At 72.0% G+C, this 54,066-nt stretch carries 56 protein-coding genes and 1 pseudogene (2 of these 57 only partly in view); 28 read left to right on the plus strand and 29 right to left on the minus strand.

The genetic code is table 11. The features are described 5' to 3' along the window. The 4 genes from ACWCPF_RS18710 to ACWCPF_RS18725 all read right to left on the minus strand — a co-directional run. Positions 1 to 764 carry the 5' portion of an alkaline phosphatase family protein gene (locus ACWCPF_RS18710; protein WP_451046129.1) on the minus strand. The gene continues 661 nt to the left of window position 1, outside the view, so the window shows 764 of its 1,425 coding nt (coding positions 1-764); it begins with the start codon at positions 762 to 764; the stop codon falls past the left edge of the window. Positions 765 to 828: 64 nt separating this feature from the next. Beyond that, entirely contained in the window at positions 829 to 1,293 is a 465-nt protein-coding gene (locus tag ACWCPF_RS18715; RefSeq protein ID WP_451046130.1) for a hypothetical protein, read from the minus strand. Between the two features lie 93 nt (positions 1,294 to 1,386). Then, entirely contained in the window at positions 1,387 to 2,292 is a 906-nt protein-coding gene (locus tag ACWCPF_RS18720) for a sugar phosphate isomerase/epimerase family protein (protein ID WP_451046131.1), read from the minus strand. Then, positions 2,289 to 3,188, minus strand: coding sequence for an SCO3242 family prenyltransferase (locus ACWCPF_RS18725; protein ID WP_451046132.1), 900 nt, complete (start codon positions 3,186 to 3,188; stop codon positions 2,289 to 2,291). Before ACWCPF_RS18725 ends, ACWCPF_RS18720 begins: the two co-directional genes overlap by 4 nt. A gap of 178 nt (positions 3,189 to 3,366) precedes the next feature. On the opposite strand from ACWCPF_RS18725, the gene ACWCPF_RS18730 reads away from it, so the two are divergent. Beyond that, a complete protein-coding gene (locus ACWCPF_RS18730) occupies positions 3,367 to 4,566 on the plus strand; it encodes an MFS transporter (RefSeq protein ID WP_451046234.1) in 1,200 nt (399 codons plus the stop codon). Positions 4,567 to 4,616: 50 nt separating this feature from the next. After that, on the plus strand, positions 4,617 to 5,360 hold the full coding sequence (locus tag ACWCPF_RS18735) for a maleylpyruvate isomerase family mycothiol-dependent enzyme (protein ID WP_451046133.1): 744 nt from the start codon (positions 4,617 to 4,619) through the stop codon (positions 5,358 to 5,360). Between the two features lie 16 nt (positions 5,361 to 5,376). Here ACWCPF_RS18735 and ACWCPF_RS18740 read toward each other — a convergent pair whose 3' ends face one another. Next, on the minus strand, positions 5,377 to 5,721 hold the full coding sequence (locus tag ACWCPF_RS18740; protein WP_451046235.1) for a MarR family winged helix-turn-helix transcriptional regulator: 345 nt from the start codon (positions 5,719 to 5,721) through the stop codon (positions 5,377 to 5,379). 191 nt (positions 5,722 to 5,912) lie between these two features. On the opposite strand from ACWCPF_RS18740, the gene ACWCPF_RS18745 reads away from it, so the two are divergent. Further along, positions 5,913 to 7,415 carry an MFS transporter gene (locus ACWCPF_RS18745; protein ID WP_451046134.1) on the plus strand — a complete coding sequence of 501 codons (1,503 nt, stop codon included), beginning with the start codon at positions 5,913 to 5,915 and terminating at the stop codon, positions 7,413 to 7,415. 75 nt (positions 7,416 to 7,490) lie between these two features. Beyond that, entirely contained in the window at positions 7,491 to 7,802 is a 312-nt protein-coding gene (locus ACWCPF_RS18750; protein WP_451046135.1) for a DUF6332 family protein, read from the plus strand. On the opposite strand, the gene ACWCPF_RS18755 is transcribed toward ACWCPF_RS18750, so the two are convergent. From ACWCPF_RS18755 to ACWCPF_RS18765, 3 genes are all read right to left on the minus strand, one after another. Then, the gene (locus ACWCPF_RS18755; RefSeq protein ID WP_451046136.1) at positions 7,763 to 8,428 is read right to left on the minus strand and encodes a response regulator; all 666 of its coding nucleotides are present in this window, start codon (positions 8,426 to 8,428) and stop codon (positions 7,763 to 7,765) included. The genes ACWCPF_RS18750 and ACWCPF_RS18755 overlap by 40 nt on opposite strands. Beyond that, positions 8,425 to 9,669: a sensor histidine kinase gene (locus ACWCPF_RS18760; RefSeq protein ID WP_451046137.1), complete on the minus strand. Its 1,245-nt coding sequence runs from the start codon at positions 9,667 to 9,669 to the stop codon at positions 8,425 to 8,427. Before ACWCPF_RS18760 ends, ACWCPF_RS18755 begins: the two co-directional genes overlap by 4 nt. 174 nt (positions 9,670 to 9,843) lie before the next feature. Beyond that, positions 9,844 to 10,536 carry a TetR/AcrR family transcriptional regulator gene (locus ACWCPF_RS18765; protein WP_451046138.1) on the minus strand — a complete coding sequence of 231 codons (693 nt, stop codon included), beginning with the start codon at positions 10,534 to 10,536 and terminating at the stop codon, positions 9,844 to 9,846. A 170-nt stretch (positions 10,537 to 10,706) separates the two neighbouring features. Between ACWCPF_RS18765 and ACWCPF_RS18770 the strand changes: the two genes are divergently transcribed. Continuing rightward, positions 10,707 to 11,168: a nitroreductase family deazaflavin-dependent oxidoreductase gene (locus ACWCPF_RS18770; protein ID WP_451046139.1), complete on the plus strand. Its 462-nt coding sequence runs from the start codon at positions 10,707 to 10,709 to the stop codon at positions 11,166 to 11,168. Positions 11,169 to 11,256: 88 nt separating this feature from the next. Here ACWCPF_RS18770 and ACWCPF_RS18775 read toward each other — a convergent pair whose 3' ends face one another. Continuing rightward, a complete protein-coding gene (locus ACWCPF_RS18775; protein ID WP_451046140.1) occupies positions 11,257 to 12,540 on the minus strand; it encodes a geranylgeranyl reductase family protein in 1,284 nt (427 codons plus the stop codon). 204 nt (positions 12,541 to 12,744) lie between these two features. Here ACWCPF_RS18775 and ACWCPF_RS18780 point away from each other — a divergent pair, with 204 nt between their 5' ends. Beyond that, positions 12,745 to 14,100, plus strand: a complete 1,356-nt coding sequence (locus ACWCPF_RS18780; RefSeq protein WP_451046141.1) for a M20/M25/M40 family metallo-hydrolase — start codon at positions 12,745 to 12,747, stop codon at positions 14,098 to 14,100. 518 nt (positions 14,101 to 14,618) lie between these two features. Here the strand turns inward: ACWCPF_RS18780 and ACWCPF_RS18785 are convergent. After that, the gene (locus ACWCPF_RS18785; RefSeq protein WP_451046142.1) at positions 14,619 to 15,662 is read right to left on the minus strand and encodes an NUDIX hydrolase; all 1,044 of its coding nucleotides are present in this window, start codon (positions 15,660 to 15,662) and stop codon (positions 14,619 to 14,621) included. Positions 15,663 to 15,803: 141 nt separating this feature from the next. Further along, positions 15,804 to 15,998: a hypothetical protein gene (locus tag ACWCPF_RS18790; protein ID WP_451046143.1), complete on the minus strand. Its 195-nt coding sequence runs from the start codon at positions 15,996 to 15,998 to the stop codon at positions 15,804 to 15,806. 161 nt (positions 15,999 to 16,159) lie between these two features. On the opposite strand from ACWCPF_RS18790, the gene ACWCPF_RS18795 reads away from it, so the two are divergent. Beyond that, on the plus strand, positions 16,160 to 17,113 hold the full coding sequence (locus ACWCPF_RS18795) for an ADP-ribosylglycohydrolase family protein (protein WP_451046144.1): 954 nt from the start codon (positions 16,160 to 16,162) through the stop codon (positions 17,111 to 17,113). A gap of 139 nt (positions 17,114 to 17,252) precedes the next feature. Here ACWCPF_RS18795 and ACWCPF_RS18800 read toward each other — a convergent pair whose 3' ends face one another. Next, positions 17,253 to 18,248: an ROK family protein gene (locus ACWCPF_RS18800; protein ID WP_451046145.1), complete on the minus strand. Its 996-nt coding sequence runs from the start codon at positions 18,246 to 18,248 to the stop codon at positions 17,253 to 17,255. A 235-nt stretch (positions 18,249 to 18,483) separates the two neighbouring features. On the opposite strand from ACWCPF_RS18800, the gene ACWCPF_RS18805 reads away from it, so the two are divergent. From ACWCPF_RS18805 to ACWCPF_RS18815, 3 genes are all read left to right on the plus strand, one after another. Further along, the gene (locus ACWCPF_RS18805; protein ID WP_451046146.1) at positions 18,484 to 19,521 is read left to right on the plus strand and encodes a LacI family DNA-binding transcriptional regulator; all 1,038 of its coding nucleotides are present in this window, start codon (positions 18,484 to 18,486) and stop codon (positions 19,519 to 19,521) included. A 7-nt stretch (positions 19,522 to 19,528) separates the two neighbouring features. Further along, positions 19,529 to 20,266: a hypothetical protein gene (locus tag ACWCPF_RS18810; protein ID WP_451046147.1), complete on the plus strand. Its 738-nt coding sequence runs from the start codon at positions 19,529 to 19,531 to the stop codon at positions 20,264 to 20,266. A gap of 109 nt (positions 20,267 to 20,375) precedes the next feature. Then, positions 20,376 to 20,765: a VOC family protein gene (locus ACWCPF_RS18815; protein ID WP_451046148.1), complete on the plus strand. Its 390-nt coding sequence runs from the start codon at positions 20,376 to 20,378 to the stop codon at positions 20,763 to 20,765. Here the strand turns inward: ACWCPF_RS18815 and ACWCPF_RS18820 are convergent. Beyond that, positions 20,734 to 22,053, minus strand: coding sequence for a DUF6986 family protein (locus tag ACWCPF_RS18820; protein WP_451046149.1), 1,320 nt, complete (start codon positions 22,051 to 22,053; stop codon positions 20,734 to 20,736). The two genes, ACWCPF_RS18815 and ACWCPF_RS18820, sit on opposite strands and share 32 nt — an antisense overlap. Before the next feature lie 181 nt (positions 22,054 to 22,234). On the opposite strand from ACWCPF_RS18820, the gene ACWCPF_RS18825 reads away from it, so the two are divergent. Further along, complete coding sequence (locus ACWCPF_RS18825) at positions 22,235 to 23,155, plus strand: endonuclease/exonuclease/phosphatase family protein (protein ID WP_451046150.1); 921 nt, start codon at positions 22,235 to 22,237, stop codon at positions 23,153 to 23,155. 63 nt (positions 23,156 to 23,218) lie between these two features. Here ACWCPF_RS18825 and ACWCPF_RS18830 read toward each other — a convergent pair whose 3' ends face one another. The 4 genes from ACWCPF_RS18830 to ACWCPF_RS18845 all read right to left on the minus strand — a co-directional run bounded on the left by ACWCPF_RS18830 (position 23,219) and on the right by ACWCPF_RS18845 (position 26,395). Continuing rightward, positions 23,219 to 24,181 carry an electron transfer flavoprotein subunit alpha/FixB family protein gene (locus ACWCPF_RS18830; protein ID WP_451046151.1) on the minus strand — a complete coding sequence of 321 codons (963 nt, stop codon included), beginning with the start codon at positions 24,179 to 24,181 and terminating at the stop codon, positions 23,219 to 23,221. Positions 24,182 to 24,231: 50 nt separating this feature from the next. Beyond that, complete coding sequence (locus ACWCPF_RS18835; protein ID WP_351920537.1) at positions 24,232 to 25,020, minus strand: electron transfer flavoprotein subunit beta/FixA family protein; 789 nt, start codon at positions 25,018 to 25,020, stop codon at positions 24,232 to 24,234. A 219-nt stretch (positions 25,021 to 25,239) separates the two neighbouring features. Further along, a complete protein-coding gene (locus tag ACWCPF_RS18840) occupies positions 25,240 to 25,773 on the minus strand; it encodes a flavin reductase family protein (RefSeq protein ID WP_451046152.1) in 534 nt (177 codons plus the stop codon). A 208-nt stretch (positions 25,774 to 25,981) separates the two neighbouring features. Next, the gene (locus ACWCPF_RS18845) at positions 25,982 to 26,395 is read right to left on the minus strand and encodes a thioredoxin family protein (protein ID WP_451046153.1); all 414 of its coding nucleotides are present in this window, start codon (positions 26,393 to 26,395) and stop codon (positions 25,982 to 25,984) included. A gap of 75 nt (positions 26,396 to 26,470) precedes the next feature. On the opposite strand from ACWCPF_RS18845, the gene ACWCPF_RS18850 reads away from it, so the two are divergent. Beyond that, positions 26,471 to 26,887, plus strand: coding sequence for a DUF4395 domain-containing protein (locus tag ACWCPF_RS18850; RefSeq protein ID WP_451046154.1), 417 nt, complete (start codon positions 26,471 to 26,473; stop codon positions 26,885 to 26,887). A gap of 187 nt (positions 26,888 to 27,074) precedes the next feature. Continuing rightward, positions 27,075 to 27,803 (plus strand): lysophospholipid acyltransferase family protein, encoded by a 729-nt coding sequence (locus ACWCPF_RS18855; RefSeq protein ID WP_451046155.1) that lies wholly within the window; start codon positions 27,075 to 27,077, stop codon positions 27,801 to 27,803. Between the two features lie 79 nt (positions 27,804 to 27,882). Here the strand turns inward: ACWCPF_RS18855 and ACWCPF_RS18860 are convergent, their stop codons facing one another. The 4 genes from ACWCPF_RS18860 to ACWCPF_RS18875 all read right to left on the minus strand — a co-directional run bounded on the left by ACWCPF_RS18860 (position 27,883) and on the right by ACWCPF_RS18875 (position 31,816). Beyond that, positions 27,883 to 28,455, minus strand: coding sequence for a transglutaminase-like domain-containing protein (locus ACWCPF_RS18860; protein ID WP_451046156.1), 573 nt, complete (start codon positions 28,453 to 28,455; stop codon positions 27,883 to 27,885). A 93-nt stretch (positions 28,456 to 28,548) separates the two neighbouring features. Further along, positions 28,549 to 29,619 carry a threonine aldolase family protein gene (locus ACWCPF_RS18865; RefSeq protein WP_451046157.1) on the minus strand — a complete coding sequence of 357 codons (1,071 nt, stop codon included), beginning with the start codon at positions 29,617 to 29,619 and terminating at the stop codon, positions 28,549 to 28,551. Then, positions 29,616 to 30,362 carry an SDR family NAD(P)-dependent oxidoreductase gene (locus ACWCPF_RS18870; protein ID WP_451046236.1) on the minus strand — a complete coding sequence of 249 codons (747 nt, stop codon included), beginning with the start codon at positions 30,360 to 30,362 and terminating at the stop codon, positions 29,616 to 29,618. The genes ACWCPF_RS18865 and ACWCPF_RS18870 overlap by 4 nt, the downstream gene beginning before the upstream one ends. A 56-nt stretch (positions 30,363 to 30,418) precedes the next feature. Next, on the minus strand, positions 30,419 to 31,816 hold the full coding sequence (locus ACWCPF_RS18875; RefSeq protein WP_451046158.1) for a DUF6421 family protein: 1,398 nt from the start codon (positions 31,814 to 31,816) through the stop codon (positions 30,419 to 30,421). 276 nt (positions 31,817 to 32,092) lie between these two features. Here ACWCPF_RS18875 and ACWCPF_RS18880 point away from each other — a divergent pair, with 276 nt between their 5' ends. After that, complete coding sequence (locus ACWCPF_RS18880; protein ID WP_451046159.1) at positions 32,093 to 32,776, plus strand: glycerophosphodiester phosphodiesterase; 684 nt, start codon at positions 32,093 to 32,095, stop codon at positions 32,774 to 32,776. Positions 32,777 to 32,789: 13 nt separating this feature from the next. On the opposite strand, the gene ACWCPF_RS18885 is transcribed toward ACWCPF_RS18880, so the two are convergent. Beyond that, complete coding sequence (locus tag ACWCPF_RS18885) at positions 32,790 to 33,347, minus strand: GNAT family N-acetyltransferase (RefSeq protein ID WP_451046160.1); 558 nt, start codon at positions 33,345 to 33,347, stop codon at positions 32,790 to 32,792. Between the two features lie 106 nt (positions 33,348 to 33,453). On the opposite strand from ACWCPF_RS18885, the gene ACWCPF_RS18890 reads away from it, so the two are divergent. Together ACWCPF_RS18890 and ACWCPF_RS18895 are read left to right on the plus strand one after the other, a co-directional pair. Further along, positions 33,454 to 33,846, plus strand: a complete 393-nt coding sequence (locus tag ACWCPF_RS18890) for a VOC family protein (RefSeq protein ID WP_451046161.1) — start codon at positions 33,454 to 33,456, stop codon at positions 33,844 to 33,846. A gap of 268 nt (positions 33,847 to 34,114) precedes the next feature. Then, complete coding sequence (locus ACWCPF_RS18895; protein ID WP_451046162.1) at positions 34,115 to 34,879, plus strand: VOC family protein; 765 nt, start codon at positions 34,115 to 34,117, stop codon at positions 34,877 to 34,879. 12 nt (positions 34,880 to 34,891) lie between these two features. On the opposite strand, the gene ACWCPF_RS18900 is transcribed toward ACWCPF_RS18895, so the two are convergent. Together ACWCPF_RS18900 and ACWCPF_RS18905 are read right to left on the minus strand one after the other, a co-directional pair. Continuing rightward, positions 34,892 to 35,443 carry a MarR family winged helix-turn-helix transcriptional regulator gene (locus ACWCPF_RS18900; protein ID WP_451046237.1) on the minus strand — a complete coding sequence of 184 codons (552 nt, stop codon included), beginning with the start codon at positions 35,441 to 35,443 and terminating at the stop codon, positions 34,892 to 34,894. A 335-nt stretch (positions 35,444 to 35,778) separates the two neighbouring features. Next, complete coding sequence (locus ACWCPF_RS18905; RefSeq protein ID WP_451046163.1) at positions 35,779 to 37,473, minus strand: FUSC family protein; 1,695 nt, start codon at positions 37,471 to 37,473, stop codon at positions 35,779 to 35,781. Positions 37,474 to 37,639: 166 nt separating this feature from the next. Between ACWCPF_RS18905 and ACWCPF_RS18910 the strand changes: the two genes are divergently transcribed. The 6 genes from ACWCPF_RS18910 to ACWCPF_RS18935 all read left to right on the plus strand — a co-directional run bounded on the left by ACWCPF_RS18910 (position 37,640) and on the right by ACWCPF_RS18935 (position 42,315). Then, entirely contained in the window at positions 37,640 to 38,194 is a 555-nt protein-coding gene (locus ACWCPF_RS18910; protein WP_451046164.1) for a DUF5134 domain-containing protein, read from the plus strand. A 221-nt stretch (positions 38,195 to 38,415) separates the two neighbouring features. Further along, positions 38,416 to 39,351, plus strand: coding sequence for a M56 family metallopeptidase (locus tag ACWCPF_RS18915; RefSeq protein ID WP_451046165.1), 936 nt, complete (start codon positions 38,416 to 38,418; stop codon positions 39,349 to 39,351). A gap of 94 nt (positions 39,352 to 39,445) precedes the next feature. Beyond that, positions 39,446 to 40,117, plus strand: a complete 672-nt coding sequence (locus ACWCPF_RS18920; protein WP_451046166.1) for a phosphatase PAP2 family protein — start codon at positions 39,446 to 39,448, stop codon at positions 40,115 to 40,117. Next, positions 40,114 to 40,638: a hypothetical protein gene (locus ACWCPF_RS18925; RefSeq protein ID WP_451046167.1), complete on the plus strand. Its 525-nt coding sequence runs from the start codon at positions 40,114 to 40,116 to the stop codon at positions 40,636 to 40,638. The genes ACWCPF_RS18920 and ACWCPF_RS18925 overlap by 4 nt, the downstream gene beginning before the upstream one ends. 46 nt (positions 40,639 to 40,684) lie before the next feature. Next, on the plus strand, positions 40,685 to 41,374 hold the full coding sequence (locus tag ACWCPF_RS18930; protein ID WP_451046238.1) for an HAD family hydrolase: 690 nt from the start codon (positions 40,685 to 40,687) through the stop codon (positions 41,372 to 41,374). Positions 41,375 to 41,640: 266 nt separating this feature from the next. Next, a complete protein-coding gene (locus tag ACWCPF_RS18935) occupies positions 41,641 to 42,315 on the plus strand; it encodes a TetR/AcrR family transcriptional regulator (protein WP_451046168.1) in 675 nt (224 codons plus the stop codon). Here the strand turns inward: ACWCPF_RS18935 and ACWCPF_RS18940 are convergent. Beyond that, the gene (locus ACWCPF_RS18940; protein WP_451046169.1) at positions 42,303 to 43,805 is read right to left on the minus strand and encodes an LVIVD repeat-containing protein; all 1,503 of its coding nucleotides are present in this window, start codon (positions 43,803 to 43,805) and stop codon (positions 42,303 to 42,305) included. The two genes, ACWCPF_RS18935 and ACWCPF_RS18940, sit on opposite strands and share 13 nt — an antisense overlap. Positions 43,806 to 44,016: 211 nt before the next feature. Here ACWCPF_RS18940 and ACWCPF_RS18945 point away from each other — a divergent pair, with 211 nt between their 5' ends. Continuing rightward, positions 44,017 to 44,676, plus strand: a complete 660-nt coding sequence (locus tag ACWCPF_RS18945; protein ID WP_451046170.1) for a DUF305 domain-containing protein — start codon at positions 44,017 to 44,019, stop codon at positions 44,674 to 44,676. Positions 44,677 to 44,699: 23 nt separating this feature from the next. On the opposite strand, the pseudogene ACWCPF_RS18950 reads toward ACWCPF_RS18945, so the two are convergent. Both ACWCPF_RS18950 and ACWCPF_RS18955 read right to left on the minus strand, forming a co-directional pair. Then, positions 44,700 to 44,930 (minus strand): annotated as a pseudogene (locus tag ACWCPF_RS18950) (pentapeptide repeat-containing protein); the annotation flags it as partial. Continuing rightward, positions 44,837 to 45,355 carry a DUF6214 family protein gene (locus tag ACWCPF_RS18955; RefSeq protein ID WP_451046171.1) on the minus strand — a complete coding sequence of 173 codons (519 nt, stop codon included), beginning with the start codon at positions 45,353 to 45,355 and terminating at the stop codon, positions 44,837 to 44,839. The gene ACWCPF_RS18955 and the pseudogene ACWCPF_RS18950, both read right to left, overlap by 94 nt. A gap of 201 nt (positions 45,356 to 45,556) precedes the next feature. Between ACWCPF_RS18955 and ACWCPF_RS18960 the strand changes: the two genes are divergently transcribed. Both ACWCPF_RS18960 and ACWCPF_RS18965 read left to right on the plus strand, forming a co-directional pair. Further along, a complete protein-coding gene (locus ACWCPF_RS18960) occupies positions 45,557 to 46,915 on the plus strand; it encodes an FAD-dependent oxidoreductase (RefSeq protein ID WP_451046172.1) in 1,359 nt (452 codons plus the stop codon). Positions 46,916 to 47,081: 166 nt separating this feature from the next. Beyond that, positions 47,082 to 48,419, plus strand: coding sequence for a nucleobase:cation symporter-2 family protein (locus tag ACWCPF_RS18965; RefSeq protein ID WP_451046173.1), 1,338 nt, complete (start codon positions 47,082 to 47,084; stop codon positions 48,417 to 48,419). Positions 48,420 to 48,714: 295 nt separating this feature from the next. Here the strand turns inward: ACWCPF_RS18965 and ACWCPF_RS18970 are convergent, their stop codons facing one another. Beyond that, the gene (locus ACWCPF_RS18970) at positions 48,715 to 50,034 is read right to left on the minus strand and encodes an extracellular catalytic domain type 1 short-chain-length polyhydroxyalkanoate depolymerase (protein WP_451046174.1); all 1,320 of its coding nucleotides are present in this window, start codon (positions 50,032 to 50,034) and stop codon (positions 48,715 to 48,717) included. A 414-nt stretch (positions 50,035 to 50,448) separates the two neighbouring features. On the opposite strand from ACWCPF_RS18970, the gene ACWCPF_RS18975 reads away from it, so the two are divergent. Beyond that, positions 50,449 to 51,426, plus strand: a complete 978-nt coding sequence (locus ACWCPF_RS18975; protein WP_451046175.1) for a pectate lyase family protein — start codon at positions 50,449 to 50,451, stop codon at positions 51,424 to 51,426. Positions 51,427 to 51,457: 31 nt separating this feature from the next. Continuing rightward, on the plus strand, positions 51,458 to 52,261 hold the full coding sequence (locus ACWCPF_RS18980; RefSeq protein ID WP_451046176.1) for a pectate lyase: 804 nt from the start codon (positions 51,458 to 51,460) through the stop codon (positions 52,259 to 52,261). A 101-nt stretch (positions 52,262 to 52,362) separates the two neighbouring features. On the opposite strand, the gene ACWCPF_RS18985 is transcribed toward ACWCPF_RS18980, so the two are convergent. Beyond that, positions 52,363 to 53,115 (minus strand): PaaX family transcriptional regulator C-terminal domain-containing protein, encoded by a 753-nt coding sequence (locus tag ACWCPF_RS18985; protein ID WP_451046177.1) that lies wholly within the window; start codon positions 53,113 to 53,115, stop codon positions 52,363 to 52,365. 74 nt (positions 53,116 to 53,189) lie between these two features. Here ACWCPF_RS18985 and ACWCPF_RS18990 point away from each other — a divergent pair, with 74 nt between their 5' ends. Further along, on the plus strand, positions 53,190 to 54,066 hold the 5' portion of the coding sequence (locus ACWCPF_RS18990; RefSeq protein ID WP_451046178.1) for an acyl-CoA dehydrogenase family protein. 851 nt of this gene lie beyond the right edge of the window; 877 of the gene's 1,728 nt are visible here — the first part of the coding sequence; it begins with the start codon at positions 53,190 to 53,192; the stop codon falls past the right edge of the window.

Raw genomic sequence — 54,066 nt, forward strand, 5'->3', positions numbered from 1 at the left:
CGCAGCGCGCGGTTGACGTCGACCGGCCGGGAGGCGGGCGCGATGCCGTACTCGCTGAGGATCACGACGGTGGCGTCCTCGCTGCGGAAGTGGTCGAGCAGCGGGCGCAGCGCGTCGTCGAGCCGCCTGGCCTCACGGGCGGACTGCGCCGAGTCCGGGCCGGAACGCTGGGGTTCGTAGTCCAGGTGCGGTACGTAGACCAGCGTCAGGTCGGGGCTGTGCTCGTCGAAGATCTGGCGGGCGGCGGCCAGGATCCACTGGCTGGAGGGCATGCCCGCGTTGGGGCCCCAGTAGGTGAACAGCGGGAACGGGCCGAGCCGGTCGGTGAGTTCGTCGTGCAGGGCGGGCGGCCAGGTGTAGCAGTCGGGTTCCTTGCGGCCGTCGGAGTAGTAGACCGGGCGCGGGGTGACCGTGAAGTCGACGTCGGCTCCCATGGCGTACCACCAGCAGACGTTGGCGACCTTGTAGTCGGGGTCGGTCCGACGCGCCGTGTCCCACAGCTTCTCACCGCCGACCAACGCGTTGTGCTGCCGCCACAGCAGGACTTCCCCCAGGTCACGGAAGTACCAGCCGTTGCCGACGATGCCGTGCTCGGTGGGCGGCACGCCGGTGAGGAGGGTGGACTGCACCGAGCAGGTCACGGCGGGCAGCATGGGATTGAGCCGGGCCTGGAAACCCTGTGCGGCGACGGCCGAGACGGCGGGCATGTGGCGCAGCATGCGGGGGGTGAGGCCGACGATGTCGAGGACGACCAGTCTCGTCACGAGACAGGCTCCTTTCGCGAAGGTTCGGTGCTCGTGGATGTGGTGTGCCCTGTGCGTGCTCGGGTCAGGCCGAGTTCCTCGAACCGGTCGCGGGTCCGGTCCAGTTCGGATGCCATCCTGCGCAACGGCGGTTCGGGATCGGTGTGCAGCGGGGCGTGGAAGTGCACCCGCCAGGCGGAGGAGGGGTCCAGGCCCCCGGCCAGGGCGGCCGGCAGGTCGTCGACGCCCGTGACGACGACCTGTTCTCCACCACGCCCCCGGGGTCGGGCTCGAAGCCGGCCCGGATCGGGTGTCCCGTCTCCCGGTCCAACTCGGCCAGGGCACCGGCCAGTTCGCCCAGTGCCCGGCGGGCGGTGTCGCGGGCGGCCGTCGGCCACGGGGTGCGCCAGGCCCAGTCGGGGCGGTAGACGTCCTTCTTGACCACCTCGCGGTGGAAGCCGCCGTAGGGGAAGGCGTTGAGGGTGACGGTCTCCAGCCTGCGGGCGGCCAGGTCCTCGGCCTGGTGGACACCGGCGCTGTGTGGGTCCACCGCGCATACCTCCTGTTCGGCTGCGCGTACGACAACAGCCGTACGGGGGTGGGTGGTTGGCGGTGCTCGACGCAGCGCAGGAGCACCGCGGCGTCAGAACGGCTCGGCCGCCTTGAGGAACTCCAAGGAACGGCGGGCGACTTCGGGGGCGTCCAGAGCCGCGCCCTGGATCTCCACCGAGACCGGCCCTCGGTAGCCGGAGGCCTTGAGGGCGGCCAGGACGGGCGGGAAGTCGATCTCGCCCGTGCCGAGTTCGAGGTGTCGGTGCACGCCTCGCCGCATGTCCTCGATCTGCACGTTCACCAGGTGCGGGGCCGCCAGGGCGACGCAGTCGAGCAGTGGGAGGTCGTCCACGCAGTGGGCGTGGCCGATGTCGAGCGTGACGCCGAAGCCTTCGGGGTCGCCGAGTCGGCCGCGCAGTTCCAGGACCCGTTCCACGGTGTCGACGAACATGTACGGCTCGGGCTCGAAGCCGAGGGCCACACCGTGTGCGCGGGCGATGTCCAGGGCCTCTTCGCAGCCCGCGGTCAGCCGCTTCCAGGCCTCGTCCGCCGACACGCCCTCGGGCGCCGGGCCGCTGCACAGGTGGACGACCGGGGAGCCCAGGTCGGCCGCGATGCGCACGGCGCGGGCCAGCAGGTCGACGCGCCGCTCGGCTCCCGGGGCCGACATCAGCGTGGGGAGGTGCTGATGCCACGGGTCCAGCAGGTAGGGCGCACCGGTCTCGATCACGACCGCCAGTCCCAGCTGCTCCAACCGCCGCGCGAGGGCGGTGACTTGGCGCGGCAGGTCGGGGGCGAACGGGTCGAGGTGACCGTGGTCGAGGGTGAGCCCGACGGAGTCGTACCCGAGGTCGGCGAGCACGGCCAGCACGTCGTCGAGCCGGTGGTTGGTGAACCCGTTGGTCCCGAACCCGAACCGAAGCCCCCCGGCGGAACCGGGGCCCGCCGCACCGGGGCCCGCCGCACCGGCGTTCGCATCGCCCGAGCCCGTGCTCATGTGGGCGACACCTTCCGGGCGAGGCGGCGCGCCAGAGGGTGGGCGACGGCAAGGATTGCGGCGAGGGCCGCGCCCCCGCCGCCGGCGGTGAGCGACGCCTGAAGGGGCATCAGCGACAGGATCCCGGTGCCGACGGCCCCGCGGACGTTCTCCGCGGAGGGCTCCCGTGCCGCCCGCGCCTGCGCCGTCCCGTAGGTGGCGAGGTAGCCGAGCGCGCCGGCGGCGGCGCCGATCCGTGCGGTCTGGCCGCGCCGTCTCCAGGTGGGAAGTGCCGCGGCGGCCAAGGCTGTTGCGGTGCTGCCGGCCAGCGTGGCGACGGGCACGGTGCGCGGCGCTCCGGACACCTCGTGACGGCTCAGCGCCGTGACGGTGTAGGTGTGCGCGCCGACCAGCAGCGCCGCCGGCAGTGCGGCGGCCCGGCGGCCGGGGTCCGCTCCGGCCAGCACGTTCAGCGCCCGTGCTCCCGCCATGGCGGCGGGCCCGGCCGGGGTGGCCTTCAGACGCAGGTCGTAGGCCCAGACCACCCCGGTCAGCGGAAGGGCCACGCCGAGCGCGCGCCGGCCGCCGCCCAGAGCGGCGAGGCCGAGGCCCGCCGCGGTGAGCCCGCACGCGGTGGCGAGCGCGGTGCGGCGGGCAACTCGCCCGGAGGGTATGGGTCGTCGAGGTCGCTCCACGGCGTCGACGGTGGCGTCCGCATAGTCGTTGAGCGCCATTCCGGCCCAGTAGAGGGCGACGGAGGAAGCCATCGTGGCGACGATGCGGGGCCGCGGCGTCCCGGCGCTCGCGACGGCGCCGGCGAGGACGTCACCGGGCACGCTCAAGGCTGCCGGCATGCGGATCAGCTGCGCCAGATCGGCAAGGCGTGGGGGAGAACGGAAGTCGTTCGTGCCATGCATGATCGGACCCTACTTCTAATATTTTAACTCTCATACACCTCGTCCCGATCATTTCTGTGAAGAAAACGTGTGCGCGCCGCATCGAACACCCGCACGCCCGGGCCCCCTTGCTCCGCCCGGACCGACCCCCTAGCCTGACTTTGTGCCGCAAGTAAACAAAACCCGAACGCACAACGCCGTGCCGGGCGACGGCCACGACCTGACCCGTCTCCGTATCGCTTTGACCACGTTCTTCGCCCTCGACGGCTTCATCTTCGCCGGATGGGTCGTGCGCATTCCGGCCATCAAGCACCAGACCGGCGCCTCCCCCAGCACGCTCGGTCTCGCGCTCCTCGGCGTCTCCGCGGGCGCGGTGATCACGATGATGTTCACGGGACGCCTCTGCGACCGCTACGGCAGCCACCCGGTCACCGTGGTCTGCGCGGTCCTGCTCTCCCTCTCGGTCACCCTGCCCCCGCTCACCCACTCCGTGGCCGCGCTCGGCGCCGTCCTGCTGCTGTTCGGGGCGGCCTACGGCAGCATCAACGTGGCCTTCAACAGCGCCGCCGTCGATCTGGTCGCGGCGCTGCGCAGGCCGATCATGCCCACCTTCCACGCGGCGTTCAGTCTCGGCGGCATGGTCGGCGCGGGTCTGGGCGGGCTGGTCGCGGGCTCGGTGTCGCCGACCCGCCATCTGCTGGGCCTCGGGATCGTCGGCCTGCTCGTCACCGCGCTCACGGCACCCACACTGCTGCGCCACGAACCGGCCCGGCCGCCCGAACGCAGCACCCATACACGGCCCGAGGGCGAGGATCCGTCGTCCTCGACGGCGGACCCGGGTCGCCCGACCGCCCGCACCCGCCGGCTCGTCGTCGTCTTCGGTCTCATCGCCCTGTGCACCGCCTACGGCGAGGGAGCCCTCGCCGACTGGGGCGCCCTGCATCTGGAACAGGATCTGGGCGCCTCCGCCGGGGTCGCCGCGGCCGGGTACTCCTGCTTCGCCCTCGCCATGACGGTCGGCCGCCTCACCGGCACCACCCTGCTCGAACGGCTCGGCCGCACCCGCACGGTGGTGACCGGCGGCGCGGTCGCCGCGGCCGGGATGCTGCTCGGCTCCCTCGCCCCCACGCTCTGGGCAGCGCTGGTCGGCTACGCCGTCGCCGGGCTGGGCCTGGCCAACCTCTTCCCGGTCGCCGTCGAACGCGCCGGGGCGCTGGCCGGGCCGAGCGGAGTCGCCATCGCCTCGACGCTCGGCTACGGGGGCATGCTCCTGGGCCCGCCCGCCATCGGCTTCATGGCCGACTGGCTCTCCCTGCCCGCCGCCCTCACCAGCGTCGCCGTCCTGGCCGCGGCCGCCGCGCTGATCGGCCTGACGACGCGCCGGGCGACATCCGGCTGAGTCACGCCACCGCTCCCCTCGACCGCGCTCCATCCGGCAGACTCCCCCACATGGAGACTGCCGAGTTCATCAGCGTCCTGGACCGGGAAGGCCGCGCACTGGCCGCCGCCGCCGCGGTGGCGGGCCCCGACGCCAAGGTGCCGACCTGCCCGGACTGGCAGGTCAGAGACCTGCTGCGACACACGGGCGCGGTGCACCGCTGGGCGACGTCGTTCGTGGCCGACGGAGACCTCTCGTTCCACCCGCTCGCCGAGCCGCCGGACCTCGACGGCGACCCGCTTCTCGACTGGTTCCGCGAGGGCCACGGCCGACTCGTCGACACCCTGTCCGCCGCCCCGGCCGACGTACGGTGCTGGCACTTCCTGCCCGCGCCGTCGCCGCTCGCGTTCTGGGCCAGGCGGCAGGCGCACGAGACGGCCGTGCACCGCGTGGACGCCGAGTCGGCCCGTGGCCGAGGGCCCGCCGAGATCGCCCCGGACCTCGCCGCCGACTTCGCGGCGGACGGCGTCGACGAGCTGCTGCGCGGCTTCCACGCGCGCGACCGGAGCAGGGTGCGCACCGAGGAGCCCCGGATCCTGCGGGTACGGGCGACGGACACCGCCGACGCCGTCTGGACCGTACGGCTGTCGCCGGAGCCGCCCGTGACGGAGCGGACCGTCGAGGGGGACGCCGACTGCGAGGTGTCCGGACCGGCCGGGCAGCTCTATCTGTCGCTCTGGAACCGGCTGCCGCTCCCCGCCGCGACCGGGGACGCCGCGCTGGCGAGGCTGTGGCGGGAGACGTCCGCCGTCTGACCGACCGTCGCCCGGGTCACTCCGTCAGCATCCGGGTCAACACCGCGCGCTGCACCGGCTGTACGTCGCCGTGCAGCGCGCGCCCTTTGCGCGTCAGCTCCACCCGCACGCCCCGGCGGTCCTCCGTGCACAGGCCGCGCTCGACGAGACCGTCCTTCTCCAGGCGGGCGATGAGCCGGGACAGCGCGCTCTGGCTGAGGTGGACGCGCTCGGCGATCTCCTGGACGCGGAAACTGCACGAGTCCTTCGGCGCGCCCGATTCGGCGAGGACGTCGAGCACCTCGAAGTCACTGGCGCACAGGCCGTGTTCATGCAGCGCGCGGTCGATTTCGCACTGGGTGCGCGCATGCAGCGCCAGCATGTCCCGCCACTGCTCGACGAGCGCCTGCTCGGCCTCGACGTCGCCCTCGACCTGGCCCTCGGTCTGTGTCCCGTCCGTCTTCGTCCCGTCCGTCTTCGCCGCCATGGGGCGCACCGTAGCAGAGTACGGAATTAATTGCATCAGAATTAATTGCACTTGCATTCGATGCACGCGCATGTACTCTTCCCGGCATGACCTCTCCGCTCCCCTCCCCCGCGTCCCCTCCCACCGAGGGCCGCTGGACGTCCCGGCTGTGGGGCACCCTGCTGGTGCTGTGCGCCGCGATGTTCCTGGACGCGCTGGACGTGTCCATGGTCGGCGTCGCCCTGCCGTCCATAGGCTCTGACCTCGGCCTTTCCACCTCGACCCTGCAATGGGTGGTCAGCGGCTACATCCTGGGCTACGGCGGCCTGCTCCTCCTCGGCGGCCGCGCGGCCGACCTGCTGGGCCGCCGCCAGGTCTTCCTGATCGCGCTCGGCGTCTTCGCGCTGGCATCCCTGCTCGGCGGGCTCGTCGACTCGGGTCCGCTGCTGATCGTGAGCCGGTTCATCAAGGGACTCAGCGCGGCCTTCACGGCCCCGGCCGGCCTGTCCATCATCACGACGACGTTCCCGCAGGGCCCGCTGCGCAACCGCGCGCTGGCCATCTACACCACCTGCGCCGCGACCGGCTTCTCGATGGGCCTGGTCCTCTCCGGCCTGCTCACGGAGGCCAGTTGGCGCCTGACCATGCTGCTGCCCGCGCCGATCGCCCTGATCGCGCTGGCGGCGGGCCTGAAGCTGCTGCCGCGCAGCGAACGGGAGAAGAACCACAACGGCTACGACGTCCCCGGCGCCGTCCTCGGCACCGCGTCGATGCTGCTGCTGGTCTTCACGGTGGTGCAGGCCCCGGAGGCGGGCTGGACCTCCGCCCGCACCCTGCTGTCCTTCCTGGCGGTCGCCGTCCTGCTCACCGCCTTCGTCCTCGTCGAACGCCGCTCCGCGGGCCCGCTGATCCGGCTCGGCGTGCTGCGCTCCGGCAGCCAGATCCGCGCCCAACTCGGCGCCATGGCCTTCTTCGGCTCGTACATCGGCTTCCAGTTCCTGGCCACCTTGTACATGCAGACGCTGCTCGGCTGGTCGGCGCTGCACACCGCGCTCGCCTTCCTGCCGGCCGGCGCGCTGGTGGCGGTGTCCTCGACCAAGGTGGGCTCGTTCGTGGACCGGTTCGGCACCCCGCGCCTGATCGCGGCGGGCTTCGCGTTCATGGTCGCCGGATACGCGCTGTTCCTGCGCGTCGATCTCGACCCGGTCTACGCCGCCGTCATCCTGCCGTCGATGCTGCTGATCGGCGCGGCCTGCGCGCTGGTCTTCCCCTCGCTCAACATCCAGGCCACCAACGGTGTGGCGGACCACGAGCAGGGCATGGTCTCGGGCCTGCTCAACACCTCGGTGCAGGTGGGCGGCGCGATCTTCCTGGCCGTGGTCACCGCGGTGGTGACCGCGGGCGCCCCCGCCGACCCCACCCCGCAGGCGGTCCTCGACAGCTACCGCCCCGGGCTGACGGTGGTGACGCTCATCGCCGCCGCGGGCCTGCTCATCACCCTCCCCGGCCTGCGCACCCGACGCGCCGAGGGCTCGGTCGTCGTCGCCAGGTCCACGGCGGCGGAGGAGAACGCGAAGGCCGGAGCGGAGCCGGTGGGGGTTCGCGACTAGGGAGTGTCTTCGGGAAGTGTGGGCGTCCGGCCGGGGCGATTGCCTCGCCGGGCGCACGCCTGTGAGACTTGCCGGATGAGCAGCCAGCACGGGTACGGGGGACGGCGCACCCAGGCCGACCGGGACGCGATCACCGTCGAGATCGGATACGCGTTGTTCAGCGCGGTGTTCGCGGCGGCGGTGCTGTTCGGGGCGCTCGCCGGACCGGCGCTGCTGTTCGAACTGCCGGACACGGCCGAGAAGTTGTTCCTGCGCTCGGGGCTCGCGCTGGCGCCGTTGGTGTTCCTGGCCCGGGTGATCTCCGTCCTGCTCCGCTTCCGTGCCGATACGCGCCCGGGCACGGACGCTCAGCCCAGCCAGCCCGGCCGGACCAGCCCCGACTCGTAGGCCAGCACGACCAGTTGGGCCCGGTCCCGCACGCCCAGCTTCACCATGGCGCGGCTGACATGGGTCTTGGCGGTGAGCGGGCTGACCACCAGTCGGCGGGCGATCTCCTCGTTGGACAGGCCGATCCCGACCAGCGCCATCACCTCCCGCTCCCGTTCCGTGAGCCGGACCAACGCGTCGTCCGTCGCAGGCTCCTTGGAGCGGGCCGCGAACTCGGCGATGAGCCGACGCGTCACTCCCGGCGACAGCAGTGCGTCCCCCGCGACCACCGCCCGTACGGCGCGCAGGAGTTCGTCCGGCTCGGTGTCCTTGACCAGAAAGCCGGAAGCACCCGAGCGGATCGCCGCGAAGACGTATTCATCGAGTTCGAAGGTGGTGAGCATGACCACCTTGACCTGCGAGAGCGTCTCGTCGCCGGTGATCCGGCGGGTGGCGGCGAGGCCGTCGAGGAGGGGCATCCGGATGTCCATCAGGACGACGTCCGGCCGCAGTTCACGCACCGCGCGCACCGCTTCCTGCCCGTCGGCGGCCTCCCCGGCCACCTCGATGTCCGGCTGCGCGTCGAGCAGCGCCCTGAACCCCGCGCGGACCAACGACTGGTCGTCGGCGAGCAGTACGCGGATCACCGGTCGTCCTCCTCGGCCTTGGCCTTCAGCGGCAATGCGGCGAGCACCCGGAAGCCGCCGTCGGGCCGCGGTCCCGCCTCGATCGTGCCACCCAGAGCCGCGGCCCGCTCACGCATCCCGGCGAGCCCGTTGCCGCTGCCGCCCGCTTCGGCGCCGGTCGCCGGTCCGTCGTCGTCGATACACAGCCGTAGCGTCGCGCCGCTCCGTTCGAGCCGCACGCGCGCGTGGCGCGAGCCCGAGTGGCGGACGACATTGGTGAGGGCCTCCTGGACGATACGGAAGGCGGCGAGGTCCGTGTGGGGCGGCAGCCCGGGAGGCGAGCCCGTCACTTCGACCGTGAGGCCCGCGCGCGCCGCCTGTTCCACCAACTCGGGCAGCCGGTCCAGGCCGGGCGCCGGCGCGCGCGGCGCGTCACCCGGCGTGCGCAGGGTGTCGAGCACCTGACGCACCTCGCCGAGCGCTTCCTTGCTGGCGGACTTGATGGTGGTGAGCGCGGTGCGCGCCTGTTGCGGGTCGGCGTCGAGCAGCGCCAGGCCGACGCCCGCCTGCACGTTGATGACCGAGAGGCTGTGGGCGAGGACGTCGTGCAGTTCACGGGCGATGCGCAGCCGCTCCTCGTCGGCGCGCCGCCGGGCCGCCTGGGCGCGTTCGGCCCGCTCACGGGCCCACTGCTCGTGCCGGCTCCGAGCCAGCTCCGCGATCGCGACGATCGCCAGGACCCACCCGGCGACGACGATCTCCTGCCCGTACGGCGCGGGGTCGTCCCCGGTGGGCGGCAGCCACCGGTACAGCCAGTGCGCGACCAGAAGATGTACGGCCCACAGCATCCCCAGGGCCGTCCAGGCGGCCCGGCGGTGTCCGGCGACGACGGCGGCGAAGCAGGCGACCGCCACGGTCAGGAAGACCGGGCCGTAGGCGTAGCCGGCGCCGAGGTAGATCGCGGTGGCGGCCGCGGTGCCGAACAGCACGGCCACCGGTCGCCGTCGCCGCCACAGCAGCAGGCCGGAGGCGACGAGCAGGAGCACGCGCGCGAAGACGTCGAGCGAGGCCCGCTCGCCCTCCTGCGCGTGGGTCGCGAAGGTCGAGCCGACGAGCACGAACGCGGTGATCAGCACGGTGGAGGCCCAGGGCCATTGCGCCGCGTCCGGTTCCGCTCCCTCCCAGCGGCGCAGCCGCGGCGGCGGCCCGTGCCGCCACCACTGCCCCGGGCCGCCGCGCCCGCGCACCTGCTCTTCGTCCATGCCCGCCACGCTAGACGCCACCACCCGCACCGGACGTCCGCCGGACGAGGTGCTCGGCGGTACTCCCCCGGAAGTACGCGCCGGCGCCCCTTAAGGGGCGCGGGGAACTGCGCGACCAGCCATGACGGCGCCGCACCAAAACGACGGCACATCGCGGCACTTCCAGCGAAGCGCTCAGCGCAGGCCCACCTCGTGGGCGAGCCGGGTGACCGCGTACCGGAAGAACGGCTCGCGGTCCTCCACGACCCGGTGGAACTGCCCGAACACCTCGAACCCGACCAGTCCGTACAGCTGGGCCCAGGCCGCGATGAGTGCCGCGACCGCTCCCGGTGGGAGGTCGGGCGCGAGCTCCGCCGCCATCCGCACCGCCTCGGGGACCAGCTCGTCCGTCAGGAGCGGCACTTCCAGCGCGTGCGCCCGGTGCGCGTCGCGCACGATGCCGATGAGCAGGAGGCCGACCCGGGCGGCGGCCGGAACGGTCGTCGCGGGCGCGCTGTAGCCGGGCACCGGCGAGCCGTAGATCAGCGCGTACTCGTGCGGATGCGCCAGCGCCCAGCCGCGCACCGCCTCGCCGACCGCGACCCAGCGGTCGACCGGAGCGACACCGGCGACGACCGCCGCATGCGCGGCCTCCGCGCTCTCGCCGAGCGAGTCGTAGGCGTCGATGATGAGTGCGGTGAGCAGGTCGTCACGGCTCGGGAAGTACCGGTACAGCGCGGAGGAGACCATGCCGAGCTCACGGGCCACGGCCCGCAGCGAGAGTTTGGCGGCGCCCTCGGAGGCGAGCTGTCTGCGGGCCTCCTCCTTGATGGCGGTGGTGACTTCGATCCTGGCTCGGGCGCGCGCCCCACGAACAGTGCTGCTCATGTGGGTCAGTGTCCCATGGATCCGGAGCAGTGCACACAATCGAGAGCGGCGAACAAAAAAGAGAGCAGTGCTCTTGCTTTGGATCGCCACTCTCCGGCAGACTCGAAGCGAGCGAGAGCAGTGCTCACACTTTCGTCCAGGAGCTCGCCCGGAAACAGGAGGCAGTAACCATGTCCACCCACGCCCACGTACAAAAGCCCGGCTGGTTCACCGTCAATGTGTTCAACCGTGCCGTGGCCTGGCTGACCCGACGCGGGCTCAGCGTGTGGGGGTCCCGGGTCCTGGCGGTGCGGGGCCGCAAGAGCGGCGAGTGGCGCACCACCCCCGTGAACCTGCTGACCGTGGACGGGCAGCAGTACCTGATCGCGCCGCGCGGTCACGTCCAGTGGACGCACAACATGCGCGCGGCGGGCGGCGGCGAACTCCACCTCGGCAAGCACGTGGACGAGTTCACGGCGATCGAGGTCGCGGACGACGACAAGACGCCGTTGCTGCGCGCCTACCTCAAGCGCTGGAAGGCCGAGGTCGGCGTCTTCTTCAACGGGGTCGGCCCCGACTCCCCCGACGCCGAGATGCGCCGTATCGCCCCTGACCACCCGGTGTTCCGGATCACCGTCACCGACCGACGGTGATCACGGCCACGCCACCGTCGATCGGCAAGCACGGTCCGGAACCACGGTCCGGAACCACGGTCCGGAACCGCGGGTCCGGCAACCGCGGTCAGGAACCGCCCTCCTCGGCCTCCGGCTCGGCTGCCGGGGCAGGCGCAGGCGCCGGTGCGGGCGACTGGGCCGCCTGCCGCCGGTCCATCGCGGTCAGCGCCCGCTGGGCCATCGGATGCGTGCGCATCAGCTCGCCCAGGGTCGTCCGGCCGCGGGTGATGTCGGTGAACGCCCGCCAGGCCGGTCGGAACCCGGTGAGGGCCGCGTGGAAGAGCCCGGGCCGGCGCTCGAAGACGGCGAGCAGCCGCTTGCCGACGCTCATCTCCACACCGAGGCCCGCCTTGACCGCGAAGGCGTAGTTCAGCGCCTGGCGGCGGGCGTCCACCGCGTCGTGCGCCTCGGCGATCCGGACCGCCCACTCACCCGCGAGCCGACCCGAGCGCAGGGCGAAGGAGATGCCCTCACGGGTCCACGGCTCCAGCAGCCCCGCCGCGTCCCCGCAGACCAGGACCCGCCCGCGCGAGAGCGGTGAGTCCTCCGCGCGGCAGCGGGTCAGATGGCCGGAGGAGATGCTCGGTTCGAACCCGGCGAGGCCGAGCCGCCCGATGAAGTCCTCCAAGTACCGCTTGGTGGCCGCGCCTTCGCCGCGCGCGGAGATCACGCCGACGGTCAGCGTGTCGCCCTTGGGGAAGACCCAGCCGTAACTGCCCGGCATCGGCCCCCAGTCGATGAGGACGCGCCCCTTCCAGTCCTCGGCGACCGTCTCCGGCACCGGGATCTCCGCCTCCAGGCCGAGATCCACCTGGTCGAGCTTCACCCCGACATGCGCCCCTATCCGGCTCGCACTGCCGTCGGAGCCGACCACCGCCCGCGCGAACACCGTCTCGCCGCCCTGGAGGACGACCGCGACCGTGCGCCGGTCCGGCACCGCCGAGCCGTGCTGCTCGACCCGCTGCACGGTGACGCCCGTGCGCAGCTCCGCGCCCGCCTTCTGGGCGTGCTCGACGAGCTGCTGGTCGAACTCGGGCCGGTTGATCAGCCCGAACAGCATCTGCCGGGAGCGACGGGTCCGGGTGAAGCGCCCGTTGTTGGAGAACGTTATGGCGTGCACGCGGTCGCGGAACGGCAGTTCGAAGCCGGGTGGCAGCGCATCGCGCGAGGGTCCGATGATGCCGCCGCCGCACGTCTTGTAGCGGGGCAGCTCCGCCTTCTCGAGCAGCAGCACGCGCCGCCCTGTGACCGCCGCCGCGTAGGCGGCCGAGGCCCCCGCGGGTCCCGCGCCCACCACGACGACATCCCACACCTGCCGCACGTCGTCCGCCGAAGAGTTCTCGCTGCTCACGATGGTCTACTGCTCCCGATCAAGCCGCCTGCCGCACCTGTCCCCCGCATCCTACGGCGGAGATCGTCACGGTCCGATGACAGTCCGCTGTGGGAGGATCGGCGGCGTGCGCGCGACCCCATCCCGGCAGCGCGTACGCTCACACGGTCCCCCGAACGGACCAGTGCCACCCCGTACAACGTCGCACCCACAAGGAGCGTGCCCATGTCGTCGAATCCGGTCGCCGAGACCGTCGCCTCCCTGATGCCCAGGGCCCGGGCGGAACTCACCGAGCTGGTGGCGTTCAAGTCGGTGGCGGACTTCGACCAGTTCCCCAGGAGCGAGAGCGAGGCGGCCGCGAACTGGGTCGCGGACGCGCTGCGCGCCGAGGGCTTCCAGGACGTGGCCCTGCTCGACACGCCCGACGGCACCCAGTCGGTCTACGGCTACCTGCCCGGCCCGGCCGGCGCGCGGACGGTCCTGCTGTACGCCCACTACGACGTGCAGCCGCCGCTGGACGAGGCCGCCTGGACCAGCCCGCCCTTCGAGCTGACCGAGCGCGACGGCCGCTGGTACGGCCGCGGCAGCGCCGACTGCAAGGGCGGCGTCATCATGCATCTGCTCGCGCTGCGCGCCCTGAAGGCGAACGGCGGCGTCCCGGTCAACGTCAAGGTGATCGCCGAGGGCTCCGAGGAGCAGGGCACGGGCGGTCTGGAGCGGTACGCGGAGGAACACCCCGAGCTGCTCACGGCCGACACGATCGTCATCGGCGACGCGGGCAACTTCCGGTGCGGGCTGCCGACGGTCACGGCCACGCTGCGCGGCATGACCATGGTGCGGGTGCGGATCGACACCCTGGAGGGCAATCTGCACTCCGGCCAGTTCGGCGGGGCCGCGCCCGACGCGCTGGCCGCGCTGGTCCGCGTCCTGGACTCGCTGCGCGCCGAGGACGGCTCCACGACCGTCGACGGCCTGACCGACGACTCCCGCTGGGAGGGCCTGAATTACGGCGAGGCGCAGTTCCGCCAGGACGCCAAGGTGCTGGACGGCGTCGGCCTGATCGGCTCCGGCACGGTCGCCGACCGCATCTGGGCGCGTCCGGCCGTGACCGTCCTCGGCATCGACTGCCCGCCGGTCGTCGGCGCCACGCCGTCGGTGCAGGCGAGCGCCCGCGCGCTGATCAGCCTCCGGGTGCCGCCGGGCGTGGACGCGGCCGCGGCCACGAAGCTGCTCCAGGCCCATCTGGAGGCGCACACGCCGTGGGGCGCGCGCGTGAGCACCGAACAGATCGGCCAGGGCCAGCCGTTCAGCGCGGACACCACCAGCCCGGCGTACGCGGCGATGGCCGAGGCGATGGCGGTCGCCTACCCGGGCCAGGAGATGCAGTACGCGGGTCAGGGCGGCTCCATCCCGCTGTGCAACACGCTGGCCGCGCTCTACCCGCGCGCGGAGATCCTCCTCATCGGCCTGAGCGAGCCGGAGGCGCAGATCCACGCGGTCGACGAGAGCGTGTCCCCGCAGGAGCTGGAGCGGCTGTCGGTGGCGGAAGCGCTGTTCCTGCGCAACTACGCAGCGAACTGAACCGCACCGCCCGCCTCGGCCGAAGACCGCGCACAAGCGGTTTCCCCGCGCCGAAGCGGGCGTGCCCCGCGCCATGGGCACGACCGTGCCGACAGCAGTGCCGGCGTGGTGCGAGACCTTCGGTGCACGCGACACACACGCGCGTGCACCGAAGGCCCGCACCTCGCCACACCGGAGCGGGCGGGCCTCACCCCGCACCGCAACCACGACCGCGCCGACACTAGTCCCTGCTCGGCGCAAGACCTTCGTGCGCGCAACACAAACGCGCGTGCGCCGAACCCGGCCTGCGCCCACACGAATCCGTCCTACCCCGCGCAACACACGCGCGCGTGCGCCGAAGGCTCGCGCCCCGAGGGCATCCCGGACGGGGCTGCCACGCGCGCGGGGCGTCGGTGCATGCCGCGCGGCGCTGACCGCGCTCGCCGCGTGCCTCGCCGAGGAGGGCTTCGGCGAGGCAGCGGTGATCGTCGGCCGCCTCGACCGGTCCGAGGGCGGTCGGGCTCCGCTCGTGGCGGCGCTCAGCCGCGCGGGACGCCCGCCTCCAGGTAGAGCGCGGCCCCGCGCTCGCGGGCCCGCAGCGCGCAGCGCAGTCGCTCGTAGCGGACCGGCGGCAGCAGATCGGCCGCCTCCTCCGCCGTGACGAAGCGCCAGGCCCGCAGTTCGGGTCCGGGCAGCAGCAGTCCCGCCACGGCCGCGGAGTCGAGCCGGCCGCCGTCGAAGAGCAGTCGCAGTCCGCCGTAGGCGGGAGCCACCGGGCGCTCCCAGTCGACGACGAGGAGCCGGGGCACGTCCGCGAGCCGGATGCCGGTCTCCTCCTCGACCTCGCGCATGCCCGCGCGCGCGGGCGCCTCGCCGGGCTCCACGACGCCGCCCGGGAACTCCCAGCCGGGCTTGTACGTCGGGTCGACGAGCAGCACCCGGTCCTGTTCGTCGAAGAGCAGCACCCCGGCGGCCACGGTCTCCGCGGTGGGCTCGGGGGTCTGCACGATGTCGCATGCGGCGACGGCCCCGCTGCCGACGGCCGCGGCGATCCGGGCGGCCGTCTCCTGCGGGGTGAGGACCCCGTTGTCGACGGGGTGGGCGTCGGCGGTGAGCCAGGAGGCGAGGGCGGCGTGGTACGGCTCGATGTGGTCGTACGACCACTGCCGGATCCGTATCTCGCCGTCGGGGAGGTCCGGGGGGATCTCCCGGTGGGATATTCGCTCGCGCAGGATCGTTTCCGCCGGAGTGAGGAGAACATGCCGGACGGCGATCCGGCGGGCGGCGAGACCGCCGAAGATCTCGTCGCGGTACTCCTGGCGCAGCAGGGTCATGGGGACGACGAGGGTGCCGCCCAGCTCGGCGAGGAGCGCGGCCGCCGTGTCGATCACGAGCCGGCGCCAGATCGGCAGATCCTGGAAGTCGCCGACCTCGGCCAGGCGCTTGGCCGGCAGCAGGTACGGGAGCGCTCCGCCGATGACCTCGGGGTCGAAGAGCGTGCTGTTCGGGATCAGGTCGATCAATTCCCGTGCGGTGGTGGTCTTCCCCGCACCGAACGCGCCGTTGATCCAGACGACGGTCACAGTTCCCCCTCTTCTGTTGGCCCCCTGTGGCTTGCCCGCTCCACCCTGCCACGGAAACCAGTTCCCGTTGAGGGCGCACAGACGCCGTGGCGCCGGCACCCCTCGGCGGGGTGCCGGCGCCACGGCCTCGGGCCCGGTCCGTCAGCTGTGCTGCCCCCGGGCGTCGTCCTCGATGGCCAGGCTGTCGCTGGCGATGGTGTGGTCGAGCGTGCTGAGGGTGTCGCCCACGTTCAGTCCGCCGAGGTCCTCACCGCCCACGCCGTGCGAGGGGGTGATCGCCGCGACGACGAAACCGGTGGCGAGGGAGGCGATGGCGAGCATGCTGCGCTTCTTCATGCGTGGATCAACGGCGCGAACGGGCCCCGGGTCACGCGTCGGCCGTCAATCCGCTCGCACGATCGGCCCGGCCGCGGCGAGAATGCCGTGGTCATCGACGGTTTCAGGATTCCGGGGCGCCAGGTTTTTCGAGGTTCCGGGCTTCCGAGGGAGGGTTCGCCATGAACGGTCCGCAGCACGCCCACGCCAGTCTGGACGGGCTCGTGACGGGCGACGCGTTCGGCGACAGCTGGTTCCTGCGCTCCGACGAGCCCGCCGAGGAGCTTCTGGCGGCACGGGAACCGCGTCCCGCGCCATGGCCGTGGACGGACGACTCGGCGATGGCGTTCGTGCTGTTCGCCCATCTGAGGGCGCACGGGGAGGTCCGTCCCGGCGACCTCGCCCGGGAGTTCGCCGCCGAGTACCGCCGCGACCCGGCCCGCAAGTACGGCCCCTCCATGCACGGCGTGCTGCGGCGGATCGCCGAGGGCGAGGACTGGCGGGCGGTGACGGCGGGACAGTTCGGCGGACAGGGCTCCTACGGCAATGGCGCGGCGATGCGGGTCGCTCCGCTGGGGGCGTGGTTCCACGGCGACCTGGTCGCGGCCGGCGAGCAGGCCCGGCTGTCCGCGCTGGCCACCCACGCGCATCCGGAGGCGGTCGCGGGCGCGGTGGCCGTGGCGGTCGCCGCCGCGCTGGCCGCCGCCGGCGCGGGCGGGGACGTCCCGCCGCGTGCCGTGTTCCTGCGGGAGGTGGCGGGTCGGCTGGCGGACGGCGACGTCCGCTCCGGGCTGCTGGTGGCGGCCAGCCTCCCGGAGCACACGTCGGTGCGCCACGCGGCGTCCGTGCTCGGCTCCGGGACGCTGATCTCCGCTGCGGACACGGTGCCGTTCGCCCTCTGGTCCGCCGCGGGGCGCCTGGACGACCTGCCGGGGGCGCTGTGGCAGACCGTGGGCGGCTGGGGCGACCGCGACACCACCTGCGCCATCGTCGGAGGCGTCGTCGCGGCCCGCACCGGCACGGCCGGCGTCCCGGCCGCCTGGCGCGAGGCCCGCGAGGACATCCCGGCCGGCAGCGGCTGGGACGCCGGCGCGGCGGCCGGCCGGACCACGGCCCGTCCCCTCGATCCTCGGTAGCGCTTCGCCGGAACGTTCCCTCAGGAAACTCAGGAAACTCAGGAACCCCGAAACTCTGGAACCCCCGAACTCTGGAACCCAGAGACCCAGAGACCCAGGAACCTCGGAGGCTTCAGGAACCCGCGCGCCCCCGGGGCCCTCAGACCCCCGCGGCCGCGGTTCCCGCCCCCGTCAGCCCCGTCCGTCCCGGCCGCCCGGCCCGCCCGGTCGCCGCCGTCAGGGCCGCCGCGGCCGCCCCGACCAGCCCCGCGTCCGTGCCCATCTGGGCGGGCGTCACCGTCAGGCGCTGGACGAAGGAGAGGGTCGCGTAGTCGAGGAGGGCCCGGCGCAGGGGCGCGAAGAGGACCTCGCCCGCCTTGCCGACGCCCCCACCGATGACCGCGATGTCGATCTCGACGAGGGTCGCGGTGGCCGCGATGCCGGCCGCCAGAGCCTGGGCGGCGCGCTCGAAGGAGGCCACGGCGACCGGGTCGCCCGCGCGGGCGGCGGCAGCTACCGCGGCCGCGGAGACGTCGCCGTCGGGGCCGGGCTGCCAGCCGTGCTCCAGGGCCCGGCGGGCGATGTTGGGGCCGCTGGCGATGCGCTCGACGCAGCCGCGCCCGCCGCACGGGCACGGATCGCCGTCGAGTTCGACGCTGATGTGGCCGATGTGTCCCGCGTTGCCGGTGGGACCGGGGTGCAGTCGGCCGCCGAGGACCAGGCCGCCGCCGACGCCGGTGGAGACCACCATGCACAGCGCGTTGTCGTGGCCGCGGGCGGCGCCCTGCCAGTGTTCGGCCGCCGTGATCGCCACGCCGTCGCCGATCAGCTCGACCGGGAGGTTCCCGGTCACCGCCCGGACCCGGTCGACCAGCGGAAAGTCCCGCCAGCCGGGCACGTTCACCGGGCTCACCGTGCCCGTGGAGGCGTCCACGGGTCCGGCGCTGCCGATGCCGACGGCGTGCACGCGCTCCCACAGCGGTGACCCGGTCAGCTCCCCCGACACCTCCTCGACGGCCCGCATCACGGTGTCGCCGTTCTCCTGTGCGGGCGTGGGGCGCTGTGCGCGGGCCAGGATCGTGCCGTCGCCGTCCACCAGCGCTCCGGCGATCTTGGTGCCGCCGATGTCGAGCGCGGCCACGAGGTCGGTGTGCATCAGTCTGGGTACTCCCGGTCCACCATGAAGAAGGGGCTGGCCGGTCCAGCGGTTGGGGGACGCGGGCCGGAGATTGCGGTGGACAGTGTCTCCCGCATCTGACAACGTTGTCCAGGCTCTATGCTCGACGCCACATCCTCATACAAACCCTGGGACCCGGACACCCCCGTGCGCAACCTTTCGTGGACGGCGTGCCTGACGGTGTCCCGGGGACGACAGGACAGGACACCGCATCGTGCCCGAGACGCAGCGCCGACCCGAGAGCCGTTACGGCAACCGTCCCACCATGAAGGACGTCGCCGCTCGGGCCGGGGTCGGCCTCAAGACGGTGTCGCGGGTGGTGAACGGCGAGCCGGGCGTCACGCCGCAGACGGAACGCCGGGTGCAGGAGGCCATCGACGCGCTGGGCTTCCGCCGCAACGACAGCGCCCGGGTGCTGCGCAAGGGCCGCACGGCCAGCATCGGCCTGGTCCTGGAGGACCTCGCCGACCCGTTCTACGGGCCGCTCAGCCGCGCGGTGGAGGAGGTCGCCCGCGCCCACGGCGCGCTGCTGATCAACGGCTCCAGCGCCGAGGAACCGGACCGTGAGCAGGAACTGGCGCTGGCGTTGTGCGCGCGGCGGGTGGACGGGCTCGTGGTGATCCCGGCCGGCGACGACCACCGCTACCTGGAGCCCGAGATCAAGGCGGGCGTGGCCACGGTCTTCGTGGACCGCCCGGCCGGCCGGATCGAGGCCGACTGCGTGGTGTCGGACAACTTCGGCGGCGCCCGCGAGGGCGTGGCCCATCTCGTCGCGCACGGGCACCGCCGGATCGGTTTCATCGGCGACATGCCGCGCATCCACACCGCCGCGGAGCGGCTGCGCGGCTACCGGGCGGCGATGGACGACGCCGGCATACCCGTGGCGGACGCCTGGATGTCCCTGGGGGCCACCGATCCCCTGCGGGTGCGCCGGGCCGCCGAGGAGATGCTGTCGGGGCCCGATCCGGTCACGGCGGTCTTCACGGGCAACAACCGGGTGACGGTCACCGTGATCCGGGTGCTCGCCGAGCAGACCCGCCGGGTCGCCCTGGTGGCCTTCGACGACCTGGAGCTCGCCGACCTGCTCCAGCCGGCGGTGACCGTGGTCGCCCAGGACGCCGCCACCCTCGGCCGGACGGCCGCCGAGCGTCTGTTCCGGCAGCTGGACGGCTCGCTGATCGTTCCCGAGCACATCGAACTGCCGACCCGGCTCATCGCCCGCGGCTCGGGCGAGCTGCCCCCGGCGGACTGAGGCGCCCATGGACGCCCGTGACGAGCACCGCACGCTGGAGGCGCTGGGCCTGGCCGACGCGCCGCGCGACCGTCCGCTGAGCTATCCCGGCGCCTGGCCGGCCGGTTCCGGGCTGCTCGACGGGGACGAGCTGCTGCCGCTGGACCGGCTGACGCACCCCGGCCGGACCCCGGTGGTGGCCGTCGGCTCCAACGCCAGCCCCGCCCAACTGCGGTACAAGATGGCCGAGTTCGGGATCACCTCACCCGTCCCGATGGTGAAGGCCCGGGTGACGGGCATCGAGGTGGGCGTGTCCGCGCACATCAGCCGGCTCGGCTATGTGTCCGCCTCCCCCGTCCACGCGCCCGGCGTCACCAGGGAGTTGTTCGTCATCTGGCTGGACGCGGAGCAGCTCGACGTGGTGGACGCGACCGAGCCGCATTACGACCGGGTGCTGCTGCCGGCGCCGGACTACCGGGTCGGGCTGGAGAACGGCGAGGCGCTCCTCGACGCGTTCGCGTACGTGAATCGCCATGGTGTGCTGCACAACGGCTCCGGGGTCCCGCGCAGCCATCCCGGCCAGCGCGCCCTGATCACCGAACTCCTCGCCGCGTCACCGGCGTTGCGGCGGCTGTTCGGGGCGACGCCGGAGGAGTTCTGCGCTCGGGCCCGGGCCGACGCGGGGCGGTGCGAGCGGGGCACGCGACTGTTCGCGGAGGAGAAGCGGGTGACCGCGTCCGGCCTCGAGCATCTGCGCATCGACTGAGCCTGAACACCGCTGTCCGTTAGGGTGTTCGAACGGCATCGCGTGTCGGTCACCGTCCGGGTGAGGCATGGAGGCGCCCGTGAGTTTGCCTTACGGAGGCATTCCACACATGTCAGTCGAGCTCAATCACACGATCGTCCACTCCCGTGACAACCGGGAGTCCGCCGAGTTCCTCGGCCACATCCTGGGACTCGAAGTCGGGGCCGAATGGGGCCCGTTCGTTCCGGTCGACACCGGCAACAAGGTCACCCTGGACTTCGTCACCGTCCCGCCCGAGTCCATCACCGTGCAGCACTACGCGTTCCTCGTCTCCGACGACGAGTTCGATGCCGCCTTCGAGCGGATCGGGCGGGCGGGGATCACGTACTTCGCGGATCCGCACGGCAGGCAGCCCGGTGAGATCAACCGTCACCACGGCGGCCGGGGCGTGTACTTCATGGATCCGTCCGGGCACGGGATGGAGATCATCACGCGCCCGTACGAGTTCCCCGAGCAGTAGTCAGATCGCCTCGCCGAGGGGCCGCGAAGCCCTCCAGGGCCGTCCGGGAGAGTCCGGTCGCGTCGGTCACCTCGGCGAGGTCGAGGGCGCCGCAGTCCAGGCCGCGCAGCAGGTAGCCGCCGAGGGCCTTGGCGGTCGCGGGCTCGTCCATCACGTCGCCGCCGGCCCGCTCGGCGTACCGGGAGAGGCGTTGGGCGGCCTGGGCGAAGCCCTCGCGGTAGAAGGCGAAGACGGCGGCGTAGCGGGTGGGAATGTGGCCCGGGTGCATGTCCCAGCCCTGGTAGTAGGCGCGGGCGAGGGCGCGGCGGGTGAGGCCGTAGTGCAGTCGCCAGGCGTCGTGGACCCGCTCGGTCGGACCGACCGGCAGGACGTTCGTGGAGCCGTCCGAGACGCGGACGCCGGTGCCGGCGGCCGCGACCTGCATGACCGCCTTGGCGTGGTCGGCGGCGGGGTGGTCACTGGCCTGGTGGGCGGCGGAGACGCCGAGGCAGGCGCTGTAGTCGAAGGTGCCGTAGTGCAGCCCGGTGGCCCGGCCCCGGGCCGCCTGGATCAGGCGGGCGACGGTCGCGGTGCCGTCCGTGGCGAGGATGGCCTGGCTGGTCTCGATCTGGATCTCGAAGCCGAGCCGCCCGGCGTCCAGTCCGCGCGCCTTCTCGAAGGCCTCCAGGAGCGCGACCATGGCCGTGACCTGCTCCGGGTAGGTCACCTTCGGGAGGGTGAGGACCAGGCCGTCGGGCAGGCCGCCGTGCTCCATCAGCCCGCTGAGGAAGATGTCGAGGGTGCGGATGCCCCGGTCGCGGACCGCGGCCTCCATGCACTTCATCCGGATGCCCATGTAGGGGGCCGCGGCGCCGTCGGCGTACGCCGCGGCGATCAGCCGGGCGGCCCGGGCGGCCGTCTCGTCCTCCTCCGCGTCCGGGCGGGGGCCGTAGCCGTCCTCGAAGTCGACGCGCAGGTCTTCGATGGGCTCGCGCTCGAGTTTGGCCCGCACGCGCGCGTAGACGGGTTCGGCGAGGTGGTCGGCCAGGCCGAGGCAGGCGGCGAAGGAGGCCGCGTCGGGGGCGTGCTCGTCGAGGGCGGCGAGGGCCTTGTCGCCCCAGGAGCGGACGGTGTCGGCGGCGAAGGCGTCGGCGGGGACGTAGACGGTGTGGACGGGTTGGCGGGTGCCGGGGTCTCCGGGGTAGCGGCGGTCGAGTTCGGCGTCGACGGGGGCGAGGGAGGCGCTGATCTCCTCGGTGACGGCGCCCGGGAGGCTCGTCGTGACCGTCTCCTGCTGGCCCTGACCCATTCCGCACCCTCCAGTTTTCCGCTGCACGGAATCAGTAATCCGTAGAGTGAAGTTATCCATGCGGCTTCCGGCGGGTCAACACCCTGTCCGCGGCGTGATCACTGCGCTCACCGCCACACCGATTCCCCCTTCCGTTACAACCGTTCTCCCCTGCATCCTTTTCCACAAGGGGAGGGGATTCATGACAGGCACCACGGGGCCGACCCGGCGGGCCGGGCTCAAGAGCATGGTGGCCGCGCTGGCCGCCGTACCGCTGCTCGGCACGGCAGGGGCTTCGGCCCCGCAGCAGGAGAGCCGGGTGCGCGCGACGCTCGCGCCCGCGTCCGATGCGCCGCTGGAGGTCATGACCTTCAACCTGCGTTACCCGGGCGCCAGGGACGCCAACACCTGGCCGGTCCGCCGTCCGGTGATGCGCGCACTGCTGCGCCGGGCGGCTCCGCACCTCATCGGCACCCAGGAGGGGCTGGCGGCCCAGTTACGCGACATCGAGGCCGACCTCGGGCCGCACTACGACTGGATCGCCAAGGGCCGCAGCGTGGAGGACCCGGAGGCGGTGGGCGTCTTCTACGACACCCGCCGGCTCGCCCCGGTCGAGCACGGGCACTTCTGGCTCTCCGACACGCCCGAGGTACTCGGCTCCAACACCTGGGGCGGGAACTACCCGCGCATGGTCACCTGGGTCCGGTTCCGCGATCTGCGGGCGCGGCGGGAGTTCTGCATCCTCAACACCCATCTCGACAACGGCAGCCAGAACGCGCGCGTGCGCTCCGCCAAGCTGATCGCCGCCCGGCTCGCCCGCTTCGACCGCTCCCTGCCGCTGCTGCTGACCGGCGACTTCAACGCGATCGCGCATGCCAGTCCGGTCTACGACCGGCTGTTGGCCGCGGGCCTGGTGGACACCTGGGACACGGCACACGCGCGTGGCGGGGTGTACGGGACGTACCACGGGTACCGGGCGCTCATACCGGGCGGGGACCGCATCGACTGGATCCTGGCGACGCCGGGCGTCACGGTCCACCGGGAGTGGACGGACGCCCTCACCCTGAGCGGCCAGTATCCGAGCGATCATCTGCCGGTCCAGGCGTCCGTGACCCTGGGATGAGCGAAGGCCCCCGTGACCGGCAGGGTCACGGGGGCCTTCGCTCAGTCGTGCGACGGTCGGCGATCAGCCCTTGCGGGTGTTGATCTCCTCGGTGAGCTGCGGGACGACGTCGAAGAGGTCGCCGACGACGCCGTAGTCGACGAGGTCGAAGATCGGGGCCTCGGCGTCCTTGTTGACGGCCACGATGGTCTTCGAGGTCTGCATGCCGGCGCGGTGCTGGATGGCGCCGGAGATGCCGTTGGCGATGTAGAGCTGCGGGGAGACCGACTTGCCGGTCTGGCCGACCTGGTTGGTGTGCGGGTACCAGCCGGCGTCGACGGCGGCGCGCGAGGCGCCGACGGCCGCGCCGAGGGAGTCGGCGAGGGCCTCGATGAGGGCGAAGTTCTCCGCGCCGTTGACGCCGCGGCCGCCGGAGACGACGATCGCGGCCTCGGTCAGCTCGGGACGGCCGGTCGCCTCGCGCGGGGTGCGGCCGACGACCTTGGTGCCGGTGGCCTGGGCCGAGAAGGTGACGGCCAGGGCCTCGACGGCGCCCGCGGCCGGGGCGGCCTCGACGGCGGCGCTGTTGGGCTTGACGGTGATGACCGGGGTGCCCTTGGAGACGCGGGACTTGGTGGTGAAGGACGCGGCGAACACCGACTGGGTGGCCACCGGGCCTTCGTCGCCGGCCTCGAGGTCGACGGCGTCGGTGATGATGCCGGAGCCGACGCGCAGCGCGAGGCGGGCGGCGATCTCCTTGCCCTCCGCGGAGGACGGGACCAGGACGGCGGCCGGGGAGACGGCGGCGACGGCGGCCTGCAGCGCGTCCACCTTCGGTACGACGAGGTAGTCGGCGTACTCGGACGCGTCGTGGGTCAGGACCTTGACGGCGCCGTGCTCGGCGAGCGCGGCGGCGGTGTTCTCGGCGCCCGTGCCGAGGGCGACGGCGACCGGCTCGCCGATGCGGCGGGCCAGCGTCAGCAGCTCCAGGGTGGGCTTGCGGACGGCGCCGTCCACGTGGTCGACGTAGACGAGGACTTCAGCCATGGGATTGCTCTCCTGCGAAACGAAGTTGAGGGGCGGTCTGCGAGGGGCCTTTAGATGAACTTCTGGCCCGCGAGGAACTCAGCGAGCTGCTTGCCGCCCTCGCCCTCGTCCTTGACGATCGTGCCCGCGGTGCGGGCCGGACGCTCGGTCGCGGTGTCGACCGCGGTCCACGCGCCCTCGAGACCGACCTCGTCGGCCTCCAGGTCCAGGTCGGAGAGGTCCCAGGCCTGAACCGGCTTCTTCTTGGCCGCCATGATGCCCTTGAAGGACGGGTAACGCGCCTCGCCCGACTGGTCGGTGACCGACACGACGGCCGGCAGGGAGGCCTCCAGCTGCTCGCTCGCGGCGTCGCCGTCGCGGCGGCCCTTGACGGTGCCGTCCTCGACCGAGACCTCGGAGAGCAGGGTGACCTGCGGGACGCCCAGGCGCTCGGCGAGCAGGGCCGGGACGATGCCGGCGGTGCCGTCGGTGGAGGCCATGCCGGAGATGACCAGGTCGTAGCCGGCCTTCTCGATGGCCTTGGCGAGCACCAGGGAGGTGCCGATGGCGTCGGTGCCGTGCAGGTCGTCGTCCTCGACGTGGATCGCCTTGTCGGCGCCCATGGACAGGGCCTTGCGGAGCGCGTCCTTGGCGTCCTCGGGGCCGACCGTCAGGACGGTGATCTCCACGTCGTCGTCGGAGTTCTCGGAGATCTGCAGCGCCTGCTCGACCGCGTACTCGTCGAGCTCGGAGAGCAGACCGTCCACGTCGTCCCGGTCGACGGTCAGGTCATCGGCGAAGTGCCGGTCGCCGGTGGCGTCGGGCACAAACTTCACAGTGACAACGATCCTCAAGCTCACGCCGGCTCTCCTACTGCATCGTCAGTTCTTCGGCTGCCTTCTTCCAGGCAGCATAGGTGCCACAGGCGGCCGTTCCCGGTTGGGGCGGCCCGCGCTCCGACCTGAATATTACTCGTCAGTACACCCAGTTCGTTCCCGCTGAGCAAGCGCTTTGAACTGTGACCTTTGCAACGCAGCGTAATCGGAACTCGACGGCTTTGCAGGAGGGCGGGCCAGTGATCAATCCCGCAGAGCGGTGAACCGCCCCTGGTGGTACAACAACGGACGGCGCGCGCCCGCCGGATCACCGGTCGGGTCACCCGTCGGATCGCCCTGAACGACCTCGGCCAGCACGATGCGATGGTTCCCCGCGGGCACGCGCGCGACGACCCGGCACACCAGCCACGCGAGCACGTCGTCCAGGACGGGAACGCCCGCCGGGCCCTCGCGCCAGCCGGTCGGCGCGCCGAAGCGGTCGGCGCCGGTCCTGGCGAAGGTGGCGGCGAGCGCCTGTTGATGCTCGCCGAGTATGTGGACGCCGACATGCTCGGCCCGGGACACGGCCGGCCAGCTGGAGGCGCCCGTGCCGATCCCGAAGGAGAGCATGGGGGGTTCGGCGGAGACGGAGCTGAGCGAGGTGGCGGTGAAGCCCACCGGGCCGCTCGCACCGGAGGCGGTGATCACCGCGACTCCCGCCGCGTGCCGCCGGAAGACCGAGCGCAGGAGATCGGGCGACGCGAGCTGTGCGGCGCCGAGGTCGGGCGTGGCCGTCATGGGACTGTCCTTCTGCCGGAGGTGGCGTGCCGGGCCGTGGATGCTCAACGGGCCGGACAGCACGCGCTCGCGGTACGGACCAGGTCGACGTGGGCCCGTCCGTGGAGCAGGAGTTCCTCAGGCATACGGTCAGGCTGACGATAGGTGGCGGGCGCAGTCAAGTACGTCCCGGCATCTGGGAGATGCCTCACCGCCCCCGGCGGGCGGCTCACACCGCCTCCCCCAGGGCCGCGATGACGTCGGCCTTGCGGGGCTGACCGGTGGCGCGCCGCACGACGCGGCCGTCGGCGTCGAGGACCAGCACGGTCGGCGTCTTGAGGATGTCGAGTTCGCGGACGAGGTCCAGGTGCGCCTCGGCGTCGATCTCGATGTGGGTGACTCCGGGGACCACGCCGGCCACCTCGCCGAGGACCCGGCGGGTCGCCCGGCAGGGCGCGCAGAACGCGCTGGAGAACTGTACGAGCGTGGCCCGTTCGCCGAGTTCGCCGCCGAGCCGCTCCGCGCCGAGTCGTGTGCCCTCGTCCCGCCCGCGCACCCGCACCCTCCCGCTCCGCCGCCGCTGCAGCACTCCGTAGGCGCTCGCCGCAGCGAGCACCGCCAGGCACACCGCCAGTCCCGTCATCAGATCCTCCAGCGTTCACATGACTGCAAAGATTCCCGGGCCCAGGAATCGTTTCCGCTGCGGAATGCTTGATTCATGGACATCGATGTGAGGGGCCCGCGGTTCGGGGCCGCCGTGACGACCGTAGTGCTCGCGGTCGTGCTGATCACGGGCAGCGCCTGGCTGCTGGCCTGGCAGACGCTGGCCTTCGCGCTCGGCGCGGCGGGCGGGATGGGGCGTTCGCCGTACGGCTGGGTGTTCCGCAGGGCCGTCCGGCCGCGGATCGGACCGCCGACGGAGTTCGAGTCGCCTCGGCCGCCGCGGTTCGCGCAGTCGGTGGGACTGCTGTTCGCGGGGATCGGTCTGGCCGGTCTCACGCTCGGGCCCGAGTGGCTGGGTCTCGCGGCGACCGGGGCCGCGCTCGCGGCCGCCTTCCTCAATGCCGCTTTCGGGTACTGCCTCGGGTGCGAGATGTACCTGCTCGTACGCCGGGTTTCGGTGCGCACGGAGTAAAGGCGGCTTAAAAGCCTGAGGTGGATCAAGGGGGGTGAAGTGACGAGGATCTCGCGGTTCCCGGGCGCCAGGACTGGCTCCCCGGCCGTTCTTGGGGCACGATCTGCGAGATGCCGTAAACCTACGGCTGCGTAACTTTGCCGTCGGAGGCTTCCCCGGCAAAGAGAAGGAAGGGTCCGCCCCGCCCATGGCAGAGATTGTCTACCGCCCCGCCGTCGGCCTCGCCCAGGTGCTGTTCAAGGCCTGGGACCTCAAGATCGACTGCAAGGGGTCGGAGAACATCCCGCGCTCTGGCGGAGCCGTGCTGGTGAGCAATCACATCAGCTACCTCGACTTCATCTTCGACGGTCTGGCCGCGCTCCCGCAGAAACGTCTCGTTCGCTTCATGGCGAAGGACGCGGTCTTCCGCCACAAGGTCTCCGGCCCCTTGATGCGCAACATGCGGCACATCCCGGTGGACCGCAAGCAGGGCGACGCCGCGTACGCGCACGCTCTCGAGTCGCTGCGCTCCGGCGAGATCGTCGGGGTCTTCCCCGAGGCCACGATCTCGCAGTCGTTCTGCCTCAAGAGCTTCAAGTCGGGCGCGGCCCGGATGGCGCAGGAGGCCGGCGTCCCGCTGATCCCGATGGCCGTGTGGGGCACCCAGCGGCTGTGGACCAAGGGGCACCCGCGCAACTTCAAGCGCAGCCACACCCCGATCACCATCCGCGTCGGCGAGGCCGTCGAGGCCTCGCGCGACAAGTACGCGGGCGCGATCACCCGGCAGTTGCGCGAGCGCGTCCAGGAGCTGCTGGAGGCCGCTCAGCGCGCCTACCCGGTCCGCCCCAAGGACGCGAGCGACACCTGGTGGATGCCGGCCCACCTGGGCGGCACGGCGCCCACCCCGGAGCAGGTGCGCGAGGCCGAGGCGCGCTGACACCGGCCCTTTCCTCCGGCCCCACGGCCTTTTCCGCCGACCCCACGGCAGCTTCCGCCGGCCCCACGCCCGTCAGGGCTCACAGTGCGGTGGGGAGCGTCCGCCAGAGGTGGGGCCGGTCCGCAGCCGCTCTGAGCGCGCCGAGGACGGCCGGGTGCGCGGTCGCGTACAGGCCGCGATAGTCCAGCTCGCCGGCCGCGTGGTCGGGCAGGAAGGCGAGCCGTTCGCCGTCCAGGGAGAACCGCGCGTCCACTCCGGGCTTGTTGCCGCGGGGGTCCTGGCGGTGCCAGGCGCCGCGGAAGCGGACGGCGACGAGTCCGTGCACCACGTCGAGCTTCTGGTAGCACAGCGCCGTCGGGATGTCCTCGGCCCGCAGCAGCGCGGTCAGCGCGTGGGCCTTGGCGTAGCAGATGCCGGTGCCCTGCTCCAGCACGTCGGAGGCGCGCCAGGTGACGCGCGGGTCGCCGGAGTCCTGCGAGTGGGGAATGGCGTCGCGGACGAATTCGAACGCCAGGCGTGCATAGACATACGAGTCCGTGGCCTCCTTGGCAAGACGCGCGGCCGTCTGCCTCACCACCGGGTGATGGTGGTCGATGACCTCGTCAGCGGCCAGATAGGCGGACAGGTCAGGGTTCTCCTGGATCAGCTCCATGGGCTCAGAGCATAGAAAGCGATCACCCGGGCGTCAATTAATTTCCAGCTGATCGCATATCTATGCACACATCCAGGCGGTGCCCACTCCCGCTCAGCGGGCCATCTCCTCCTTGACCGCCGCCACGAACGCGTCCACGTCCTCCTCGGTCGTGTCGAACGCGCACATCCAGCGCACGACGCCCGCGGACTCGTCCCAGAAGTAGAACCGGAACCGCTTCTGCAGCCGCTCGCTCACGTCGTGCGGAAGCTTCGCGAAGACGCCGTTGGCCTGCACGGGATACAGGATCTCCACGCCGTGCACGGCCCGCACGCCCTCGGCCAGCCGCTGGGCCATCTCGTTGGCGTGGCGGGCGTTGCGCAGCCACAGGTCCTTGGCGAGCAGGGCCTCCAACTGCACCGACACGAAGCGCATCTTGGAGGCGAGCTGCATGGACAGCTTGCGCAGGTGCTTCATATGGCTGACGGCGTCCTGGTCGATCACGACGACCGCCTCGCCGAACAGCGCGCCGTTCTTCGTGCCGCCCAGGGAGAGGATGTCGACGCCGACCGCGTTGGTGAACGTCCGCATCGGGACGTCCAGCGAGGCGGCCGCGTTGGCTATCCGGGAGCCGTCCAGGTGGACCTTCATGCCACGCGCGTGTGCGTGCTCACAGATCGCCCGGATCTCGTCGGGCGTGTAGAGGGTGCCGAGCTCCGTGCTCTGGGTGATCGAGACGACCTGCGGCATCGCGCGGTGCTCGTCCTCCCAGCCCCAGGCCTGCCGGTCGATCAGCTCGGGGGTGAGCTTGCCGTCGGGCGTCGCGACGGTGAGCAGCTTCAGACCGCCCATGCGCTCGGGCGCGCCGCCCTCGTCCACGTTGATGTGGGCGCTCTCGGCGCAGATCACCGCTCCCCAGCGGTCGGTGACGGCCTGGAGCGCGACGACGTTGGCGCCGGTGCCGTTGAAGACCGGGAAGGCCTCCGCGGTGGACCCGAAGTGGCTGCGGACGATCCGCTGGAGGTTCTCGGTGTAGTCGTCCTCGCCGTAGGCGACCTGGTGGCCGCCGTTGGCGAGGGCCAGGGCGGCCAGCACCTCCGGGTGGGCGCCGGCGTAGTTGTCGCTGGCGAAACCGCGGACCTCGGGGTCGTGATGACGACGCGCGTCGGTCTTCGGTGGGTTCACGGCTGCTCGGTGAGCCACAGACGCTGTCCGTTCACTTCGAGGGCGGGCTTCTCCCAGACTCCGGCGATGGCGTCGGCCAGGTCCTCGACGTCCGTGAAGCCCGCGAACTTCGCGTTGGGGCGCTCGGCGCGCATCGTGTCGTGCACCAGCGCCTTCACGACGAGGATCGCGGCCGCCGCGTTGGGGCCCTCGGCGCCCCCGGCCTTGCGGAAGTAGTCGCCCAGGGCCAGCGTCCACGCCTCGGCCGCGGCCTTGGCGGCGGCGTAGGCGGCGTTGCCCGCGGTGGGGTTGCCGGCGGCCGCGGCGCTGATCAGGACGTACCGGCCGCGCGCGCTGGCCTGGAGTGCCTCGCCGAAGGCGAGGGAGGTGTGCTGCACGGTCTTGACCAGCAGCAGCTCCAGGAAGTCCCAGTCGTCGAGGCTGGTCTTGATGAAGGTCTCGCTGCCGCGCCAGCCCCCGACGAGATGGACCAGGCCGTCGACCCGGCCGAAGTCCTTCTCGATGCGGGTGGCCCACTCGCGGGTGGAGTTCAGGTCGAGCAGATCGACGGTGTCGCCGGTGACGGTGGCGCCGCCGGCCTCGTAGCGCGCGTGGTCGACGGCCTCCGCGAGCCGCTCCGGGTCGTTGTCCGAGCCGACGACGGTCGCGCCCTCCTGGGCGAGCCGGAGCAGTGCCGCCCGGCCGGCGGGTCCGCCCGCGCCGGCCACCGCGATCACCGCTCCGCTGAGAGCCCCGTTCCCCATGGTCTTCGCCTCCTGAGCAGTGTTCTGCAGAGCAGTGTCCTCGATGCGCAGGTCGCTCACGCGGCGATCCGCTCGGCGCCGTCCGCCGTGATGCCCTTGGTGGAGGCGATCACATTCTTCAGCTTCTTGGACAGTGCCTCATAGAACATGCTCAGCGGAAACTCGTCCGGAAGCACGTCATCCACGAGCTTGCGGGGCGGCTGGGTCAGGTCCAGGGCGTCGGGACCCTTGGCCCACTTGGAGCCGGGGTGCGGGGCGAGGTAGGCGGAGACCAGCTCGTAGCCCGCGAACCAGTGCACCAGCTTCGGCCGGTCGATGCCGTCGCGGTACAGCTGCTCGATGTCGGCGCAGAGCTGGTTGGTGACCTGCGGGGCGCGCCGCCAGTCGATGTGCAGCTTGTTGTCGGTCCAGCGGACGACATCGTGCCGGTGCAGGTAGGCGAAGAGCAGCTGGCCGCCGAGGCCGTCGTAGTTGCGCACGCGGTCGCCGGTGACCGGGAAGCGGAACATGCGGTCGAAGAGGACCGCGTACTGCACGTCACGGGCCTGCGGGACGCCGTCGGACTCCAGTTTCACGGCCTCCTTGAAGGCGGTGAGGTCACAGCGCAGCTCCTCCAGGCCGTACATCCAGAACGGCTGGCGCTGCTTGATCATGAAGGGGTCGAAGGGCAGGTCGCCATGGCTGTGGGTGCGGTCGTGGACCATGTCCCACAGGACGAAGGCCTCCTCGCAGCGCTTCTGGTCGTGGACCATGGCGGCGATGTCCTCGGGGAGCTCCAGGCCCAGGACGTCGATGGCGGCGTCGGTGACGCGGCGGAAGCGGGCGGCCTCGCGGTCGCAGAAGATGCCGCCCCAGGAGAAACGTTCCGGCGCTTGGCGGACCGCGATGGTCTCCGGGAACAGGACGGCCGAGTTGGTGTCGTAGCCGGCCGTGAAGTCCTCGAAGGTGATGCCGCAGAACAGCGGGTTGTCGTAGCGGGTGCGCTCCAGCTCGGCCAGCCAGTCCGGCCAGACCATGCGCAGCACGACCGCTTCGAGGTTGCGGTCCGGGTTGCCGTTCTGCGTGTACATCGCGAAGACGACCAGGTGCTGAAGGCCGTCGCGGCGGTTCGCGGCCGGCTGGAAGGCCAGCAGGGAGTCGAGGAAGTCCGGCACGGCGAACCCGCCGTCGGCCCAGACCCGCAGATCCCTCGCCAGGGCCCGGTGGTAGTCGGCATCGTGCGGGAGCAGCGGCGACAGCTCCTCGACGGCCTCGATCACCTGCCGGACGGCCTGCTCGGCGTCCGTGCGCTCCGGCGCGCCCTCGGCCGTGAAGTCGATCGACCCGTCCTTCGCCTGCCAGGGCCGGATCCGCTCCACGGCATCCTTGAGCACGCGCCACGCCGGGTGCTCCACCACCCTGGTCGCCGGAGGCACACGCTCCCCCGTAGCCGCCTGCACAAGAATTTCCGTCATGTCCCATCCTCCACTGGAGAACCTCGCGTCAGGACACCGTATGCATATGAGGTTTCCTCCAGCAAGTGGATCTCCGGGAAATTATCCTGTGCCCCGGCAATTTCACCGCACTTTTTCCTGCCGGACATCGGGGGAGCGGCTGCTTCCGCTGGGGCGGTGTGGGTAGGGAGAGCCTGGGGCGCACCCGCACGCTCTGGCCGGCCGACGGTGACGAGGCTGCCGGTGACCAGACTGCGCGGTCCGCCGGCACAGCCGTCGACGGAAGCGGGTCGCGTCTTGAACTTCCTCACCATCGGTCATCGCGGGGTCATGGGTGTCGAGCCCGAGAACACCCTGCGCTCCTTCGTCGCCGCCGAGCAGGCCGGCCTCGACGTCATCGAACTCGATCTGCATCTGAGCCGGGACGGCGCGCTCGTGGTCATGCACGACCCCGACGTGGACCGGACGACCAACGGGACCGGGCCCGTCGCCGACCACACGCTCGCGGAGCTGCGCGCCCTCGACGCCGGCCGCGGGGAGCGTGTCCCGGTTTTCGAGGAGGTGCTGGACGCCGTGCGGGCGCCGCTCCAGGCCGAGATCAAGGACGTTCAGGCGGCCCGGGCGCTCGCCGAGGTGCTGCGGGCGCGGGACCTGGTGGAACGGGTGGAGGTGTCCTCGTTCCACGACGAGGCCGTCGCGGAGATCGCACGACTGGTCCCCGGAGTGCGCACCGCGCTCATCGCCAGCCGCTACGACCTCGACATCGTGGAGCGGGCCGCGGCCGTCGGCGCCGCGACCGTCTGCCTCAACCTGCGGCGGCTCAGCCTGGAGATCGTCGAGGAGGCGCGGAAGCGGGACCTGCGGATCATCGGCTGGGTGGTCAACACACAGGACCAGCTGCGGCTCGTGCGCGCCCTGGAGCTGGACGGCGCGACCACCGACTACCCGGAGATCAGACGCACGGGCCGCTTCACGGCGTAGCAGTCGGCTGCCGTCAGGCGAGTTCCTTGACCAGCAGCTCGAACTGGAGGTCGTCGCGCTGGGGGATGCCGAAGCGTTCGTCGCCGTACGGGAAGGGGGTCATGCGTCCCGTGCGGCGGTAGCCGCGCCGCTCGTACCAGGCGATGAGGTCGTCGCGCACGGAGATCACGGTCATGTGCATCTCGGTGACGCCCCAGTTCACGCGGGCCTGTCGCTCGGCCTGCGCCATGACCGTCTTGCCGAGCCCGGCGCCCTGCACCGTGGGGCTGACCGCGAACATGCCGAAGTAGGCGTGGTCGCCGCGGTGTTCGAGCTGGCAGCAGGCGACGATCCGGCCGTCCCGCTCGACGGTGAGCAGCCGGCTGTCGGGGTTCTTGATGACCGCGAGCACCCCGTCGGGGTCGGTCCGCTGCCCTTCGAGTATGTCGGCCTCCGTCGTCCACCCGGCGCGGCTGGAGTCTCCGCGATAGGCGGACTCGACGAGTGCGACGAGCGCGTCCACGTCGGCGTCGGTGGCGTCGCGGAAGGTGAACTCCGCGAACTTGGCGGATTCGGTGGCGGCGGTGTCCATGCGGGCGGTCTCCGGTCTCTGAACGGTCTCTGAGCGGTCTCTGAGCGGCCTGTGGCGCGGCGGGAGCTCCGACGAGCCTAATCCTGCCCCAGTAGGCTTCCGCTGCATGGTGCACGTACTCAGCAGCAGAACCCTGCTCCGCCCCACCGACCCCGAGCGTTCCCGCGCCTTCTACGGGGAGCAGCTGGGGTTGGCCGTCTACCGCGAGTTCGGCACGGGGCCGCACCGCGGGGTCGTCTACTTCCTCGGCGGTGGCTTCCTGGAGCTCTCGGGGCGTGCCGACACGCCGCCGGATCCCGCCGTTCGGCTGTGGCTGCAGGTGGCGGACGCGACCGCGGCGCACGAAGAGCTGCTGGCGAAGGGGGTCGAGATCGTCCGGCCGCCGGTGCGGGAGCCCTGGGGGCTGGTCGAGCTGTGGATCGCCGATCCGGACGGAACGCCGATCGTGCTGGTCGAGGTACCGGCGGACCATCCGATGCGGTTCCGGCCGAGCATCTGAGCCTCCGGCCGGCGGCCGGGCCACTCGGTCGGGCAGTCGGGGAGTCGGGCGGTCGGGGATCCAGGGTCGTCGGTGCTGAGGTGGGGTGGGGCGGGGTGGGCTCGTTGCTCGTCGGGCTTCGGGCGGCAGCCCGCTGCGGGCTTGGCGGGCTTGGCGGGCTTCGGGCGGCAGCCCGCTGTGCCGGGGCGAGAGGCGCGTCGGTCACCGGATGCCGTTGGTCGGGGTGCGGCATAGCGTGCTGGGAGGGGCCTCTTTCGGAAGGAACGCCATGAAGCTCGACGCGCCCGTGCCCGGCGGGCCCTGCTGGGCCGAGCTGGGGAGCAGTGACCTGGAGGCGGCGAAGCGGTTCTACGCGGAGCTGTTCGGCTGGCGCACGGAGACCGATCCACGGCAGGAGGCGGGCGGCTACACGGTCGCGCACCTCGGCGAGGCGGCCGTCGCCGCGCTCAGTCCCCTGTACCAGGAGTCGCAGCCGTGCGCCTGGAGCGTGTCGTTCGCGGTGACCGACGCGGACGTCAGCGCGCGGCTGGTCACGGAGGCCGGCGGCAAGGTGCTGGTCGGTGCGATGGACGTCTTCGACGTGGGCCGTTTCGTGGTCGCCGTCGATCCGGGCGGCGCCGCGTTCCAGTTGTGGCAGGCGCGGTCCTTCCCGGGCGCCGGTCTCTTCAACGCGCCCGGCTCGCTGGGCTGGGTCGAGCTGCTGACCCGCGAGCCCGACCGTGCGGAGACCTTCTACACGACGGTGTTCGGCTGGACCGTCCGCTCCTCGGAGAACTACGTGCAGTGGGGCGTCGGCGGCGCGGACTTCGGCGGCATGATCACGATGGACGAGAAGTTCCCGCCCGAGGTGCCGTCGCACTGGCTGCCGTACTTCGCGGTGGCCGACGTGGACGCCGCCACGCGGACGGCGGTCGGGGCGGGCGGCACCGCGCTGATGGAGCCGACGTCGGTGCCGGACGGTCCCCGGATCGCCGTGCTGCGAGACCCGCAGAGCGCGGTGTTCGGCGTGTACCGGGCGGGCGACGAGCACTGAGGCCGGCGGCGCTCAGGCCCGCAGGCCCCGCATGTGTCCCTCCAGTCGGCTGAGCAACTCGCCCAGCAGGTCGGCCAGTTCGTCCTGCCGTCCGTCGTCCAGGGCGGACAGGACGGCGCTCTCGTAGGTGAGTTGCTCGGGCAGGATGCCGTCGACGAGGTCGCGCCCGGCGTCCGTGAGGCGAAGGTGTGCGACGCGGCGGTCGCGGGTGTCGCCGCGGCGCTCCACCAGGCCGCGCTCGCTGAGCTGCTTGAGCCGCTTGGTGACGGCGGCCCCGGAGGAGAACGTCTCGCGGGCCAGTTCGCCGGGGGTCAGCTCATGGCCGGTACGGCGCAACGCGCCCAGCAGGTCGAACTCGGGGCGGCTCAGTCCGGCTCGCCGCAGGGGCGCGTCCTCGGCCTGTTGGAGCAGGGCGGCGCAGCGGTTGACCCGGCCGATGATCTCCATGGGGCCGGTGTCCAGCTCGGGCCGGACGGCCTGCCACTGCCGTACGACGGCGGCGACGGTGTCGTTCCTGGTGCCGTTCCCGGCCGAGTCGGCGTTCCCGGCCGAGTCGACGCTCATGGCCGAGCCGGCACCGCCGGTGGCCGATCCGCCGGCGGTAGCCGATCCGCCGGCCGTGGCGGATCCGCCGGCCGTAGCCGATCCGCCGGCCGTAGCGGATCCGCCGGTCGCGGCCGATCCGCCGGCCGTAGCGGATCCGCCGGTCGCGGCCGATCCGGCAGTCGCGGCCGATCCGGCGGTCGCGGCCGATCCGTCATTCGTCGGCGGGTCGCCGTTCGCGGACTCGTCGCCGATGGGCTGGAGGTGTTCGGCTGTGGGTCGTTCCCGTGACGCGTCCCCCGTCGCCGGTCCCTCCCCCGCCCCGTTCCCGGCCGCCGCCCGTCCCTGCGTCGCCGTCATCGCCGTACGTCCTCCGCTCTCACGTTCACGTCCCGGTCCAGGAGCAGCCCCTGGCGCCGTACCGTCGCCGCGAGCGTACGGTGTCCGGACTGTTCGGCCGTCACGACCCGCTCCTCGGGCAGCGCCCGCTGCCACCACTCGCCCGATGCCGCGTCGGCGGCGGCGCGCAGCTCGACCAGCGCGGCAGCGAGGCTCCGGCGGGCCGAGTCCAGTGGGCCGGGGGCGGCACACGGCTCCGCGAGCAGGCGGGCGGTACGTTCGCCGGACCGTTCGACGGCCGTCAGGGCGGCTCCGAGACGGTCGCCGGCCCGGCGGTTGGTGACGGCGACCGCGGCGACGAAGCCGACGACCGCGCCGACGAGGGTGTCCACGAGCCGCTCGGTGACGAGCCGGCCCGGATCCTGGACCTGCGCGAACTCGGTGATGAGCAGGGCCATCGGGGTCACGCAGACGCTGCCGAGCCAGTAGTTGCGGCTGATCAGCGCCTCGGCGCCGAAGTTGAGGGCGAGGCAGACCAGGACGAGGGCCGCCTGCGTGAGATGGGCGAGCGGGACGAGCGCGGCGAAGGCGAGGACGCCGATGAAGTTGCCGACGACCCGCTGGACCCCACGGCTCCAGGTGAGGGTGACGTTCGCCTGGTAGAGGGAGGCGGCGGTGACCAGGGCCCAGTAGGGGCGTCCGACCCCGAGGGCGAGGGAGACGTAACCGGCGAGGGCGCAGCCCAGGGCGGTGCGTACGGCGATCGGCGCGAGAGGGCCGAGGCGACGCCACAACGGCGGGCCTGCGGCGGCGAGTTCGGCGTCGAGGCCGAGGAGTTCGTCGTCGTCGACGAGGTCGTCCGGGTGCGGGACCGGGCCGGCGCCGCGCAGCTCGCGCGCCCAGTCGCGCAGTCGGGTCGGGTCGGTGTCGGCGGGCGCGGCGAGGGCGATCTCGGCTCGGACGAGCAGACGTTCCAGGGCGCGACGCGGTTCCCCGGCGCGGGCCGACAGCAGGGTCTGCCAGGCGGCGTGCACGGCGGCGGCCCCGGCGGCGCGGGTCCGGGCGTGGCCGTCGTCGGCGCCATCCGTGGCGGCGTGGGCGGCGGCCGCGTGGGCGGCCGCCGCGTGGGCGGCCGCCGCGTTCAGGGCGTGGGCGGTGGCGCGGCGCTCGGGGCCGTGCGGGCGGGCGAGCCCGGGCGCCATGCCGATCAGCCAGGCCCAGGCGCCCGCGGCGAGGGCCAGGCCCAGATGGCCGGGGACCTGTCCGAGGCTCTGCGGGACGAACAGCGACGCGGAGCTGATGAAGGTCAGGACGACATGGGCGGGCGGGCCGAGGCGGGTCGCGTCGCAGAGGACCTTCTGCGCGGCCGCGAGCAGGGCGCCGACGGCGACCAGCACGACGGCGCTGGTGGTGAGCGAGGCCGCGAGCAGGGCGACGGCCAGTCCGCCGGTCATGCCCAGCACCACCCAGGCCAGCACGCGGGCCCGGGCCGGGTAGGGGCGGTTGTGGGCGTAGAGCGCGCAGAGCGAGCCCGCCATCGTGTACATGGCCAGATCCAGCCGTCCGAGCGCCAGCAGGATCAGGTTGGGCGGAGCGACCGCCGCGACCACGCTCAGGGCGGGCTTGAACCAGATGTCGGAGGGCCGGGCGAGGCGCAGGGCGGCGGCGAGCGGGAGATTGCTGCGCGGACTCGGACTCGGGCTCAGACTCATGCCCATCAATTTAGCATGTGTTTTACTAGTAAAATTACTGCGCAGAGTGCCGTGCTCCGCCCAATGCTCCCCATGTACCCCCCTGCGCCCGCGTGCGCGCGCCGCGAGCACTGGGCATCACATCCCTCGACCCGGCAAAATGGACGGCGTCGAGCGGGAGGTGCGCATGCACGGACCGGCTTCGCCCGGCTGGCTGCTCGTCGCGCTGTGTGCGGCGACCGGGGCCTACTGCCTGTTGCGGATGCGCAGCAGAGTCGAGGAGCAGCGCAGGGCCGCGGGCGGCGAGGCGCTGATGGGCTTCGGGATGGCCGCGATGGCCGTGCCGGCGGCTGCGTTCACCCCGCCGACCTGGGCCTGGTCTGCCTTCGCGACGGTCTTCGGCGCGGCCGCGCTGCGGGCTCTGTGGGCGGCCCGCACCAGCGCCCATCACCTGCACCACCTGGTGGGCACCGGAGCCATGGTCTACATGGCGGCCGTGATGGCCGCCACGCCCGCGCACGCGCACGACCATGCGCAGGGCGGCTCCGGAATCCCCCTGTTGACCGGCGTGCTGCTGCTGTACTTCACCGGGTACGTCCTGCTCTCCGGGGTCCGCTTGCTGCCGGTGACCGGGGCGGGCGGAGCCGCCGTCGCCGCGGCGTGGAGCGACCGGCCCGAAGTGGCGCGGGCGTGTCGGCTGTCGATGGGCATCGGCATGCTCGCCATGCTGCTCACGATGTGATCCGGCGCAGCCTCTGCGGCCCCTGCGGCCTCTGATACCGCTGCGGCCTGTGCAGCCTCTGCGACTTCTGTGACCTCTGCGACCTCTGCGGTCGCCAACTGCCGTGCGAGCGGCTTGAGTCCGCGCGCCTCGGCGGTGTCCCCGTCGCCGGGCGTGGTCTGCGTCACTTCGCTGTAACAAGCCGTACCCCTGAGCGCCACGCCGCTCATAGGGTGCTGACCATGATGGTCCCCGCGGTCCTGCTGCTGCTCGGTGCTCTGACCGCCGTACTCGCCCCCCGGCTGATCGCCCGGGCCGACTGGCCGGACCGTGAACCGGTGGTGGCCCTGTGGGCGTGGCAGTGCGTGGTGGCCGCGGTCCTGCTGTGCTGTGCGCTGTCGATGACGCTCAGCGCGGCGGCGGCCTGGCAGGCGGTGCGCGGGCATGTCTTCGCTCCGGCCCCGCAGGCGGTCGTCGAGGCGTATGCGCTGGGCGCGACGGGCCCCTGGGCGGCGGCGACCGCGGTGCTGCTCGCCTGCGGCGGGCTCTGGAGCGGGGCGATGCTGGTACGGGAGGTCCTGCGCAGCCGCGCCGGACACCGGTCCCGGCGCGCCGAACTCCGGTTGCGCGCGCCGCTGTTGCCGGGTGAGGAGTCCACGTCCGGTCGGCTGTTCGTGCTGGAGGGCGAGCGGGCGGACGCCTGGTGGCTGGCGGGCGCGGAGCCCCGGCTGGTGGTCACCACGGCCGCGTTGCAGCGTCTGAAGGGTCGTCAGCTCGATGCCGTGCTCGCGCACGAGCAGGGGCACGCGCAGGCGCGGCACGACTGGCTGCTGCACTGCTCGACCGCGCTGGCCACGGGGTTCCCGCAGGTGCCGGTGTTCGCCGCGTTCCGTGACGAGATGCACCGGCTGGTCGAACTCTCCGCCGACGACATGGCCTCCCGCCGCTTCGGCCGGCTGACGACCGCGCTGGCGCTGGTCGAACTCAACGAGGACCGGGGCGTGTTCGGCCCCTCCCCCGCGCCGCAGGCCCATGTCCCGCAGCGCGTGCACCGGTTGCTGACCCCGCCCGGCCGCCTCACCGCGGCCCGCAGGCTCCGGCTGACGGCCGCGGCCTCGCTGGTCCCGGTGATCCCGGTGCTGGTGACGCTCGTGCCCGCGCTTCGCGCACTGGGCTGAGCACCCCCCGGTCTGGCCGGAACCGGCCGTTCCGGGGCGGTCTCCGGGCCACCCGGGTTCGCTTCTCGCCCCACTGGTCGGCGAGGATCACTACATGCACACCCTGCACGTCGACTCCCCACCCCGTCCGACGGCTCTGCGCACGGCCGGCCGTACCGCCCTGGTCCTGGGACTGTGCTCCGTCGTGCTGCTCGTCCTGGTCGCGGCCGCCTGGCAGCCCCTGATCTCCTTCGACGACGACGTCTCCCGCACCACCCATCGATGGGCCGTCGCCGAATCCGAGATCACCCAGGTCTGCCGCATCCTCACGGACTGGGTCTGGGACCCCGTGACCATGCGGCTGCTGATCGGAGTGATGGCCGTGTGGCTGGTGTGGCGACATGCTGCCTGGTGGACGGCCGGGTGGCTGGTCGTGACCTCGGCGGTCGGCACGCTGATCCAGCAGGGCCTGAAGGCCTGGGTCGGCCGCGCCCGTCCGGACTGGCCCGACCCCGTCGACTCGGCGCACTACGCGGCGTATCCGTCCGGGCACGCCCTGACCGCCACCGTGGTGTTCGGCCTCCTGTTGTGGCTGCTGCACCGGCACGGCGTCGACCGCGCCGTGTGGCGGACGGCGCTGGCGGTGGCCGTGGTCTCCGTGGCGGGCGTGGGGCTGACCCGGATCTGGCTGGGCGTGCACTGGCCCACCGACGTGCTGGGCGGCTGGCTGCTGGGCGCGCTGCTGGTGACGCTGGCGATCGCCGCGCGGCTGCGCTGGCGGCCGTGACCGTGCCGCGGCGCAGGTACGGCTACGTCGGACCGGAGGACGTGCGCCGGGCGGTCGGCCATGGCACCGGCGGCCGACCGATCCGCCGCGCCGCCGACCTGGACGCCGCCGCGACGGCGGCGGACGCCGAGCCGTTCACGTACGTCGTCGGCCTCGACGGCCTGCTGCGGCTCGCCCCCCGGCGCAGCGAGCATGTCGCATGCGCCGGCGGCGACGACGTCCTCGGCGCGGGTGAGATCTCGTTCCGCCACGACCCCCACGAAGGGGTGCGCGTGCACGAGGTCAGCAACCAGTCCACCGGCTACTGCCCCGACCCGGACTCCTGGCCGGCCGTCGCCACCGCCCTGGACCGGGCCGGCATCGGCCGCCCTGACGGGTTCACGCACGCGTTGGTGTTCCGCCGCTGCGAGCGGTGCGAGGAGAACAACGTGGTCCGCGAAGGGGTCTTCGTCTGCGTGTTCTGCGACGGCGATCTTCCGCTCCTGTGGAACGTGACCCCACGCGATCCGCACCGTTCATAGGGTCATCCCCATGACGACGTCCATGACGAGCCGTAGGCCGAGCGCCATGACGACCGCGCTGTTCGACTTCTCCGGGACTCTCTTCCGTGTCGAGTCCACCCAGTCCTGGCTGCGGGCCGCCCTGGACGCGGCGGGTGTCGCGCTGTCCGAGTCGGAGGTGGTCGTGACGGCCCGGGCGCTGGAGACGGCCGGTGCGCTGCCCGGTGGGGCGCCTCCCGACCGGGTGCCCGACGAGGTGGCCGAGGCGTGGCGGGTGCGGGATCGGAGCGCGGAACTGCACCGGGCCGCGTACACCGGTCTGGCCCGTCAGGTGCCGCTGCCGGATCCGGCGCTGTACGACGCCCTGTACGACCGGCACCGGACACCGGCCGCCTGGTCCCCGTACGCCGACGCCGTGGATGTGCTGAGCGCGCTGGGCGAGCGTGGTTTCCGGGTCGGCGTGGTCAGCAACATCGGCTGGGATCTACGACCGGTGTTCCGGGAGCACGGTCTCGACCGGTTCGTCGAGACGTATGTGCTGTCGTACGAGCACGGAGTGCAGAAGCCGGACCCGCGGCTGTTCACGATCGCGTGCGAGGCACTGGGGGCCGATCCCCGCAGCACGCTGATGGTGGGCGACGACCGGCGCGCGGACGGCGGGGCGGCGGCGCTCGGCTGCGCGGTGCACTTCGTGGACCATCTGCCGACGGCCGAACGCCCGGACGGACTCCGCCCGGTACTGGCCCTGATGGGCTGACGGGCTGACGGGCTGACGGGCTGATCGGCTCATGAGTTGATGGGCTGATCTGCTGATTCGGTCGGGCCTCGGCTCGGCCCCGGGCTCCCGGCCCTCGATCCCCCATCGACAGTAGCCTCAGGCCACCATCGAGGAGACGCGCGCCCACTCTGGACGATCCCCCGCGTCGCCCAGAGCAGGCGGCAGCCCGGTCATGTTTCGTACGGAACCGACCGGGACACCCTGAGTATAGTTGGCTGATAGCCAGTCAACGCAGGAGTTACAGGATGTGCCCTCGCAGCGCCTCGGTCAATGAAGAATTGCGTCGGCGTTCCCGGGAGCGGCTGCTGCAGGCGGCCGTGGAGCTGGTGAGCGAGCGCGGCTACGAGGCGACGACGCTCGGTGACATCGCGGACCGGGCCGGCTCGGCCCGCGGTCTGGTCTCGTACTACTTCCCCGGCAAGCGCCAGCTGGTGCAGTCGGCCGTGCACCGGCTGATGCACCGCACGCTGGAGGAGGCGCTGGAGCGCGAGCCGCACACCGAGGACGGCCGGGAGCGGATGGCGCGGGCCATCGACGCGATCTTGGGGCTGACCCGGGATCGCACGGTGCTGATGCGCCAGCACATGGCGGGGCTGCTGCAGGCCGAGGGCTTCCTGCAGTGTGCGGAGCAGCAGCGGCTGGCCGAGCTGCTGCGGGACACCGCGGTCCGGCACGGCTCGCAGGACGTCGACCACGACTACCCGATGCTGCGCTCCCAGCTGATGGGAGCCGTCTACGCGATGGTGCTGCCCAACGTGCCGCTGCCGCTCACGACACTGCGCGCCGAGCTGTTCGCCCGCTACCGGCTCGACTGGGACCAGGGGGTCCCGCCGGACGCCGAGGCGCCCGGCGGGAGATGTGACGCCGATCTGTCGCGTTTCTTCGCGACGGACCCGCCGACCGGGAATCAGTCGAAGTAGTCCGGCTGGGTCTGGACGTTGAGCTCGTTCAGGTGGACCCGCTTCGCCGGATCCGTGCGCCGGTCGCTGAGCTTCAGCACGTCGAAGCCCTTGGCGATGTCGTTGGAGTAGATGTAGCCGTTGTAGTAGTACGCCGACCACGAGCCGCCGACCACGAGGCTCGTGGTGCTCAGCGGGCCGCGCTCGAAGTAGGCGATCTCCTTGGGCTTCGACGAGTCGGTGAAGTCCCAGACGGAGACGCCGCCCTGGTACCACGCCTGGACCATGAGGTCCTTGCCCTTGACCGGGATCAGCGAGCCGTTGTGGGCGACGCAGTTCTCGGTGTCCGCCTGGTGGCGGGGGATCTTGTAGTAGCTGCGGAAGACGAGCTTGCGCTGGTCGCCCTTGCCGACGATGTCGTAGATGCCGTCCGCGCCGCGGTTCGGGCCGATCGCCGCACTGCAGGTGGCCGCGACACCGCCGCCCAGCTCGTCGGTGAAGACGACCTTGTTCGCCTTCAGGTTGAAGGTCGCCGAGTGCCAGAACGCGAAGTTCACGTTGTCCTGGACCTGGTCGATGACCTTCGGGTGCTCCGGGTCCTTGATGGAGAAGAGGATGCCGTCGCCCATGCAGGCGCCGGCCGCGAGGTCCTTCTCCGGCAGCACCGTGATGTCGTGGCAGCCGGTCGTCTTGGACACGCCGGGGTTCGTCGGGCTGCCCGGGTTGCCGCCGCCGTCCGCGCCCTCGCCGGGGAACAGGACGGGGAAGCCCACGACCGCCGCCTTCTCGGGGGCGTTGCGCGGCACCTTGATGACCGAGATGCCGTCGTGCGGGGGCTGGCAGTCGGGGTAGGCGGCGTTGGGCGAGTACGACGAGACGTAGACGTAGACGTTCTTGCGCTCGGGCACCAGGGTGTGGGTGTGCGAGCCGCAGGCGGTCTCGACGGCGGCGACGTACTTCGGGTTCTTCTTGTCGCTGATGTCGAAGACCTTCATGCCCTCCCAGGAGGACTTCTCGGTCACCGGCTGCGTGGTGCTGTTGCAACTGCTGTCGCTGCGCGAGGAGTCGGTCGACAGGAAGAGCAGGTTGCCCGAGACCGAGATGTCGTTCTGCGAGCCGGGGCAGAGCACCTGGGACACGGTCTTCGGCGACTTCGGGTTGCTGATGTCGAAGATGCGGAAGCCGTCGTAGTTGCCCGAGAAGGCGTACTTGCCCTGGAAGGCCAGGTCCGAGTTGGTGCCGGGCAGCACGTCCTTCGGGATGTTCGTCAAGTGCTGGATGTTGGCGGAGTGGACGATCTCGTCCTGCCCGGGTATCTCACCCGCGGCGATCGCCGCGGACGCCTCGGACCGGGCTCCTTGGGAGACCTCTTGCTCCACGGCCGGCCCGTCCCCCGGGTCGGGGGTCGCGGCTGCCGGGACCCCGCTCAGCAGCGCGGCCAGGAGCCCGGCACACGCGGCGGCGACTCCCAGCCGTCTGCGGCGCGTTCGGGGATCGTTCAACAGGGTCACTGCGTCCTCCCTAGTTGCCGTTCCCACGGGAACGGTTCACGGTGCTGCGAAGTATCGTCTTCATCATGCACATATCAAAGGTCGGCAACGCACTCGTAATGAATCTTTCCGTTCGGTAGCGCGTTCAGTGGTGCAAGATCCAGACAGTGCACGGATCCAGCCGAGGACGACACCCGTCCCATCCTCAACTCGCCCCTCTCAGGAGGTTGTTGTGCTCGTCCGCCGCGTGCCCCTCGTCTCGGCCTCGCTGCTGCTCGCACTCGCGCTCGCGGGCTGCGACTCCGGGTCGGACACCGGCTCGGGTGCGGCGAAGGGCCCTTCGGCGAGCGGCCCGTCGGTGATCGCGCCGGGCAAGCCGGGCGAGGCGAACCGGACCCTGTCCGCACAGGACGCGGCCGAACAGCGCGCCGACGACGACACGCCCAACTCGGCCGACGTGTCGTACGCGCAGCTGATGATCGAGCATCACGCCCAGGCCCTGGAGATGACCGAACTCGTCCCGGACCGCGCCGAGTCGGGGGACGTCGAGCGGCTCGCCCTGCGCATCTCCGCGGCACAGAAACCGGAGATCGAGGCCATGAAGGGCTGGCTCACGGCGCACGGCAAGAAGACGACGAGCGAGGAACACGACCACGAGCACGCGTCGATGCCGGGGATGGCGACCGAGGCGCAGCTGACCAAGTTGCGCGCGGCGCACGGCAAGGCGTTCGACGCGCTCTTCCTCACCCTGATGATCACCCATCACGAGGGCGCCCTCACCATGGCGACGGACGTCAAGGCACAGGGCAACAACGTGCAGGTCGAGGAGATGGCGGACGACGTGATCGCGCAGCAGACGAGCGAGATCACCCGGATGCGCGGGATGCTGTAGCGGCCGCGGCCGGCACCGGCCAGATCAGCACCGGCCAGATCAGCACCGGCCAGATCAGCACCGGCCAAGTCAGCACCGGCCAAGTCAGCACCGGCCAAGTCAGCACCGGCCAAGTCAGCACCGGCCAAGTCAGCACCGGCCAAGTCAGCACCGGCCCGGTTCAGCGCCGCGCGTGACGTGGTGTCAGATACCCGGCGTCCCGGGCCTGCGCGATCAGGCGCAGCGATCTGCGCCGGCTGCGCCCCGTCGCGCACATGACCGCGAGCACGGGGTCGACGCCGTCCTCCTGGGCCGCGCGGTACTCCTGCGCGACCAGCCACCGTCCCTCGATGCCGCGCGGCCAGGCCCGGCGGGCCCGCCGGGCGCCGAACGAGTCGTCGGCGTGCCCGGTGACCTCCGTGTCCGCCGCGCCCGCCCGGCCCACCACATCCTCCGGCTCGGCCTCCGGGCCGGACCGGTCGCACCTCTCGAACAGCGGGCCCTCGATCCAGTCGGCGAGGACCGTCAGGTCGACGAGGGACAGGGCCGGCTGGGCCCGGACGTCCTCGATGGAGACCCGGCCCCCGGAGACGACGGCCAGCAGTTCGACGCACGCCCCGTCGGCGAAGGCCAGCCGGACATGGAACCAGGACGTGGCGCCCGCACCCTCCTGGACCTCCCACGCGGGCCACACGGACACCGTGCCGTCCTCGGCGGAACGATCAGAAAGATTAAGGAACGATGCTTCTAGCACACACGCAACGTAACCGCATGATCACTTTCCATACGAACGGACACGCGTACGGCGCGACCGCGCAGCACCCTGTCAGCGGAGCGGCAGCGGTGCGATGCTGGAGGCACCAGCGATCTCCTCCGGCCCGCCGGGGTAAGGAGTTCCGCCGTGCTACGTGTCGCCGTCGTCGGCTCGGGGCCGAGTGGGGTCTACACCGCCCAGAGCCTGGTCCAGCAGGACCCCGAGGTACTCGTCGACGTCCTGGACCGGCTGCCGTGCCCGTACGGGCTCGTGCGGTACGGCGTCGCCCCGGACCACGAGAAGATCAAGTCGCTGCAGCAGAACCTGCGCGCGGTGCTGGAGCACGAGCGGGTCCGCTTCCTCGGCGGGATCCGGGTCGGCGCGGACGGGGTGCCCGTGGCGCGGCTGCGCGAGCTGTACCACGCGGTCGTGTACTGCGTGGGCGCGGCGACGGACCGGCACCTCGGCATCCCCGGCGAGGAGCTGCCCGGCAGCTGGTCGGCGACCGAGTTCGTGTCCTGGTACAGCGCCCATCCGGACGCCGCAGAGGACGGCTTTCTGCCCGACGCCCGTTCGGCCGTGGTGGTGGGTGTGGGAAATGTCGCGGTGGACGTCACCCGAATGCTGGCCCGGGGGCCGGCCGAGCTCAGTCCCACCGACATGCCGCAGGGGGCGCTGACCGCGCTCGCGGCGAGTGCGGTGACCGAGATCCACATGGTCGGACGGCGTGGCCCGTCCCAGGCCCGGTTCACCACCAAGGAGCTGCGCGAGCTGGGCGGCCTGCCGGACACCGAGGTGATCGTGGACGAGGCGGAGCTGGCGCTGGACCCGGCGTACGGGGACCCGGCCGGGCTGCCGGCGGCGCAGCGCCGCAACGTGGAGGTGCTGCGCGGCTGGGCGGCGACGCCGTCCCGCGGCGCCCGGCGACGGATCCGGCTCCGGTTCTTCCTGCGGCCGGTCGAACTGCTCGCCGACGCAGACGGGCACGGAGACCGGGTGGGCGCGGTGCGCTTCGAGCGGACGGCGCCGGACGGGCACGGCGGGGTGACGGGCACCGGGCGGTACGAAGACCTGGAGGCCCAGTTGGTGCTGCGCTCGGTGGGTTATCGGGGGCTGCCGCTGGAGGGGCTGCCGTTCGCGCCGGAGCAGGGCACGGTGCCGCATCTCGCCGGGCGGGTGCTGCGCGAGGGCGTGGTCGCGCCGGGCGAGTACGTGGCGGGCTGGATCAAACGGGGCCCGACCGGCGTCATCGGCACCAACCGGCCGTGCGCGAAGGAGACGGCGACGTCCCTGCTGGAGGACGCCCCCGTCCTGCTGCGGCGCGAGCTGCCGGGTGATCCGCTGGAGTTGCTGCGGGCCGCCGGGGCGGAACCCGTCGTCGACTGGGCGGGTTGGCTCGCGATCGAGCGGGCCGAGGCGGAGCTGGGGGCCTCGCTCGGGCGGGGTGTGGTGAAGCTGCCGGACTGGGCGTCGCTGCGGGCCGCGGCGGCGCGCGCGACCGGGTGAAGGTGACACACCTCGGCAACAGCAGCGAAATCAACAAACTGTTCAAGTGCCCTACGGTCTCGTGCTGTCCGCATGCTTCCAGTCCCGTCGCCGGCCCTGTCGCCGGCCCTGCTGCCAGCCCTGTCGCCAGCCCTGTTTCCGGTCCCCCCACCGCTCTGGAGTGCCCATGGCCCCGACCGCCACGACCGCGCCCGTCCATCCCGTCGACGAGGTGCCGCCCGTACGGCAGTTGGCGGCCTTCGGCCTGCAGCACGTGCTCGCGATGTACGCGGGAGCGGTGGCGGTGCCGCTGATCGTGGGCGGTGCGATGAAGTTGTCGCCCGCCGATCTGGCGTATCTGATCACCGCCGATCTGCTGGTGTGCGGTATCGCCACGCTCATCCAGTGCGTGGGCTTCTGGCGGTTCGGCGTGCGGCTGCCGATCATGCAGGGCTGTACGTTCGCGGCGGTGTCGCCGATGGTGCTCATCGGGACGACCGGCGGCGGACTGCCCGCGATCTACGGGTCGGTGATCGTGGCGGGGCTCGCGATCGCGCTGCTGGCGCCCGTGTTCGGCAGGCTGCTGCGCTTCTTCCCGCCGCTGGTCACGGGCACGGTGATCCTGATCATCGGTGTCTCGCTGCTGCCGGTCGCGGGCAACTGGGTGGCGGGCGGGGCCGGTTCGGAGGACTTCGGGGCGCCGAGGAACATCGGGCTGGCCGCGTTCGTCCTCGCGGTGGTGCTGGGCGTGCAGCGGTTCGCGCCGGCCTTCCTGAGCCGGATCGCGGTGCTGATCGGCATCGCGGTGGGGCTCGCGGTCGCGGTGCCGTTCGGGTTCACGGACTTCGACGGGGTCGGGGACGCCGACTGGGTCGGGATCAGCACGCCGTTCCACTTCGGCGCGCCCGCCTTCGAGGCCTCGGCGATCATCTCGATGCTGGTCGTGGCGCTGGTGACGATGACCGAGACGACCGGTGACCTCATCGCGGTCGGTGAGATGACGGACCGCAAGGTCGACTCGCGCAGCCTCTCCGACGGTCTGCGCGCCGACGGCCTGTCGACCGTCCTCGGCGGTGTCTTCAACACCTTCCCGTACACGGCGTACGCGCAGAACGTAGGCCTGGTGGGCATGACCCGGGTGCGCAGCCGCTGGGTCGTCGCCACCGCGGGCGCGCTCCTCGTCCTGCTGGGTCTGCTGCCCAAGCTGGGGGCCGTGGTGGCGGCGGTTCCGGCGCCGGTGCTGGGCGGCGCGGGCCTGGTGATGTTCGGCACGGTGGCCGCGAGCGGGCTGCGCACGCTGGCCGAGGTCGACTTCAAGGGCAACCACAATCTGACGGTGGTGGCCGTGTCGGTGGCGATGGGCGTGCTGCCGGTCGGCGTCCCGACGCTCTACGCGAAGTTCCCCGACTGGTTCCAGACCGTGATGACCAGCGGCATCAGCGCGGGCTGCGTGACAGCGATCGCACTCAACCTCCTCTTCAACCACCTCCCGAACAGAAGCAGTTCCCCCGCGCCCGCCGCCTAATCAGGTCGGGCGAAGTCGCCTGCGATTCGGCAGCGCCCCGAAAGGGGCGCGAGGAACTGCGCGCCCAGCCACGACGACGCCGCAGCAAAACGACGACACATCGCGGCACCGCCTAAACAGGTCGGGCAAAGTCGGCAGCGCTTCGGCAGCGCCCCAAAGGGGCGCGAGGAACTGCGCGACCAACCACGACGGCGCCGCAGCGCAACGACGGCACATCGCGGCACCCCCAGCGGAGCGCTTACGCCTGCGGGGGGGGCGGCTCCGGCGCGCGCCGCCCTCGCACGCCCGTCGGGCCTCAACCCGCCGTACAGACCGTCCCGTTGAGTGTGAAGGCCCCGGGCGCGGCGCTGTTGCCCGTGTGGTTGGCCTGGTAGCCGATGGTGACGCTCGCGTTGGGGGCGATGGCGCCGTTGTAGGCCGCGTTGGTCGCCGTCACCGCTCCGGAGACCGGGGCGTACGTCGCTCCCCAGCCGTTGGTGATGATCTGGCCGGCGGGCAGGGTGAAGCCGAGCTGCCAGCCGCTGACCGCGGTGGCGCCGGTGTTGGTGAGGGTCACGGAGGCGGTCAGACCGGTGTTCCAGGCATTGGTCGTCGCGGTCACCCGGCAGCCGCCGGGCTGGGGTTGCGGGGCGGGCCCCGAGCTGTCCAGTCCGAAGAACGTGAGGACGCGGGCCGCCAGACCGGTCATGTCCACGTTGTGGCCGACGCCCGCCAGACTGACGGCCTCCACGGGGGCCTGGTCACCGGTGCCGCCGTAGCGGGTGCGGGTCCAGTTCGAGGCGGGCGCGTCGGTGGCGGACGGGGTCTGGCTCACGCCGTGCACATGGGTCCACTGTTTGATCTCCTCCCCGAAGTTGGGGTAGCGCAGCACGTCGTCCTCGGTGCCGTGCCACAGCTGCATGCGCGGCCGGGGCCCGCTGTAGCCGGGGTAGGCCGCGCGGACGAGGTCCCCCCACTCCTGCGGGGTGCGGATCACGGTGCCGCCGGAGCAGGCGCTGTTCCACTCGGAGCCGTCGATGGTGGCGAAGCAGCCGAACGGGACGCCGGCGAAAGCGGCGCCGGCGGCGAACACGTCGGGGTAGTCGCCGAGCAGGACGTTGGTCATCATCGCGCCGGAGGAAATGCCGGTGGCGTAGACGCGGCCGGTGTCGGCGGAGTACGTCGCGGTCACCCAGTCGACCATCGACCTGATGCCGACCGGGTCGCTGCCGCCCCCGCGTCTCAGCGCCTGCGGCGAGGAGACGTCGAAGCACTTGCTGCTGCGGGTGACGGACGGGTAGATCACGATGTACCCGTACCGGTCGGCCAGCGTGTCGTACTCGGTGCCGTTGTACATGTCGGGGCCCGAGCCGGTGCACCAGTGCACGGCGACCAGGACCGCCGGGTGCGCCGTCACATTGGACGGCACGTACACGTACATGCGCAGGTTGCTGGGGTTGGTCCCAAAGCCGGTGACCTCGGTGAGGGTGGCGGCGGGCACGGCCGCCGTGGCCTCGGTCCGCGCGACGGCGGCGGGTGCGGGTGCGGGTGCGGGTGCGATGAGCAGGGCGGCCGTGAGGAGAAGCAGCAGCGCGCCCCATAACGAGCGCGGTGTTCGCCCGGGTGAGTGGATCACGTGATGGCCCCCTTCTGTTAGCGGCTCGGGGTACGCCGATGCATGCGGAGCGGGACGACCGCGGCTCGGCAGTCGGCGTTCGGCTGGGTCGACAGGCCCAGTCGCCGAGGGAAGCATCCGCTTCGCATGGTGGCATGCACACGCCCGCCATGGAAGCGCTCCCACGGCAACTCCCGGGAAGCCCTTGCCGATCGGCCGAGGCTGACCGCACGGCCGAAAGCGTTCTGCGCGAAGCGTTGACTAGAAAGCGCTTGCCCCCTACGTTCCGTTCAGCAGTGTGACCGAGCCGCTCGCCCGATCCCCACAAAGGGCCGCACTGCACGTGCCGCATGTTCAACATCGAGAACATCAGTCACATATCTGAAGCACCTGCATCACGCGACATACTCCCCTCCCCCGAAGGGACGCACCCGCATGCGTATCGGCCCCCCACGCTCTCCCGCACAGCGATCCGCTCCGGTGGCGGCGGCCGCCGCTCTCGCCACGGCGGCGGTCCTCGCCCTCCCCCAGTCGGCGGGCGCCGCCGACAGCGCGCCGATCGGCTTCGGCGCCGGCACGACCGGCGGCGGCAGCGCGACCGCCGTCACCGTCTCGACGCTGGACGCCTTCAAGACGGCGGTGACCGGCAGCACGGCGAAGGTCGTGCGGGTCAACGGCCTGATCCCGCTGAGCGGTCAGGTCGACGTCGGGTCCAACACCACGGTCCTGGGCGTCGGTTCGGCCTCCGGATTCGCGGGTGGGGGCCTGCGCCTGAAGAAGGTGACGAACGTCGTCATCCGCAACCTGAACATCAGCAAGCCGCTCAAGCCCGCCGACGGCATCGAGGTCCAGGCCTCCACGAAGGTGTGGATCGACCACAACTCCTTCTCGGCCGACCGCGATCACGACAAGGACTACTACGACGGCCTGCTGGACATCAACCACGCCTCCGACCATATGACGGTGTCGTGGAACACCTTCAAGGACCACTACAAAGGCTCACTCGTCGGTCACAGCGACAACAACTCGACCGAGGACACAGGCCACTTGAGGGTGACGTACCACCACAACCTCTTCAGCAACGTCTACTCGCGCATCCCCAGCCTGCGCTTCGGCACCGGCCACTTCTACGACAACTACGTCGTCGGGGCCGAGACGGCCGTCCACTCGCGCATGGGCGCGCAGGTGCTCGTCGAGAACAACGTCTTCCGCTCGACACCGGTCGCCGTCACCACGAACCGCGACAGCGACGTGGACGGCTACGCCAACCTGACCGGCAACGACCTCGGCGGCGCCACGACCGAGGTGTCGCAGGTCGGAACCTTCACCAAGCCGCCGTACAGCTACACCGCCGAGCCCGCCTCCTCCGTCGTCGCCTCGGTGACGTCCGGTGCGGGCGCCGGAAAGCTCTGACCACCCCCAACGAGGAAGAAGGAACCGGGACATGACTTCTTCGGCACGTCCGCGCACCTTCCTGCGCGCGCTGACCGGCATACTGGCCGCCCTCGGCCTATCGATTGGCATGATCACGACAATGGGTGCGTCGCCCGCGAACGCCGCCACCTGGCCCACCGCGACCGGCAGCCAGGCCGTCTCCTCCACCATCTCCGTGTCCGGAACCAAGGACTACGGGTACATCCGTCTCTACGGCACCGGCGACCTGGGCAGCGGCGGCCAGGACGAGGACCAGGGGCCGATCCTGGAGCTGGCCGACGGCGCCGTCCTGAAGAACGTCATCATCGGCGCCCCGGCCGCGGACGGCGTCCACTGCAAGGGCAGCTGCACACTGCAGAACGTGTGGTGGGAGGACGTCGGCGAGGACGCCGCCACCTTCAAGGGCACCTCCTCGTCCAGCGTCTACACGGTCTACGGCGGGGGCGCGAAGGCCGCCAGCGACAAGGTGTTCCAGTTCAACGGCGCGGGCAAGCTGGTCGTCTCCAAGTTCGCCGTGCAGAACTTCGGCACCTTCGTCCGGTCCTGCGGCAACTGCTCGACGCAGTACAAGCGGACGATCATCCTGAACACCATCGAGGTCACCTACCCGGGCGGCCGGATCGCCGGTATCAACACCAACTACGGCGACTCCGTGGCGTTGCGCGTCATCACCGTGGTCGGCGACAGCAGCAAGAAGATCATCCCCTGCCAGAAGTACATCGGGAACAACACGGGCGCGGAGCCGACCACCAACGGCACCAGCGCCGACGGCACGTACTGCAACTACACGGCGGCCGACATCACCTACAAGTAGCCTCCCGCACACCGTCGCCCCCGCCGGTGAAGGCGGCCGTACGAAGCGTCCCCGCACGGCGCTTCGCACGGCCGCCCGCCCCGTCTTCGGGCCGGTCGCGGCTACCGCCCGGGTCCCAACGCCGTTTCGGTGAGCACCCGTTGGTGGTGGTCGTACGTGCCGCGCAGCGCCGGGCCCGGCCAGTCGGCGGGGAGCAGGGCGGTCGGCAGCACGGGGTCGGCGCGCAGATGCCGGACGACCGCCGCGAGGGCGGTCATGCGGTCGGCGGGCCGTTCCGTCCGATCGACGTGGGCGAGCAGGGCCCGGGCCGTCTCCGCCCACGCGTCGAGCGGCCACAGGCTCGCGGCCAGCTCCCGGGCGGGGGCCGCGGGGCGGGCGGTGAACCGCTGGAGGACGTCGTCCAGGTCCGGGGGCCAGGGCCGTCCCAGGTTGGCCGGCCGCAGCCAGACGCCCTCGCGGAGTTCGGCGAGCCGCAGGGCGCTCAACCGGGTGCGCAGTTCGGCGCGTTCGGCGGGGCCGCGGCCCGTCGCGGTGATCACGGCCGTCTCCCAGTCGCCGTCCCACGCGCGCGTGTCCGGGTGCAGGGAGTCGTCCTGTCGTCGCTGGCGCTCCAGCAGCCGGTCGCTGAGCCGGTAGACGCCGTCCGTCCGCCGCAGGTCGCCCGCCGTCACCATCCGGCTGAGCGCGGCGCGGACCGTCGAGCCCCCGACGCCGAACAGCTCCAGCCCGCGTACCAGGTCCTTCGCCGCGAGCTGGGGCGGGTGCGTGCCCAGCAACAGGCTCAGGACCACCGACCGCGCCGACAGCGGGGGCAGGTCGACCCCGCCGGGCTCCGCCGAGACGTTCATCCGCATAGGGACGTACCTTACGTGCGCCATCCGATGTTGCACTGTTGCTACAGCCGCAGCAAGAGTGCAACATGGATGGCATGGCCTACACACTCGCGCAGTCACAGACAAAGGCACAGACAAAGGCACAGGCAGAGGCACAACAGCCACAGACAGAGCCGTTGCGGGGACCGGCGTCGTACGTCACTCACGACGTCGTCAATCAGCCACCCCCGCTCGCTCCGTACGACGCCTCCGCGGACGCCGCCCTGCTGGAGGGGCTGCATCGGGAGGGCGCCGGGTGGGCGGAGCCGGACGTCCGCCGGATCGGGCTGCTGGCCGGCGGTGTCGAGGCGCAGGAGTGGGCCGACCTGGCCAACCGGCACGAGCCGGTGCTGCGCACGCACGACCGCTACGGGCACCGGGTCGACGAGGTCGACTTCCATCCGAGCTGGCACGAGCTGATGCGGGTCGCGGTCGCCGAGGGCCAGGCGGGGGCGCCCTGGGCGGACGACCTGCCCGGCGCCCATGTGGCCCGCACGGCGGGCGGTCTCGCGTGGGGGCACACGGAGGCCGGGCACGGCTGTCCCACGTCGATGACCTACGCGGCCGTCCCCGCGCTACGCCGTCAGCCGGAGCTCGCCGCGGTCTACGAGCCGCTGCTGACGAGCCGGGTGTACGAGCCCGGGCTGCGGACGCCGACGGAGAAGCGCGGGCTGCTCGCGGGCATGGGCATGACCGAGAAGCAGGGCGGTTCCGACGTCCGGACGAACACGACGACGGCCGCGCCCACCGCGGAGCCCGGTGTGTACACCCTGCGCGGGCACAAGTGGTTCACCTCGGCGCCCATGTGCGACGTCTTCCTGGTCCTGGCGCAGGCGCCGGGCGGGCTGTCCTGCTTCCTCGTGCCGCGCGTGCTGCCCGACGGCGCCCGCAACACGTTCCGCATCCAGCGGCTCAAGGACAAGCTGGGCAACC

This window comes from Streptomyces sp. NPDC001858 (genome assembly GCF_053594615.1).

Excerpts from the sequence above, each read along its gene's own strand:
- ACWCPF_RS18915 (WP_451046165.1), top strand. The coding sequence starts at position 38,416 with ATGATGGTCCCCGCGGTCCTGCTGCTGCTCGGTGCTCTGACCGCCGTA.
- ACWCPF_RS18910 (WP_451046164.1), top strand. The coding sequence starts at position 37,640 with ATGCACGGACCGGCTTCGCCCGGCTGGCTGCTCGTCGCGCTGTGTGCG.
- ACWCPF_RS18740 (WP_451046235.1), bottom strand. The coding sequence starts at position 5,721 with ATGCTGGCGCTGCATGCGCGCACCCAGTGCGAAATCGACCGCGCGCTG.
- ACWCPF_RS18900 (WP_451046237.1), bottom strand. The coding sequence starts at position 35,443 with ATGAGCGTCGACTCGGCCGGGAACGCCGACTCGGCCGGGAACGGCACC.
- ACWCPF_RS18975 (WP_451046175.1), top strand. The coding sequence starts at position 50,449 with ATGCGTATCGGCCCCCCACGCTCTCCCGCACAGCGATCCGCTCCGGTG.
- ACWCPF_RS18890 (WP_451046161.1), top strand. The coding sequence starts at position 33,454 with ATGGTGCACGTACTCAGCAGCAGAACCCTGCTCCGCCCCACCGACCCC.
- ACWCPF_RS18720 (WP_451046131.1), bottom strand. The coding sequence starts at position 2,292 with ATGAGCACGGGCTCGGGCGATGCGAACGCCGGTGCGGCGGGCCCCGGT.
- ACWCPF_RS18930 (WP_451046238.1), top strand. The coding sequence starts at position 40,685 with ATGACGACCGCGCTGTTCGACTTCTCCGGGACTCTCTTCCGTGTCGAG.
- ACWCPF_RS18855 (WP_451046155.1), top strand. The coding sequence starts at position 27,075 with ATGGCAGAGATTGTCTACCGCCCCGCCGTCGGCCTCGCCCAGGTGCTG.
- ACWCPF_RS18750 (WP_451046135.1), top strand. The coding sequence starts at position 7,491 with ATGAGCAGCCAGCACGGGTACGGGGGACGGCGCACCCAGGCCGACCGG.
- ACWCPF_RS18765 (WP_451046138.1), bottom strand. The coding sequence starts at position 10,536 with ATGAGCAGCACTGTTCGTGGGGCGCGCGCCCGAGCCAGGATCGAAGTC.
- ACWCPF_RS18825 (WP_451046150.1), top strand. The coding sequence starts at position 22,235 with ATGACAGGCACCACGGGGCCGACCCGGCGGGCCGGGCTCAAGAGCATG.
- ACWCPF_RS18760 (WP_451046137.1), bottom strand. The coding sequence starts at position 9,669 with ATGGACGAAGAGCAGGTGCGCGGGCGCGGCGGCCCGGGGCAGTGGTGG.
- ACWCPF_RS18870 (WP_451046236.1), bottom strand. The coding sequence starts at position 30,362 with ATGGGGAACGGGGCTCTCAGCGGAGCGGTGATCGCGGTGGCCGGCGCG.
- ACWCPF_RS18845 (WP_451046153.1), bottom strand. The coding sequence starts at position 26,395 with ATGACGGGACTGGCGGTGTGCCTGGCGGTGCTCGCTGCGGCGAGCGCC.
- ACWCPF_RS18860 (WP_451046156.1), bottom strand. The coding sequence starts at position 28,455 with ATGGAGCTGATCCAGGAGAACCCTGACCTGTCCGCCTATCTGGCCGCT.
- ACWCPF_RS18820 (WP_451046149.1), bottom strand. The coding sequence starts at position 22,053 with ATGGGTCAGGGCCAGCAGGAGACGGTCACGACGAGCCTCCCGGGCGCC.
- ACWCPF_RS18795 (WP_451046144.1), top strand. The coding sequence starts at position 16,160 with ATGAACGGTCCGCAGCACGCCCACGCCAGTCTGGACGGGCTCGTGACG.
- ACWCPF_RS18735 (WP_451046133.1), top strand. The coding sequence starts at position 4,617 with ATGGAGACTGCCGAGTTCATCAGCGTCCTGGACCGGGAAGGCCGCGCA.
- ACWCPF_RS18780 (WP_451046141.1), top strand. The coding sequence starts at position 12,745 with ATGTCGTCGAATCCGGTCGCCGAGACCGTCGCCTCCCTGATGCCCAGG.
- ACWCPF_RS18725 (WP_451046132.1), bottom strand. The coding sequence starts at position 3,188 with ATGCATGGCACGAACGACTTCCGTTCTCCCCCACGCCTTGCCGATCTG.
- ACWCPF_RS18885 (WP_451046160.1), bottom strand. The coding sequence starts at position 33,347 with ATGGACACCGCCGCCACCGAATCCGCCAAGTTCGCGGAGTTCACCTTC.
- ACWCPF_RS18815 (WP_451046148.1), top strand. The coding sequence starts at position 20,376 with ATGTCAGTCGAGCTCAATCACACGATCGTCCACTCCCGTGACAACCGG.
- ACWCPF_RS18905 (WP_451046163.1), bottom strand. The coding sequence starts at position 37,473 with ATGAGTCTGAGCCCGAGTCCGAGTCCGCGCAGCAATCTCCCGCTCGCC.
- ACWCPF_RS18770 (WP_451046139.1), top strand. The coding sequence starts at position 10,707 with ATGTCCACCCACGCCCACGTACAAAAGCCCGGCTGGTTCACCGTCAAT.
- ACWCPF_RS18830 (WP_451046151.1), bottom strand. The coding sequence starts at position 24,181 with ATGGCTGAAGTCCTCGTCTACGTCGACCACGTGGACGGCGCCGTCCGC.
- ACWCPF_RS18875 (WP_451046158.1), bottom strand. The coding sequence starts at position 31,816 with ATGACGGAAATTCTTGTGCAGGCGGCTACGGGGGAGCGTGTGCCTCCG.
- ACWCPF_RS18965 (WP_451046173.1), top strand. The coding sequence starts at position 47,082 with ATGGCCCCGACCGCCACGACCGCGCCCGTCCATCCCGTCGACGAGGTG.
- ACWCPF_RS18840 (WP_451046152.1), bottom strand. The coding sequence starts at position 25,773 with ATGACGGCCACGCCCGACCTCGGCGCCGCACAGCTCGCGTCGCCCGAT.
- ACWCPF_RS18800 (WP_451046145.1), bottom strand. The coding sequence starts at position 18,248 with ATGCACACCGACCTCGTGGCCGCGCTCGACATCGGCGGCACCAAGATC.
- ACWCPF_RS18920 (WP_451046166.1), top strand. The coding sequence starts at position 39,446 with ATGCACACCCTGCACGTCGACTCCCCACCCCGTCCGACGGCTCTGCGC.
- ACWCPF_RS18985 (WP_451046177.1), bottom strand. The coding sequence starts at position 53,115 with ATGCGGATGAACGTCTCGGCGGAGCCCGGCGGGGTCGACCTGCCCCCG.
- ACWCPF_RS18980 (WP_451046176.1), top strand. The coding sequence starts at position 51,458 with ATGACTTCTTCGGCACGTCCGCGCACCTTCCTGCGCGCGCTGACCGGC.
- ACWCPF_RS18850 (WP_451046154.1), top strand. The coding sequence starts at position 26,471 with ATGGACATCGATGTGAGGGGCCCGCGGTTCGGGGCCGCCGTGACGACC.
- ACWCPF_RS18935 (WP_451046168.1), top strand. The coding sequence starts at position 41,641 with ATGTGCCCTCGCAGCGCCTCGGTCAATGAAGAATTGCGTCGGCGTTCC.
- ACWCPF_RS18895 (WP_451046162.1), top strand. The coding sequence starts at position 34,115 with ATGAAGCTCGACGCGCCCGTGCCCGGCGGGCCCTGCTGGGCCGAGCTG.
- ACWCPF_RS18810 (WP_451046147.1), top strand. The coding sequence starts at position 19,529 with ATGGACGCCCGTGACGAGCACCGCACGCTGGAGGCGCTGGGCCTGGCC.
- ACWCPF_RS18790 (WP_451046143.1), bottom strand. The coding sequence starts at position 15,998 with ATGAAGAAGCGCAGCATGCTCGCCATCGCCTCCCTCGCCACCGGTTTC.
- ACWCPF_RS18745 (WP_451046134.1), top strand. The coding sequence starts at position 5,913 with ATGACCTCTCCGCTCCCCTCCCCCGCGTCCCCTCCCACCGAGGGCCGC.